The organism is uncultured Adlercreutzia sp. (genome assembly GCF_958431955.1).
In the GTDB taxonomy this organism is placed as follows: Bacteria; Actinomycetota; Coriobacteriia; order Coriobacteriales; family Eggerthellaceae; genus Adlercreutzia.
In genome coordinates this window covers 115,343-173,013 of record NZ_CAUASN010000001.1, presented here as the reverse complement: position 1 = coordinate 173,013, position 57,671 = coordinate 115,343, and the positions used below count along the sequence as shown (strand labels likewise).

Sequence of the window (57,671 nt, the reverse complement as noted above, 5' to 3'; positions counted from 1 at the left end):
CACGGCCACGCCGATCTTGTCGACGGCCGGGTCGAAGGCCCGAAGCGCGCCCGTGGGGCAGGCCTCGATGCACTTGTCGCAAAAATCGCAGTACCCCCGGTGGAAGTTCAGCTTGGGGGTGCGGGCCTCCAGGAAGCCCTCGGTCACCGACACCGGCTCCACGCAATGCTGCGGGCAGACCGAGCGGCAGCGGTCGCACTTCACGCACAGTGCCCGCAGACGCTCCTCGTCCTGGCCGCCCGGCGGTCGCAGAAGCTCGCCGTCGCTCGCATAGGCCCGGGTGACGCCGCCAAGCGCTACGAGCCCCGCCGCGCAGCAAGCCCCCACTACGAACTCGCGCCTTGTCTGATGTGCCTCCACTTGTCCTCGCCTCAATCTCTCGTCTCGAAGCCAGCGCGCACGGCCCTAAGCGGCCACCGCCGCATCCATATCGGCCAGAATCTCGTGATCGGCCTCCACGAACCCGCGGGTCATCTGCGACACGCCGCGGTAGAACGACGTGCGGCAGCAGCCCTCGATGGCGTCGCACAGACGGCCGATCCAGCTGTAGATGTGCTTCTCGAAAAACTCGCGCTGCACCTCGTAGATGCGCCGGGCCTCGGACGCGTCGCCCGCGGCGACCGCCTCGTTGAAGCGCACGCACAAATTGGCCATGAACTCGAACACGAAGGCCAGGTGATCGTCGGGAATACGCAGGTTGGCATTGGGCTCCAAGTGCTCGTTCAGCATATAGCGGTACACGTCGTCGCGCGCCTCCTGCATGATGAGCCCGTCGCGCGAGGTGAACACGCTCTCGTAAGGGCACGCGCGGCTCTCGCCTTTGGTCGTGCCCGCGCCCAGGAAGGTGTGGGCGTAATCCACCGCCAGATCCTCGCGGGTGCCCGAGTTGATGCGCCGCACGGCGCGCTTGATGTTCCTCGCGCCCTCGGCCATGGTCTCGCTCATCTCCTCGAAGCCGTCCAGATCGGCATCGTGGAGAAAGCGGATCTGGTCTTCGGTCAGCTCCTTGAAGTACAGCGACGAGAACAGGCGGTACACGCCCTCGCGCATCTCCATGAGCGCGCGCACCTCGTCGGCGCCGAGGATCTCGGCCTCCGTTGGCTCCAAAGCCGCATCCATCGTCTTCTGTTCCACAACGATCACCCCTATCGTTTCAAAGGTGCCTCTAGCGCCGAATGCGCCAAAGGCGATGGCTCGCTTGTCCATCCCGATGCCAGAAGAGGGGAACGGGCGCCTCCCGCGCAAACAGAGGGGGAGGGAGGGCCGGAAGGAGGACAGGCCCAGGTTCAGGGCAAAAGCAAGGAACGACAGGCGCCCAGCTTCTGGCATGGGGATACACAGCGATTGTCAAGGAGCCTCCTGCGCCGTGCGGAGCACGGGAGGAAGCGGGGAAGGGTGCCGGCCGCCCCGGAGAGCGGCCGGCTTTCTACCCTAGAAGTTCTGGCCGAAGAAGCCGAACGCGGTGGTGTGCAGGGTCCACATGAGGACGCGGAACAGGCACGCACCGATGGTGGCACCGGCGAAGGCCACCCAGCCGTAGGCCTCCTTGGGGGCCTTCAAGCCGATGACGCCGCACACGATGGGCACGACCCCGGCGAACACCAGGGAGCCCACGGCGACCATGAGGGACTCGCCGGCGAAGGCGTCCACGGCACCGGCATAGGCCAGGGCGCCGATGAGGCCGAGCGCACCGCAGATGAGGGTCGCCATGGCCATGAACTTGCCCGACTCCTCGGTCTTGCAGGCGAGCGCCCAGTACAGGCCCGCGCCCATGGGCAGGGCCGTCAGCAGGTAGCCCAGCGGCAAAAGCTCGGTCGACCACGTGCTGACCGCCTCCATGATGTAGGAGTGGCCGGCCATGAACGACAGGGCGATGCCGAAGATGATGCCGAGCACCGCGAAGGCCTTCACGCCCGCCTGGGCCTCGCGCTTCAGGCAGATGAGGTACACCGCCACGCACACGACCAAGCAGCCGATGAGCACCGCCTCCACGAAGATGCCGGAGGTGGGGCGCGAAAGCGCGTTCATGATGCGCTCCACATGCTCGAGGTGGAACACCGAGCACAGGCCGCCCACGATGGCGAGGATGCCCGCCACGAGGCCCGGCACAAAGCCGCTTACCTCGGACTTCTTCGTGAACTCGTTGATGCCGACGAACACGAACAGGCAGCCGCCCATGGAGCTAAAGAGGGTAAACAGAACCAGAGGCCATTGAATATCCATACGTCTTGCTCCTTAGTCGTAGTTCGTGATGTCATGCCAGTCGTCGGCGTTCTCGCGCCAGGTGCAGTACTTGTCCGACAGGAGGTACACCGTACTGGGATCGTTGCCCATGTCGGCCAGCTTGTGGGCGGCCTCGGGCTTGGCGGCGATGGCCTTCGAGGCATCCGACTCGGGATCGTCCAGGTCACCGTAGAAGCGGCACTGGACCGAGCACACCTTCACGCAGTGGGGCAGCTCGCCGGCGGAGGTGAGGTGCTGGCACATGGTGCACTTCTCCACCACGCGCTCCTCCTCGTTCCAGGCGCGCACGCCGTAGGGGCAGGCCATCATGCAGTACTTGCAGCCGATGCACTTCTCCTTGTCCACGAGCACGATGTCGGTCTCGGGGTCGCGGTAGGAGGCGCCGGTGGGGCACACGTGCACGCAGGGAGCGTTCTTGCACTGCTGGCAGTGGGTGGGCAGGTAGTACTGCTGCAGGTTGGGGTACTCGCCGTAGGGGCCGCACAGAAGCAGGCGGTTCCAGCGCTCGCCCAGCGGGATGCTGTTCTCGTTCTTGCAGGCGATCTCGCAACCCTTGCAGCCGGTGCAGTGGTCTACGTCGACCACGATTGCGTAACGTGTCATGCTACATAGCCTCCTTCAGTGTTATCGCAGGGCTGGGGCATCCAGGGCTCGAAGTCCTTGGCGTCGTACCACACGCCCTCGGGGCGGGTCGATTTCTCGACCTGAACGTTGATCGAACGCAGGTTGTAGGTACCCATAACCGGGTTGTGCGGGGCCGCGCGGCGGGACAGCACGTTGTAGTTGCAGACCGTCCACGACTTGCGGGCATCCTGGCCCTCTTCCAAGAACTCGGGGTTCCAGAAGCGCTCCATGTAGCAGCAGCCGGGGTTGATGCCCTCGGTCACGAAGGCCTTGGCGCGGATGCCGTCGGCGATGACCTCGTTCTCCTCGCAGCGCTTGGAGGTGACCTTCACCCAGTCGCCCTGCTCGATGCCGCGCTCGGCAGCCGCCTCGGGGCTGATCCAGATCTCGGGGACCGGGTAGGTCTCGCGCAGATACGGGATGTTGCGCAGCGTGGAGTGGTGGAAGTAGGGCAGACGTCCGTTGGAGCAGATGAGCGGGTACTTCTCGCGGATGTCGTCCTCGCGGAAGTCGGCGGGCTCCACGTAGAACGGCACGGTGGAGTAGTCCTCGGTCGCGGGCGGCAGCTCGCCGGCCGGGTCGTCGCCGTGACGGCAGATGTACAGCAGACGATCCATGTACATCTGGTTCTTGCGCGGGTTGTCCTCGATGTCCTCGGCCCAGGTGGTGTAGTCGAGGCCCTTGTAGCCCATGCCCTGGTAGATGCCCTCGTCGTCCACGATGAGGTGCTGGTTGAGGGCCTTGTCGTAGCCCGCCCAGAACTCCTCGGCAGTGGAGTTGCGCCAGCCGTTGACGGCCTTGGTCTCTTCCCAGGTCATGCCCTTGATGGCGATGTCGGCCAGGTACTGGTCGCGCTCGCGGATGGTGTAGTACTCCTTGTCGACGTAGTACACGTTGTTGGCATAGGGGTCGTCGTACTTGTCGGCCAGCTGCTTGAAGATGGTGCCGTAGATGAGGCGGTCGTCCACGTGCTCATAGGTCAGCGCGCAGGCCACGATGAAGCCGTTGCAGTCGCCGTGGGCGCCCGGCGCGTAGTCCATCTCGAGCCACTCGGTGGCCGGCAGGATGAGGTCGGCGGCCTCGAAGGTGAACGAGGTGGGGTACATGTAGGTGTGGCTGATGAAGTCGAGCTTCGGGAAGGCCTTAATCCAGGAAGAGGAGTCGGCCAGGGTGACCATCTTGTTGCCGGAGCGCTCGTACCACACGCGGGGCTGGTAGGGCTCGCCGGTCATGATGGCGTCGTACACCGCCGGGATCTGGGAGTGCTTCCAGTCGCCCAGGCCCTTGTGCTCGATGTAGCCCAAGCGCTCGACCACGGCGGGCAGCTCGATGTAGGGGCCGCGCGGGTTGCCGTCGTCGTCCACGTTCGGATTGAAGTAGCCGCGGCCGTCGTAGGACATGGAGTAGGTGAAGCGCCCGCGCTCGCGGCCGGTCTCGTACTCGCCCTTGAAGCGGCCGCCCGAGGCGTTGGCGCCGGGCTGCTGGGTGGTGCCCTTCAGCTGGTTGATCAGCGTGGTGCACATGGCGGCCTCGGCCGACTGGATGTTCTGGTCGTGGGACACGCCGTTGCCCACGCCGCCGAACTTCGTGGACTCGGCGATCCACTGCGCGGCGGTCTCGAGCAGGCTCGCGTCGACCCAGCAGATCTCCGCGGCCTTCTCCAGGGTCATGTCGGCCACCGACTCCATGAGCAGCTGACCGGCCGTCTTGCAGGTGCGCACCTGGCCGTCGGCGTAGGTCACCTCCACGGTGCCGAACAGCTGCGGGTTGTAGTTGGCCTCGGTGTCCGGGCCCATGGCGAAGGCGCGCTCCACCTTGCCGGTCTTCTCGTCGAAGTACACATAGGTCTCGCCGCGGGACATGTCGAGCCCCTGCACCTGGCTCGCGCGCAGCAGCTGGCCGAGCTCTTCCTTGGCGCCGAAGGGGCAGGTGGACTTGTCGGTCACGTCCACGAGGAAGGGCAGGTTCGACCATTCCTTGAGGAACTTCTCGTCGTAGGACTTGGTCTGGAAGATGTAGTTGATCCAGTACATCATGGCCGCCACGTCTGTGCCGCCGCGGATGGGGATCCACAGATCGGCGCGAGCCGAGTCGTGGGTGAAGCGCGGGTCGACGTTGATGAACTTGCAGCCGCGGTCGCGCAGCTCGTTCCAGAAGCGGGCCGTAATGGTGGACGAGGAGGCCGCACCGCCGCCGCCCATCTGCACGAACACATCCAGATCCCAGTTCGGGTTGAAGCAGCCGATGCACTGCTGGTCGCCGATGGAGGTGAAGCCCAGCCAGCCGTCCATCTGCTTCTGGATGAAGGTACGGGGCATGGCGCACTGGGCCGCGCCGGGCTCGTACACGTTGCCGGCTCCCCAGTAGTCGCGGAAGGCGATGGAGTCGATGATGCGGGGGTTGCCGCCGCCACCGGTGGTCTCCAGAAGGCCGTTGCGGCCGTACTTGTCGCGCATGTCGGCCATGGCCTTGGCGATCATGTCGATGGCCTCGTCCCAGGAGATGCGCTCCCAGGTGTTGTCCACACCGCGCTCGCCCACGCGCTTCATGGGGTACTTGGTGCGGTTGGGGTGGTAGAGCGCCTGGATGGCCGACTGGCCCTTGGCGCACATGCCGCCCGCGGAGAAGATGTCGTCGGGGTTGCCCTCGAGCTTGATTACGCGCCCGTTCTTGATGTGGGCAATGACGCCGCAGGCACGCGGGCACGAACGGCAGAAGGTCTTCTGCTTGATGACCTCTTCCTCGGCGTAGGCCTTCTCGGTGGCGAGAAGGTTGGTCTCAACGCCGAGCCCGACGGCACTCGCGGCGCCGGCCAGGGCGGCCAGCTTCAGGAAACCGCGACGGGTTGTTTGGGCAAATGCCATGTTCCTTACTCCTTTCATTCCCTTACTCTCTCAAGTTCAATCGAAATTCAGTGTCTCGAGCACCTCCATCCCCCCTGGTGTGGTTTTCCAGCCACCTTCCCAAGTCAGGGCGCCTGCTTGGTCGAGCTTTCCGATATAGGCACTTGGCTGCATGCGCATGACACCGGTGCGGGGATCCGTCTCCAGCCCGGGGTCGTTGGCCAAGAAGGTGGTGATCTCGTCGAGCGAGCGGGGCTGCTCGCTGCAGAAGGTAAGAAGACGCTTGAAGGTGGGATGCCTCGACTCCTTCTGGGACGCGAGCATCTCGCGGGTGCGGTCGGCCGGATCGAACTGAGCGATGGCCTCGTTGCCCGCCTCAGTGGTGAGGAAGCGCCATTCCACGGCCATATCCTCGATCTCCTCCTCGGGAGCGCCCATCGCGCGCAGCTCGTCGCGCATCTCGTCGGTGATGAGCACGCCGTCGGAGTCGTACTCGCGCTCCTCGATGGCGCCGGTGCGCTCCATGAAGTACAGGTACTTCTGAGCGGAGTGATAGCCGTCGGCGAACTGCTTGTGGGCCTCTAAGAAGGCCTCGGTCTCAGCCTCGCCGCGCTCGGTCTGGCAGAAGACGAGCAAGTCGTAGAGTATTTCCTTCTGATTGTTCTTGCGCCCGAGGCACTCCACGGTGGCCGCCACGCGGGCATCGTGATCCATCTCGGCGAGCTTGGCGCGCCAGTCCAGGGGACGGGCGGCCGCGCGCATGGCCTCGTCGCGTTCGTCGGGCTTGGCCTTCGACTCCTCGTCGTGGTCGCCGGACATGTCGGCGCCGATCTGGTGGGCTACCTTGCCACCGAACTCAAGCTCGGCCGGATCGTCCAAATCCACGCCCTCGGTCATGCGGGCGATGGCGGGGAACTGCTCGGCCAGCTTCGCGCGAACTTCGTCTGCCGAAGCTGCGGCGGCCCCCTTCAACTCCTCACTCATACATTACCCCTTCAATCGATCTTGCGATGGGTGCATCTTCCCGCAAACTGTTTCCGGGGTATTCCCCTCCCGTTGGGGAATCGCAATCTGAGCGGGCGTTCCCTAGCGAATTGGGGAGGAATTGGGGAGGGTTTTGGGGAGATTTTTTCGCTCGATTCCCTCCATTGGAGGTCATTGGGGAGAAAAGAGGTGAGGGCGGCGGGGAGGTTTTTGTACTATTATGGAGTGAGCGATTTCGGGTGGGGTGTACCCGGCGCCTCCATATATATAGTGAGAGGATACCTTCGAGGGGGTACGGCAGGCTATGGCGCTTTCCGATGCAGGGGCTACCCGCAAACAACAGGTGCTGAGCATTCTCGGCATGGCCATGGTATGGCCGTCCATCCACAATCAGGTGCTCTATCCCCTGACGTTCTCCTTCCACAAAGATGGGGCTCTCTCGCCCTACGGCTTCTACTTGCTGTACTCGGTCGTCATGCTGGCGACGGTGGGAGGCCTGGTGCTCATGAACCGCAAGGGCCTCACCCAGCGGCTCTTCGCAAACGCCGGGGCCATGGCGGCCGTGGGGCTTATGGGGGCGGCCGGGTTGGGCTTGCTCGTGGCATGCGACTTCGGAAACGAGCTGGCCCGCTGGTTCATGGGGGCGGGCGTGGCCTTCGCGGCGGTGTTCGTGCCCACCTACTTCATGTTCTGGAGCGTGCAGCTGGCCTACGCGAGCCAGCGGCGGGCCGCCTTCGACCTCATCCTCTCCTACCTCGTCTTCGCCCTGGTAACCCTGGGGCGCCTCACCTTCGAGCTGCACGCCTGGCTGTTCTCCATCGCCTATCCGCTCGTGTCCATGGCGCTCGCCCTGGCAGTGCTGCGCACGCCGGCCAAGGGGAAGTTCGCCCTGGGCACCACCCCGCTCACGGGGCTTCCGCTGCACCTGCTCGTGCCGGCCATCGTGTTCGTGTACCTGGCCACCGCCACGCGCTGCCTTTTGAACCCCATCAATGCCGCCTTCGACTACCCGCCCTTCCATCGGGTGTTCATCTACGTCATCCTCGTGGCGCTGGCCGCCCTGCTTGCCGTGCTCTACCGACCCCACGGCAAGCTGAAGCGCAACGCCGACCTCCTGAGCTTCTCGCTGGTGGCCGTGTTCCTCATCGGCGCCATTCTGCTTACGGGCATCGGGCTTTTGGACGACACCCCCTTGGGGAATTTGCCCACCATCGCCGGCATCAATATCACCGAGCTGTTCATCTGGCTCGTGGTGCTCGCCAACGCCCAGATCAAGCACGCGGGCATCGTGCGGCCCGCGGCGGTGTTCCTCGTCTTCGTCGTGGGAGCGAGCCACCTGGCCAGCGTGCTCGTGCTCGGCGGCGTCAGCTGGCTGCAGTTCGACGTGTCGCAGCTGCCCCTCATCGCCATCACCGTATCGCTCGCCTTCCTCGTGGTCGCCGTAGTCATGGCCGTGCTCGCCATCATGCTCTACAACGCCCATGCCCAGGCTCCCGCCGTTCCCTTCCCCGTCATGGTGGCCTCCCAGCAGCCGGCGAGCGACCGGGGAGACTCGGATGTGACAGGAGCGAGCGGTACGGGCGCCGCCGGCCAGACCAAGGCCTCCCTCCGCACGGAAGATGCAGGCCGCGGCGTCGGGGCCAGCGAGCGGGCGGCCACCGCGCCCCGCAGCGCGGCTCCGGGCACGTCGACGACAGGAGTGCCCCTCGGCAACGAGGCGGCCATGCCACCCTGCTTCACCATGGCCGCCGACGAAGCGGCCATCACCCGCATCCAGGAGTCCTTCGGCCTCTCCAAGCGCGAGACCGACACCCTGCGCCTGGCGGCCCGCAGCAAGTCGGCCAAGGAGATCGCCGAGAGCCTGTTCGTGGCCGAGAGCACGGTGAACAGCCACATCAAGGGCATCTACCGCAAGTGCGACGTGCACTCGCGCCAGGAGCTCATCGCCCTGGTGAACCGCTTCAAGCGCGAGCAGGGCCGCTAGCACCCCCTCGCGCAGGGTGTCCTCGCGAGGGGGTGGAGAGAGGTCTCGCCCACGACCCCGTCGCACCCTCGCCATGTCCCCGTCATGTCCCTCGTCATGCCCCTGTCGCGTCCTCGTGGCGCCTCCCCAATTTCCTCCCCTCCCCTTCCGCTCGTCCTTCAAAATCCTCCGTTGAAAGTTCTCCTATTCTAACTTTTTCTTGCAGTTACCCTAACCTAACTTCGCTTTGTTCGAGCGCCACCGCTCCGCTGCGAGCGCACGCCCCTCCTCTTCCCTTCTCTTCGACATGCCTGGCAGCGAAAGGGTGGACTCGCATTGCCTACCGGGCAAAACGCCCGGCAACGCCCCAACAGAAAGGATTCTCGCTATGGCAAAAGGAGTGAAGCTCTCCGCCAAAATTGCCCTGGATGTGGTGATGTTCCTCATCCTCGTGCTCTTGTACAAGGCCAAGGTGCTTACCCTCACCTACCACGAGGTGGCCGGCATCGGCATTCTGCTCGTGTTCCTCATCCACTGCCTGTTCAACTGGCGTTGGATCGCCCACAACGCTAAAAAGCTCTTCAGCTCTGAAACGCCGGCGCGGACCAAGTTCAGCTACTGGATCTCCATCGCGCTCGTCGTGAGCTTCCTCATCATCGTCATCAGCGGCGTGTTCATCTCGAAGGTGCTCTTCAAGGAGCAGATCGAGGCATTGAACATGGACACCTCCATCTTCCGCACGCTACACCTGTTCTTCTCGGCCCTGTCGCTTATCCTGGTCGGCATCCATTTGGGTCTGTACTGGCCGATGGTGAAGGGCTTCTTCCGCAAGACGTGGAAGGTGCCAGCAGCCGTCGCCAAACCGGTGAGCTACGTGCTGCTGGCTGCCATCGTCATCTTCGGCGCCTACTCGGTACCCACGTCCGGCTTCAGCGAGTGGCTTTTGTGCCCCGTGATCCCCATTCAGCACCACGGCCATGGCGACAAGGGCGAGAAGGGCGCCGAGGAGGGCACTGCCGAGCAGAGCGACGAGGCGCGCGACGGCTCGGGCGAGCGCGAAAATGCCGAGGGCCAGGAAGGCGAGCGGACCACTGGCGAGCGCTCCGAGCGCGACAGCGCGGAGGCGGCCGCCGGCGAAGAGCGCGGTGACTCCGGCGAGACCGCGGAAGGCACCGGAGACGGCCGTGCCGAGGAGCAGGCCGCCGGCAGCGAGCGCTCTGAGCGCGGCGAGCGCGAAGGGGCCGAAAGCGCCGAGCGCAGCGATCGCGAGACCGCAGACGGTGAGCGCTCGGGCCGCGATAAAGCGGACGCCGCAGGCTCCGAGGCAGCCCAGGAAGGCGAGCGCCAGGAGCGCTCCGAGCGCGGCGAGCGCGAGGGAGCCGAGAGTGCCGATCGCGGCGAGGCCGCGGAGGGCGCCGGGGATGACCGCGCCGAGGGCCAGGCCGCCGAGGAGGCAGCCGATGAGCGCTCCGAGCGCGGCGAGCGCGAGGAGGCCGAGAGTGCCGATCGCGGCGAGGCCAGTGCCGAGGACGGCCGCAACGGCGAGCACGAAGGCGCTGCCGAGGGTGGCGACGGCGAAGGCGGCGAGAAGAAGGAGCGCTCCGGCAATCACGGCAACAACGTCGAGCTGCCCAACGTGCTCATGACCATCGCCCAGTTCACCTCGGTTATGGGCCTGTTCGCCGCCATCACCTACTACATCAACGAGGCCCTGCGCCGCCGCAAGAAGTCCCAGGCGTAGAGCTCACACCTTACCCCAGGAAAAGAAGAAGGCGAGACGCACCGTCTCGCCTTCTTTACGTTACCGTGCCGGCCGGACCGTCTGAATCTCCCAAGTTGCAAAATCTAGCGGGCGATGCTGCCCTCCACCGCATCCACCAGTTCCTGCTTGGAGTGCACGCCAGCCTTACGGTAGATATGCTTAAGATGCGTGTAGACTGTGCTCTCGGCAATGAACAGTTCGCGAGCGATGCGCTTCGCGGTCTTTCCCTCGCAGGCGAACCGCGTGATCTCCGCCTCGCGATCCGACAGGCCGTAACGCGCCCGGAATTCGGCAACGGCATCGGCGCGATGGGAGCCCAGCGAATCGACGGCGGTAGAATTCGCAACGCCTGCATCAGCTTTGCCGCCAGCGGCAGGCATGGGGGCTCCTCCGAGGGGCGCAGCCGCAGGATCCCCTGTTATCAACGAGGAGATCGTCGCGTTCGAGCCCACGGAGATAGCCAAAGCGATCCCAGAGAGCACCAAGAACAGCCAGGAGAGCTGGCCAGGAGTCTGCAATGTGGGATGGACTGCCAAGATAGCGCTCTGCACCAAATTCGGCAACCACAGCACCAGCAGCAGATACAAGGCAAGCAGCACCACGCAGCGAACGCCTCTCCCCTGCACCGCCGGTCGCAGCACAACCAGAATCCAAATGAAGAAGCACAGGAGAATCTTCGCAGCCACCACGGCGTAGTTGCCCACCGGCAGAAGACCCACCGTTTGGCAGCACGTTACGAACAGAGCCGCCAACAGGAACGCCGAGACGATGTTGAAGGATTGGGCGAGTCGCTTCACCGGAGAAATCTCGGACCTCAACAATCCCAGCACCAAAACAGCCACAGCGAACGTCGCGAACACGAACACCCACGGGCGGAAGAGGTCAAGGGGAAGCAGCGTCAGTCCGTCCAACGCCACATTCATTGCCTGCACCAGATACAGATAGATGACCGAGGGCACGAGCATGCGGCGAATGATACCCAAAGACAGCGCCCCCAAATCGGATTCGCCGAGCACCACCCCCTCGGTATCGCGCAGCGGCTTGCCCAAGTCTCCTCGCGAAGAGGTGCCCGACGAGGGGGAAAGCGCCGTGCAGGCAAGCGAAATGAGCGGCAGCAACGCGAAGGCGACGGGCGATTCCGCATGCAGAAGGGCCGCCGGGGCGGCGCCGGCGCCGAACAAAGCGAGGCCCACGGCCGCATCCACCAACGCCGTCGCGGGATCACGCCCGCGCAAGTGAGCCGTCCAATACCAGAACTGCGCTACCAAAAAGAGCGCCATCGCGCCCGTACCCAGCCCGATCATGAGCGTGGCAGCGGAAAACCCGCCGTAGGGAAACACGACGATAGCTGATCCGGCTAAGCCCACGGCACCGCCCACCAGAGCGCACGGGCGACGGTAGCGCGCACCCCGCGGCTGCAGTTCCAGAAACACCGCGCAAACGCCTGCTATCACAAGGGAGAGTCCGTAGACGAGGTACAGCGTCAGCGGCGCCAACGTACCATAGGAGTCATTGGCGAGCGAGATGGGGAAAAGTCGGGCATTGAAGAAGAACGCCCACAGCACGGCCATCGCCCCCGCGGCGCTTACGCGTTCCCTCACTTGAGACCCGATCATTCTCGTTCTTCCTCTCCCAGCAACAGGGGGATGTTGCCTTACTATTCTGAGATAAGGTTACTCTAAAGGGCATACCAAGTTTTTGGTTATTTAGGCTTTTTACCCAAATCTTCGAGATGTGCGGGAATCGCAGACGACCGTAGCATACTCCTGCGCCGCGAAACGGTGCGACCGATGACCCGACAAGGGCCTCGGACACAACGGCTCCCTTCAAGGGGCCGCTGGGGAGACAACTGCAAGGAGGAATCAATGTCAAAGCAATTTTCCCGTCGCTCGTTCCTGATGGGTTCCGGCATGCTCGGCGTGGCCGCTGCCGCCGGCGCCCTGACCGGCTGCGCGCCCACCGGCTCGGCCGATGGCGACAGCCAGAACCTGAGCGCCACCGGCGAGGCAAAGGCCGGCACGCGTTACTCGCTGTACGAGAACCCCGACGAGATCGGTATCGTGCACGATGCGGCCAACGAAGAGGACTTCGACGCCGTGTTCGTGGGCACGGGCATCGGCGGCATGATGGGCGCCATGATCTGTGCCGAGCAGATGCCTGACGCGAAGGTGCTGCTGCTCGACAAGGGCAGCATCTGCGGCGGCAACTCCAACTACGCCGAGCGCAACGCCCCCAACGAGAGCGTCAGCTGGGAAGAGGCCCTGACCGCCGCTTCGGAGACCGCAGCCGAATCCACCTACCTGAAGCGGGGTATCCTGTATGCCGAGCGTGCCGTGGACTACGGCATGAACAGCGCATGGCTGTACCTGAAGCACGGCGTGCAGTTGCACAAACCCGCCTCCAGCGCCATCGCTCGCCCCATGTACGAGGGCGGCAACGGCTCGGCGGTCATCAAGCGCCTGCAGGGTCAGCTCGACGGTGCCGAGTACGCCAACCTGGAACTGCGCCTGAACACGCGCGCCACCGCCCTGCTGCTCGACGACGAGTACACCTGCACCGGCGTGCAGATCCTGAACGCGGATGGCACCTACACCAATATCAACGCCAAGGCCGTGGTGCTGGCCACGGGCGGTATGTCCAACAACTTCGACCTGCTGCAGTACTACAGCGCCCAGGATCTTTCCAAGTGCGAGGCCATGGGTGAGAACCAGCACGGCGACGGCCACCTGATGGCCGAACAGACCGGGCATGGCCGTTGCGGCACCGTGGCCCTTTCCAGCATGTACATCCACGTGCCGGGCTTCTCCATCGACTCGCTCCTTTCCGTGGCCGCATCCATGAACGGCTCGTGCTGCTACGTGAACCAGGACGGCGAGCGCTTCATCGACGAGAGCTCTCCCTCTGACATCGCCCGCAGCAAGGCCGTCGAGCAGCAGGGTCGCGTGTTCTCCATCATCGGCACGGGTCTTCTGAACGACTACCAGGCCGGCAAGATGGCCCACATGAAGGGCCTCGTGGGCGAGGACCGCGCCAACGAGCCGTGGGACGCCGCCGACGATTTGGCCCTGGCCGAGGGCAACGACCACGTGTTCAAGGCCGACACGCTGGAGGAGCTGGCTGAGCTCATGGGCGTTCCCGCCGACACCTTCGTCGCCACGATGGACACCTACGAGGCCGACTGCGCCGCCGGCACGGGCGACTCGGTGTTCGCCAAGCCTGCCGAGCACATGATGCCCATGGGCGAGGGCCCCTTCTACGGCTTCGAGTTGAGCTCAGTTATCTTCAACACCAACAACGGCATCCGCATCAACCGCAACGCCCAGGTGGTGGACGCGGCCTTCAAGCCCGTCGAGGGCCTGTACGCCGCCGGCATCGCCGCCTCGGGCTTCAATACCGAGATCTACTACGTGGGCACCTGCCAGAGCTCCAGCGTGTGGTGCGGCAGCAAGGCGGCCCGTCACCTCATCGAGAACTGCCTGGGCGGCACCGTCGCCGACAACTGGTACGGCGATGAGATCTACACCAAGGATTCCGTCGTAGCCTACGACAACGCCTAAGGCGCTCGCCTCAACATTTCCCTCCCCTGCGGGCCTCGTCATCATGACGGGGCCCCTGCCACATGGGATGTCTCGAGACGTCTTATCGCTAGAAACACTCGATGCAGCATCCCGGAGCACAGAAAGGCCCCGGAATCCGGGGCCTTTCCCATTTGATGGCTCTTAGCGGCGCTTGATGCAGGAGGTCGTTCCTCGCAGCGGGCACTGCCGGCAGTTGTGGTCGCAGGCCGGAGCCGCATCATCGGCCCCCAGGGGCTCTCCCTCCAGCGTCGCGAACTGCTGCGAGCGGTGCTTCATGCGAGGGTCCCCGCCGTTCTGGCCGCCGCCGCGAGCGCCGCGACCGCGGCGACCCGGGCCGCCCTCGGAACGATGCCCACGCCCGCTGTGTCCGCGACGGCCCGACTCTTCCTCGGAATGCTGTTCTCCATCGCGAGCGCAACGACGCCCTTTCTCGCCACGATCGTCATGACCGTGGCACCCGCCGTGGTCATGCCGCCCTCCGCGATGGCGAGGACCCTGTCCCATGCGCTCGCTCACCGCCTCCTCCAGCGTATCCGTCACCCGGGCGAGGAGGGCGTCGAGTTGCTTCTTCTCCTCATCGGTCAGGCAGTTGAATAGCGCGAGCTCGGACTGCCCGCTCTCGTCGGGCTCCATCTCATCGGCGGCCGCCCGTCCCTCATCGGTGAGACGCACGATCTGCCTGCGGCGGTCTTCGGTGTCCTGCTCGCGCTCCACAAGGCCCTTGGCCTCAAGTTTGGCCAGCAGCTCAGCGAGCGACTGCTGGCGCATGTCCAGCAGCACCGTGAGATCCTTCTGGCTGATCTCGGGCACCAAAGCCAGGGCGCGCAGTACGCGGCCCTGCCCCCGAGCGCCGTCGCGGCCGCGGGAGAGGCGTCCGCCCTCTTCCATCCGCATGTAGCGGCCGGCCAGCATCTGCACCCGCTCCAGGCGATGCCAGAGGCGGTGGTCGAGAGAATCAATGTCCTCGAAGTTCGGAATTGGTTTCAAAGTATGGTGGGTATTCATATAAGGCACTTCCTTATCTACTTGTCACGAAAGCGATGGCTGCGATGGTCGTTTCCGCTCCCTGCACGTCCGACCATCCCATCGACACGATGACATAATACACAGGTACCTGTGTTATAGGGAGCCCCTCACATCACTCCTGACAGTTTCTCCATATTAACAGGTACCTGTGTATTAATGACACGCCGTTTTGTAGGCCAGGAAGGCAGCTCAGCTGTCGTTGCGGCGCTCGCGCTCGGAGATGATGAGCAAAAGCTCGCTTCGCGTGGTTGCCCCCAACTTCGCGTACAAGTTGCGAATATGGGTGCGTACCGTATAGTAGGAGATGACGAGCCCATCAGCGATTTCCTCAGTGGTCTGTCCCTGGGCCAAGAGCCCGAATATCTCAGCCTCACGCGGCGTGAGGGCGCACTCCTCGGCAAGCTGCGCTACGATTTCCTCCAATGACAAGCGCGGCGCTGGGGGCACAGCTGCAGACGCCCCCTCTTCCGCGCCACGGCCACCCTCCGCTCGACGACGGCCTCGGCCCGTCAAAGTGAGATAGGGAAAATTGCGCACCGAGAAGCCGAAGGTGCAGAACACCGCCACCACGCAGCCGGCGGCGATAGAAAGATAGAGTCGGTCGCGCCCCAGCTCGGCATAACAGTGCGAGCCGATAACCCACCCCGCGGCCATGCAGAGCGCCCCTACCCCGAACACGAGCGCAAAAGCACGCACCGGATCTACCTCCCCCACATGGCCGACGAAAGCCGTCAGCGACCAGAACACGGTAAATAACCCCAGATAGGTCATGACGTTTAAGGCCGCGAACGCGGAGTCGTCGGTCAGAAGGGGCTGCAGCACCAGCTTCAGCACCATAAGCACAATAGCCGCCTGATAGAGTATCTTCAGAATCTTGAAGGTACGCACCGATCCATCCGTCAGAAGAATCCAGGCTATCACCCCGAGCACCAGCGAGAAGCCAACCCAGCCCTCGTCAATACCCAAGGCAAAGTCCTTCGCCGGCTCGAAACTCTGGGTGAACGAAGCAGCGAAGGCAAAGACCCCGAAGGCGACGATCATCTGCACGAAACCTCGTGCGTAACGCGTATGGCCCCCTTCAGAAGAGACAAGGCCGGCGCTAATGGCGGGGTTACGAGGCACGCGGCCGAAAGCCGTCGCACCCTGGCCTTCTTCCTGCTTCGACGCATCTGACGATGAGGATCGAGGAGCGGCGTGCGCCTGAATGTCGGCGCGCTCCCACAGGCAGACCGCCGAAATGACGGGAAGCAACGAAAACGCCATGTCAGAGTAGGGATAGTCGAGACTCGACACGGCAAAGAAGGCGAAGAATGCCGCTCCGAACGAAAAGCAGAAACCGAGCAGCGCTTGGACAGGAGCAAGCCTGCTCGCCCGCGTGCCGAAACCGAGGAACAGCAACGCCGTACTCGCACCCATCACAAAGCATAAACCGCGCACGATCCACCGAAGCGCCTGGTCGGAAAGGCCGCCCGAACCGAGATGCAAGACAACGCACGCGCTGCTGGCCATACAGGCGAACAGACCGGCCACCATCACGCCGCCTAAAGGCATGCGCCGTCGTATGGCGGGAATCCACCCCACCAAAACGGCGAAGATCACAAAGGCCACCAGAAGGGCGGCCACCGCCACCGGCTCGGTGCGCCCGCTGCGAAAGCAGGGATATCCCTCATAGAGGCCAAGCCACATCCATGCCTCGAGAAATCCAAAGCCTACGATCTGAAGTATGAGAGGCAGCGGCGGCAGGGGCGGCAGCCGGCGATCATCATCGCGAAGTGCCTGGTTTTGCTCCGCCTTTTCCGCCTCTATCTCCTTTACCGCTTCTGCAGCTGACCTGCTGCGCCGCCCATCCCCGTTCTTGCCCACCATGAAATGCATGCGCCGCTGCGCCCCCATAGCCCTCACCTGATTAGACTCGTTGGCGACCGCTGAGACCTCGGCCGTCTTCCTACATTGTCCCTATATCAGTATAATCATTTACCCCCCTCACGTACCTGCGGGCTCTTCATCGAGATCAGATGCTGGCGCACGGTCCTCGTTAAGAGCAGCTTCCCCGTCCTTTTTCGGCATAAGCGGAAACGAGATGGCCCCTTCCGGACATGCCTCGGCGCAGGCGCCGCAACGCGTGCACTCGTGAAGGGCCACCAAGCCCTTATCGCTATGAGGGTCGATGTGCTCAGGACAGCTCACAGCGCACACACCGCAGGTATCACCTTTGTGGCTACGCAGGCACTTCGCTGTATCTATCTGCGGACGCAGCGTGCGATTCGCCCGCGATATGAGCGAGAGCAATGCGCCGACGGGGCAGATCTTGGCGCACCATTTGCGCAGGAAAACCACCTCGAGAACGAGAATTGCAGCGAAAAGCACCAGGCTCCAGCTCGGCTCGTTGAATCCCACCAAGCGGATAAGACCCAGCATGATGGCGAAGGTGAGGCCGATAGGGCACACCAGGCAGAATACGGGAAAGCCAAAGATGGCCGCCGATCCGAGCGCGCCGCAAAGCACAATATGGCGCGAGTCGATGCCGGCTTTCGAACGGGAGGGGCAGCCACCCTGCTCGTGGCAAGCGCGGGCCGCCTGTCCGGCGGCTGCGCGCTCGGCATCATCGGCCTCGCGCCGCTTCTTCGTCTTGAAAAAACCCACGACAGGAGGCACCGGACAGACCCAAGCGCAAAACGCCCGGCCCACCAAAAGCACTATGGCCACCACCGCTGCCAAGGCAATAATCAAGCGGGGAACGAAAGCCCACGTGCCGAAAAGGGACTCCAACGCTCCAAGAGGGCAAATGGCGGCAATAGTATCGAAGCCGAAACTCGAAAGTGTGCCCGTGCCCGTATTGAACAGCAGTCCTATTACCACAAGGAGAAAAACGAGCCCCAATGTACACTTGCGCAGAAAGCTCGGCGTGAGCTTTTTCCCTTCGTATTTCTTAGCCACGGCGTTCCCCTTCCCACGGCTCGACGTTAATCCCCCGGCGCTTCGAGCCGGTATAGGCCCGATAGGAGTTCGTGGGGCACACCTCTTCGCATACTCCGCATCCCCAGCACGCCTCTTCATCGAGCACGAGACGGTTGTCCTCGGTACGGGAGAGCGCCCCAGCCGGGCACAGCTCGACGCACTCGTATTTGCACTGAGCAGATATGCCATAGGCCTCGCACAAGTCGAAGTCGATGACGGCCATGCCTATCTTGTCCGTCTCGGTATTGAACGCTCCCAGTGCGCCAGTAGGACACACGCGAGCGCAGAGATAGGCGCCGTCGCACGTGGTGCACGATCCCAAATGGAAGTTCATCTTGGGAGTGCGCACGTTCACCAGACCATCCTCAACCGTCGCCACATCAATGGCGTTGGTGGGACATACGCTTCGACAGCGATCGCATCGTATGCAAGCTCCTAGCAAGCGATCCTCGTCCTGACCACCAGGGGGTCGCAAGAGACTCTCTTCCCCCGCGAAGGCCGTGCCTACCCCGCCTACCGCCGCCAAGGCGACAACCCCGGCAGCTCCAATGGCAAGCTGGCGGCGCGTCAAGCCGCTTCGAGGAGCACCGCTGTCGGCTCCCTGAACGTGTTCCATAGATCCCTCCTCTCGAAACGAGCAGGTGCCCCTTCCTCAGAAAGGGCACCTGCAGGACGCATCTTCTAGGCTGCCCGCAGCTCTTCAACCGCCTCAACCTGCTGCCTGATGGTGGCAGCCTCGCTGTCTAGGAAACCCTTGGTCATCCGCACCACCCCGCGATAGAACCGCGAGCGCACCAACTCGGCGCTCAGGTTGAAGAAACGGTCCGTCCAGGTGAGCATCTGCTGGGAGAGGAAGGCCTGCTGCTCATCGAGAAGCTCCGCCGCCTCGCGCGAACGTCCGGCCTCCAGGGCGTCGGCAGCACGCTCGCCGAGGACAGCCATGAACTCGCACTCGAAGGAGAGGTGGTCCTCCGGGAGGTCGACTCCGTCGGCGAGCTTCACCCGATGGCGCTTATACGTGGCGCGGGCCCGATTGCGCGGCTCGCCCATAATCTGCCCCTTGTCGGAGATGAACAACGAGGCATAGGGCTGGCACGCGAGGCCCTTGTACGTTGCGCCTCCCATGAAGCTGCGGGTAAAGTCGGCGTTCAGCTCCTCGCGGGTGCCCGTGTGGCGCCGACGCAGATGACGGTACATGTCGTTGAAGCCAGCCGCCATAAGCGGCGCATCCTCGCAATGGGAGAGCTCTTCCAGCTCGTCGATGTCGATGGCATCAAGCTCGTCCTGCGAAAACGGCCAGTAGTACAGGCGGTAGAGCAGCCGGTAGATGCGGGAACGCCCCCGGAGCTCCTCGATCAACACCTCACGCTCGTTTCGGCCATCATCTTGAGTTCCATCGATGGCATCTTCAGCGACCGCAACGTTCTCATAGCTCGTCATGACCGCCCTCCTCTCCTTGTCAAAGCCCCTTGCTAAAACATCCAGGTCCGCGTCGTCATGGCCACTTCGAACAGGTCCAGATAGCCGGTCGACGCAGCCCACATGAGCATGCGCAGACCCACTCCGGCCGCCACGGCGCACACCAGGGCCACAACCGCTATACCCACGCTCGTCTCTACGCCGGGGCGCACGAGCACAATGGCGCAGCCAAGAGCCGCCAGGGCGCCGGCAATGGCCACGATGGCGAATGTAGGCGCCTCTCCTTCGAGAGCACCCTGAGACCCCAGGTAGATGACATAAGCCGCGACGGTAATGAGCGACAGGAGCGCACCCACGAGAATCCAGACGCGCAGCCCGCAGATAACCTCAGCGGGCTCTCCCATAGCGCGCTGAATCGTCGCGAACAAAAGGGCACCCGCGCCAAAGGCAGTTCCGAGGTAGGCCAGCGGCAGAAGCTCGGTATTCCACAGCGGGCGCCCATCCATCACGTAGCCATGGCCGCAGAAGAAGGCGAGCAGCACGCCGGCGATAATGCACAGCACAGCTACCACCTTGCGCGCCGTCTCCGACGTATCGCGCTTAAGCATAATGGCGTAGATAAGCGCCACGATGCAGGTCGTGCCGAGCAGCACCAGCTCAATGGAGATACCCGAGAAGCTGAGAATGTTGGTGACAGCCGCCATCACGTTCTCGACTACTGCCAAATGCAGCATGGAACAGCATCCGCCTATCACCATGCACGCAATGGCGATAACGGTCGTCACGAAACGCGGGTTGTCGCCGCCTTTTCCCAAAATACCCGAGAGCGCAGCACTTGCCAGGGCAAAGCCACCCAAGCCGGCAAGGAACGAGAACAGGACCAAGGGCCATTGGACTTCAAACATGTTAGATCAGCTCCTTCCAGGTAGCGATCTCCGGAGACAAGATATAGCGCGTCGTCGGCTTGGAGTTGTGGGGATCGGGCAGCGAGTGGATGCAGTCGTCGCTGTACTTGGCTAGCTCCTCGGACACCCGGCTCGTGGGATCGTCCAAATCGCCGAAGAGACGACCACCCGTGGGGCAGTTGTGCACGCAAGGGGGCTCACCCTCGCCAGTGGCTGTCAGCTGGCTGCACAACGTGCACTTCTGGGCCACGCCCGTTGCCTCATTCACCGAGCGCACGCCATAGGGGCACGCCATGATGCAGTACTGGCAGCCGATGCACGCGCCTTTGTCCACCAGCACGACATTGGTGTCCGGATCACGGTAGGAGGCACCTGTGGGGCACACGGCCACGCATTGCGGATTCTCGCACTGCTGGCACTGAACGGGGAGCCAGTATTGCTCCACATCGGGAAATTCGCCGAAAGGACCCACCGAGATAACCCGACTGAAGAATTCTCCCAAGGGCAGCCCGTTCTCGAACTTGCAGGTGGTGATGCAGCTATCGCACCCCGAGCATCGATCCAAATTGATAACGAGAGTGTTGCGCATATTAATACACCTCCGGGGTGACAGGCTCGTTCAGAAGCGTCGGCATGAACGGCTCAAACTCCTTGGGCTCGACCCAGACACGATCGGGACGCTCACCCGGCTCGATTTTCACCTGGTAGGCACGGTAAGTCGCCGATCCGAACACGTCGCCCAAGGTACCGTCATAGGTCAGGCAGGATACGCCGCACTCCTGCCAGCCGCCCGTAACCGAATCCTGGGTGCTATCGAAGCACTCGGGGTTCCAGAAGCGCTCCATCTTCACCACGCCGGGATGGATGCCGGCAAAGCAGTTCGCCTTCGCGTTAATGGAAGCGCGACGCGAGGTGACCTTCACCCAGTCGCCATGCTCGATGCCGTACTGAGCTGCCGTGTCCGGATGCACGAGAATCTCAGGCGCCGGATACAGCTCGCGAATGAACGGAGCGTGGCGCACGGTGCCATGGTGGAAGTAATGCACGCGGCCGTTGGTCATGACGAGCGGGTACTCAGTGTCGTCGAAGGGATTCTCGGCCTGCTCCTTGTGCACGGTAATCGGCGAGTAATCCTGGGGAGCCGCTTCCATTTCGAACGGATACAGGAACGGCCAGCCGGTGCGCCCCATCTTCACGAGGAACGAGGCGTACGGCTCGCACTTGCGCGATTCGGTGCCGAAGCCCACAGGCAGACCATCCTCGGCGATATCCAGGTGCTGGTAGTACTGCCAGAAATCTTCCGGCTCCACAACCTGGGGCAGATACTTGTCGTAGTTGTCGATAAGATCCTGCCAGTTCTCGGCATGATAGCGGTTGACCGCCCAATCATCCTTCTTGGCCGCGCTGTCGGTATAGCATTCGGCCACATCAACGAGGAAGTCGGGATCGAACACCTTGTCGCGGCCGCCGAGGATCTCGCAAACACGATCGACGATGAGGGCTGCCGGCATCTCAGGCGGCAGCGTCTCGCCCAAATGGATGCAGGACTGGGCCACAAAGGTCTTGTTGAGCTGGGCGGTGCGGGTGCGTCCCTGGTTATACTCGAGCCATTCGTTGGTGGGCAGGAACAGGTCGGTGAACTCGATGTCGAACGAGGTCATATTGGCGTACTGATGCACAATGAAGTCCTGATCGGCCATGGCCTCCACCCACTTATAGGGCTCGCCGATGTTAGAGAGCAGGTTGCCCGACACGTAGTACATGCACTTCAGTGGATAGGGCTCGCCGGTCAGAATGGCATCGCGGGCACAGGAGTTGGCGCTCTGGTTCCACCAGTTGGCACCCTTGTGCTCCACAGAACCGCAACGATCCATAATGCTCTGGGCCACATGGGCCTGCATGGCATCGGCGTCGAGACCCTTGGCGCGCAGCTTGTCCTTCTGCTCCTCCAGCCACTCGTCATTCTTGCGCTTCGTCCAGCCGAGCGTCCAGCCCAGGCCGTAGCGGTTGTGCGAATCCTGGTACTCAACAGGCTTGAAATTGTAGGGGCCGGTTGCACGCGTTGTGGTGCGGCTGTTCGGCCCCGTCTTGGTCACCGTAGTGCCCGGCTTGTAGATATGGCCGGTCATGCACTCCATGGCCATGGTGCCCACCGGAGCCGCGGCTGAGCATTCCTGCTGGTCGGACCACACACCGTGGGAAATGCCAGCCTTCTCGGTCGTGGCGTACAGGCGCACAGCCTCCTCGATCTTAACGGGATCGAGCCAGCACACCTCGCCGGCTTTCTCCAGCGTCCACTCGTCGGCGCCTTCCTTCCAAATCTGGAAGCCGGTCTTCGCCTCGACGCCGTTCACGTCCACCGTGGCGAACAGCTCCGGATCCACCGGGCAATCTTCGGGGGCGGTGTAGGGGAAGGGCTGAATGGAGTTGGTCTTCTTGTCGAAGCACACGTACGCCGGAGTCTCGAACACATCGTTGGGATCAAGGGCCGGGTTCACGTAATCGGGCCAAATGTCGTTGGCCTCATAGGGCAGCTTCGTCTCGGGGTTGATGAGGAACGGCAAGTTCGTCCAGTACTTGCAGAATTCCTCGTCGTACAGGTTGTTCTCAATGATGTAGCGAATCCACGACAAAATGAGCGCGGTGTCAGAGCCGGGGCGCACGGGCAGCCAAATGGTGGCCTTCGTGGCGTCGGCCGTGAACACCGGGTCGATGACGATGGTCTTCAGGCCGCGGTCAACGCGAGCGTCGGCCATGCCGTGGCCCGCCTGGGCGGTCTGGGAGGTCGTAGGCTGCGTGCCCCACATAACGAACAGCTCCATCTGGGGATCATGATCGTTGAAGGGCTCGGGCACCTCGCAGTCGGCGATGGAGATGGAGTCCACGTTGAACATCATGTTCGCAATGCAGCAGCGCGGCATGGCGCACTGGATGGCGCCGGGCGAGACCTGGGTGGTTCCGCCGAACACATAGGGCCATGCGGCCGACACCGCCGACACGTAGTTGCCGCCGCCACCGGCAGCAGCCCATAGCGCATAGGGACCGTACTTTTCCTGAGTAGCCGCGATGTGCTGCGCAGCCAGGTCGATAGCCTCGTCCCAGCTGATGACTTCCCATTCGTTTGACGTGCCCTTCTCGCCGACACGCTTCATAGGATGCAGCACATGGCGAGGGCTGTAGCAGGTATGCAGCTGCGACTGGCCCTTCAGACACATAGATCCCTTGTTGACCGGAGCCTCCGGGTCGCCTTCCAGCTTCACGACCACGCCGTCTTCCATATAGGCAATGGCAATGCACGACTTCGTGCAACCGTGGCAAATCGTGCGCACCATTTTGCGCTCGGTGCCGCTTGCGGCATAGGCCTCGTCGGCCTCAACCAGCGAACCGCATGTCACGCCACCCAAAGCGGCCACTGCCGCCGTCATGGCAGACGCTTTGACGAATCCTCGTCTCGACAGAGTTGCCTTGTTCGACATTCTCTCCCCTTTCCTGGTTTCTTCTCTTTCGCGGTCTAAGACCTGCCCCTAGACCAGACTTCCCTTCTCGATTAATGTGCCAAGCAGGGCCTCCCCTTCCCGTGTGATGTTCCAACGGCCTTCGCTCCACACAAGACCGCCGGCTTTCTCCATGTTGTTCACGAATACGCTCGGCTTGAGCGCCACGTGCTTTTCCGTACCGATCGTGGCAATGCCCGAGAAATCGCGGCCAGCGAAGAGCTTCTCTATTTCCGCGTAATTGCAGGGACGCGCCTTCACTTGGCTGAGCAGGTCTCGATAGATAGACCCGCGATCGGGAAATTTCTCCAACAGGTTGCGCAATCGGCGTTCGGGCGCATGCTCCTCGGCGATAGCGCGCCCCGCCTCTGTGGTCTCGAGCACGAAGCAGGACACCAGGTCGTCTACCTCGTCCTCAGTCAGATCCTCCACTTCGGCAAGCCCAATTTCACGCCCTTCGGCATCCAAGCTGATGCGCCGTAAACCACCGGCTTCGACGAGCGTTTTGATGAACTGGTAGGGACTTTGACTTGCCAGCGGAAACTCGGGGAATGCCTCAATGGCACGCTCCACCTCGGAGAACTCGCGACGATCGCGGCAAAACTCGAGGGTCCGGCGGAAAATCTCCTGCCGATTCAAGCGCCCGCTCATCAACTTCGCAAGAGACTCACGAGTCTGATCAGCAGGAACATCCAGAGAGAGGAGACCGAAGCCGGGCAGCTGCGACGAGGCATCGAAGCCGCCAACCGAAAGGAGGGAGGACTGCACGTTATCGTGCACGACTTCGGTCTCACAGGGAATAGCGAAGTGGCGCCTGTTCTTTGCCGCGAGGGCACCCCAGAAGCTCTCGAACTCCTCCGCCTCAAGCTTGGAAGCGTTAATGCCTTCGTAGAACGTCGTACCCGTCAAATCGATATCGACGTCGGCAGCTGCATCGAGATCTTTCTTCTTGCGACGCGGCTGAGCGCACAACTCAGTCATAGGATCTCCTCCCTTTCGCTATGAATGCCAGCTCAAGACAAGGCTGGCGCGAACCCCCTTGAGAAGCGACAGCCTCGAAGGACTGGCCGCTGTCTCGCTTTCGAGTATGGGGGTGCGAAAAGAGGTTTTGAATCGCTCAAAATAAGTAAATCGATTCGAGAAGACCCTCTAGTCCGTTTGAAGTATAAATAAGATTATGCCTGGTAAAACCGTTATTTTGCTTTCACCGAAGAAAAGCTGTCAACAAGAACGGAGAAGAGGACCGCTCTCCTCCCCGTTTTCATTCCAGGAACATCCGACAAGGTGTCAGCCTCTGCTGGCCTATGACGCTGTGTATTCTAAGCGGCCACGAGATGCACCGCATGAGTCGGGCACACATCCTCGCAAATATGGCAATCGATGCAATTTTCAGGCTCAATCACATGAGCTTTGTCATCGGGTTCTCCCAAGAAGTCGTCGACTTGGAGCAATCGGACATTTTTGCGTTCCTCGACCGAAGAAAAGACGTTAAGGAAGATCCCCGTCAGCCCCGCGGGGCCTGAATCTTATTTGCTTCTTATTTGCTTCGCTAGAACGAAACGCGGGCGCCCCGTTTTCCGGGGCGCCCGCGTTTCGTTCCGATAAGAGAGAGGCTCGAACTGCTGCGAGGAGCTTAGCGATCCTTGTTGGAGCAGAGGAGCAGGATGCCCGCGACGAGCGAGCAGAAGATGAGGGTGCACACGTCGAAGGCGACGGTGTTGGCCTTGGTGCCCTTGTAGATGCCCCAGGAGATGACGGCCATGGGAATCATCCACGCCAGCGGGATGATGAGCCAGCACGAGCCCACGAGCGACAGGATGACGAAGATGAACGCCACGAGACGCAGGTTGCGATCAGTGTCGGTCATGGGGTACAGCTGCTCGGGTGCGGCGGCCGCCACGGGCTGGGCGTACACCTGCTGGTAGGCCACCTGCGGCTGCTCGTAGCTGGCCTGATAGGGCTGCTGATACGGCTGCTGCTGGGCCTGGTAGGGCTGCTGCGGCTGGCCTTGGGGCTGGGCCTGGTAGGCTGCGGCGGCCGCGGCCTGCTGGTTCGGATCGAGTTGCGGATCGGTCATAAGATACCTCCTCAGTGGAAATGGTCTGGCGCCAGTATAGCCCCATCCGCCGCGCCCTGCCTTACGAATCGGCTTTCATTGTCGTAAGGCAGAGGGCCGCCGTGTCAGCGGCCCTCTGCAAGGGGGAGGGGGAAGGCTTCTAGAGCGTGCGCCGCACCGCCCGCGGCGCCTGCGATTGCGGGCTGGAACAGCCCGGTGCCAGGACTTCGGCCTCGGCGGCCTCGAGGCGGCGCGTATGCCCGCTCCGACGGCCGAGCGCCACCACGGCGAAGAGCGCCGTCAGCAGCAGCCCCAGCACCATCAGCCAGTGCACCCAGCAATGGGGCTCGTCGAAGGCGCCGAGGGCCGTGGCGTCATCCTCGATGACCTCGCCGCCCACACGGGTGATGGTGGGCACCTCGTCGTCCCCCATCGCCGTCGCCGCAAGCGGGGTCTCCTCGTCGAGCAGCACCTCGGCGGCGCGGGCCACGTAGCCCATGGCCGCGCCCGCGTCGGACGCGCGCGTCACCGCAGTGCCGGACGGCGCGCTCATGCCGCCCACAACCGCCGACACCGCGGCCGTTACTGCCGACGTCATTGCAGACGTCGCATCACCGGGCACGGCAGCGTCGCCGGAGGGCCCGGGTCCGGCCGTGCCGCGCGGGGGCAGCAACGGGTTCTGGCTGGGCACCACCGTGGAGCCGGCCGGCCCGATGGTGAAGGTGCCGGGCAGCACCGCCACGGCGTAGTTGGCGTTCGGCTCGAACCGCGCCGTCAGCGCAGCCGTGTATAAGCCCACATCCTCGCCCTCGACGCTGCGCTCAAAGGAGATCATGCCCAGATCGTCCTCGTCGACTAGGTCGCCCTCCACGATGGAGCCTCGGAACAGCGGATCTGCCGTGCCGGCGATCTTGAAGGAGTCCTCTACCTGGATGGTCACGGGACGCGCGAGGATGTTCACCGCCACGGTACCCGCGAAGGTGCCGTGATCGGGGCAGCTCACCGTGTAGCCGATCTCGTACCGCCCGACCTCGGTGTAGGCCAGCGGCGCGTCGAAGACCACCTCCGCCTCGGGAGACTCCCAGGTCACAGCGTGCTCCACACCATCGTAGACGCCCGCGAAGCCCTCGATGGACACCGGGCACTCCGCCGACACCATGCGAATCACGCCCAGATCGGCGGTCACCGCGTAGTCGCCTTCCTGAGCCGTGTAGTCATTGCCGGCCCCCGCCCAGGTCAGCTCGAAGGTGTTCGGCACCTCCTCGCCCACCTCGGTGGCAGCACCCGTCGCGCGGGCACCCACCGTCTCGCCGTTCACCAGGCCCGTCACGGCAATCTGCTCGCTTACGGCAGGGGCGCCGTTGTAGGGCTGCACGACGGAGCCCGTGGCCACATGGAGCGCGGCCGGCGTGATGCGCGCCGACACCCCGTCGGCGCGGAAGAGCACCTCGCCGTCGCGGGAGAGGATACCCACCGTCAGGTCCTCCGCGCCGTCTGCCACATGCCGGTAGCGCGGAAGCTGCTCGGGATCGGTCACCCACGTCTCCCCCACGAGCATGGCGAACCGCTCGCCCTCTTTGAGGGAGAAGCCCGCCGGCAGCCCCAGGCGATGGTCGCGCCCGTCGTAGACGCCCTCGTAGGAGAAGTCGGCGGCCTCAAGGCCCGACACGTCAAGCCGCCACTGGGCGTAGTAGACCGTCTCGCCGGCGGGGAAGGTGGCGGGGAATCCCTCCACGACCTCGCCCGAGCCGTCGGCAGCGCTGTTCCAGCCGGCGAACACGTAGCCCGCACGCTCCAGGTTCACCGCCGTGGGGAAGGCTACCGTCACCGCGCCGTCGGTCACGCCGTGCAGGCCCACCGGGGCCGAACCAGTGGCATCGGCAGCGTTCTTGTCGAAGATGATGCGCGCGGGCAGCGCCTCCCACTTGGCGTAGTACACCGTCTCGCCCGCCGGCATCGTCGCGGGCAGCGCCGTGAGGGCATCCCCCTCGCATGCCTCGTTGTCGTACCAACCGGCGAACGCGTAGCCCTCCCGCTCGGTCGCGGGAAGCTCCGTCGAGCCCAGCGGCTCGCCCGTGACGCCCTCGAGGGCCTCCACGGCGGCACCGCCGTTCTCCACGAACGTCATCGTGGCGGGAAGGGCCGTGTAGCGGGCCGAGTACGTGACCGCCCGGCGCACCGGCGCCGTCGGGTCGGCGTCAGCTGCGTCGCCCGCCGACCATCCGTCGAAGCGATAGCCCGCAGCCGGCACGACCGCCGGAGCCGCCGGGCCCGCCTCGCCGAGCAGGCGGCGGTAGGTGGCCACGGCGCCATCCTCGGAGAGCACCGCGTCTTCCGCCACACTCGCCACATCAATCGCGCCGTGCGCGCCGGCATCGAACGCAACGGCCAGGCGCTTCTTGAGGTACACCTTCAGCGCCACATCCCGGCCCGGTTCCAGAATTCCCTCGTACACCGCTCCCGGCGCGTCGTCGTCAGGCACGTAGTTCTCGACAGCGTAGTCGGCGGGAACGCCGCGCAGACCCGCGAGGTCGAAGGCCTTGTCCTGGGCGCTCGCCTGCACCGGCAGGTAATCGTTGCCCGAAAGCTCGCGGACGCAGGTGGCCGTATCGGCATAGGCGCCGTCGTCGCCCATGAGGAAGTACTCAATGCGGTACTCGTGGGACGCGCCGAAGGGACCCACGAAATCGAAGCAGGCCACAAAGGTGGTGTCCGCGAACCCTTCCGCCGCGTTCCCGTTCAGGTGGGCCGCGGCCACTGCCGGGGTCAACTCGAGCGTGAGCGCATCGGTGACCTGATCCTCCATCACGCCCGCATCACGGGAGCTCATCTTGAACCAGCCCTTGAACCGGTAGCCGGGGTTCGGGCGCACAACGGCACCCCGCACGCCGTCCGAGATCCCCGTGAGCAGGTTGCGGTCGGCGAGCGACGCCCCCGTCGCGCCCACCGTCAGGCCCTGCTCGAGATGACCCGCGGCACGGTTGCCGGGATCGATCAGGTAGGAGACGGTATAGCGCTGGGAGGGATCTTCCTCGTACTTGGCGTAGTAGGTGGTGCGGCCGGCGGGGAAGACGCTCGGCAGCTGCAAGAGCGCGGAACCGGTCAACCCCTCGCTCGTGTACCAGCCCACGAAGCGGTAGCCCGGCAGGACGGGCGTGGGCAGCGAGCGGTCGGACAGGGCCGCGCCCGTAATACCGGTCAACTCGGCGGAGGCGCCCTCCTCAAGGGAGCCGTCTCCCGCATCGAACACGATGCTCGCAGCGCCCGGCGTCCAGGCGGCCACGTAGCGCACGTCTGCGCTTCCCATGGTGCGGCCCATTCCGGCGGCGTGCAGGGCGTCGTTGCCCTCCATCTTCCAGCCGGCGAACGTGTAGCCGAAGCGCTCGGGCGCCTCGGGCAGCCAGTAGGAACCGCCCTCGCTCACCCGCAGCGCCTGCGGGGCCGTCGTGCCGTCGGCGAAGGTGCCTCCCGCGGCATCGAAGGTCGCCGTCGGCGCGTTCTCGGCCACATAGCGCGCGTAGAACGTGGCCGAGACGCCCTCGTCGTAAACGGCCGCGGCGCGCGTCCGGAACGCCGCATCGGCATACCACCCGTCAAAGAGGTAGCGCGTGCCGCCCTCGACCGTCTTGGAGGCATGGTACTGAATGCCGTCGACGGTCACGGAGGAAACTCCCTCGGTCAAGCCGGCCAGGGCAATGGGCTCATCGCCTTGCTGGTGCATGACCGAGCGCGTCTCGGTGCCGGTAGGGGTGCTCACCGTGTAGGACACCGTGTAGCTATCGGGCGTCGTCACGTTCAACGACACATACATATGATAGGCCGAGGAGGGCTCGATGGCCGACCCGTTGTAGCCCACAGAGGTCTTCTCGCCCTCGAAGAGCACGGGCTCGTAGGTATAGGTCCAGGAATCGTCGTACTTCAGTCGAGAGGTCTGGCCGTCCTGGGCGCCGTCGAGCGTGCCGCGGTAATAGGCGGCCAGGCCCGTACGGATCTCCTTGTCGGAGGGGGCCTCCACGATCATCTCGCGCAGGTTCACCACCTTGTTGGCGATCGGGTTGCCGGCGGCATCGGCGGAAGAGGCGATGACGCTGCCGTTCACCAGAGGGCGATGCGACTCGTAGCCCGCGGGCACGCGCACGAGACCCGAGCCCAGGTACTTGGCGTTCTCGGTGCTGCCCGGCGTGCCATCGGCGGTGGGGGGCAGGAAGTAGAAGTGGGTCACGACCTCGCTTGCGGGGGCCTCCTTCACCGTTACGGTGAAGAGCGCCTGGTCATCGCAGCGCACCGTCGTCGTGCCGGGGGATGCGGCCCTGATCGTCACCGTGGGGCTGCTCGCGTTCGCCAAGGACGCCACTGCTGCGTCGTCGGTCACCCAGCTGTGGTTGTGGCCGGCGATGCACGACACCGCACGGGCCTCGCCCACGTACAGCTCGAGGCTCTCGACGCGCGCGGCGCCGTCGTTCGAGCCGCCTTCCTCCGAGGGGGTGTCTCCGGGAAGGGCCACCGGGGGATCCTGCGGCGCGCCGCCCTCACCCTCGGAGCCGTCGCCGGGCTGGCCGGGCTCGTCGGCCGCCGGGGCGTCCTCGATCACCGCCAGGGCGTACACCGAGGAGGCGGCCGGGGTCACGAACGACAGCCCCGCGTAATCGGGCACGAGCTGGAGCGCGCCCTGCACCTGCTGAGCATGGCCGTTGCCCACGAGGCGAAACACCTCCACGCCCAGCGGGCCGACGGGCGGATTGTCCATGCTCACCGTCAGATCGCCGAGCGCGCCCGCAGACTCGCCGGCCGCGTCGAGCACCTCGATCTTGTAAGCGGTATGCGCCCCCAGCTGCTTTCCAGCGGGAAGCGCCGCGCGCAGCGCCTCGGTCACTTCCTGCGACAGGGCCGTCTCGATGCGCAGCTGAGCGCCGGCGGGAAAGCCCGCGGAGGCGGTCACCGTCACGCGCGTGCCGTCGTTGGCCTCGGCCGAAAGCGACGCGGCGGGCAGCGCGGGGGAATCCGGCAGGGGCCCTTCCGCCTCCTCGCCGGCGGCATCGGCCTCGTCGGCCGGAGGAACGGGCTCGTCGCCTGAGGGCTCGCCGGCGGCGGCATCCTCCACAGAACCGGAGACCGCCTCGTCGGCCGCATCGCCATCGGCGCCGGGTGCTTCCTCCTCGCCGTCGACCGCATCGGCGACCGCAGGCTCCTCCGGGGAGAGGTCAGCCTCATCGGCATCGCCGGACGGTACGGGAGCAGCCTCGGGATCGTCGGCCGCCCGGTCGCTCACGGGAAGGATCGGAGCCTCCCCGTCGGCATTCTCCGCAAAGGCCCGCGACGGAAGCCCGGCCACGTTCAGAAACGAGAGGGATAGCGAAACCGCCAAGACCACCGAGAGAGCCTTCCCGCTCCGGCGGTGCCGCACGTCGGTCATGCGCTCGAATACGCTCATCGTACCCATTCTCCTTAACCCCGGCGCCCCAGCGCCCAACGCTCCCGCATCGGCCCCTCAATCCCCGGCCGACCTCGGGAGACACTTCTTCCACTATTCCTGACAATTCTACGCAACATTTAACGGGCGCGCACGAGGGCCGCCGATCTTGGTCGGAAAGTGACAGTCTATTGATAGGGAAATTTTGATACCGAACGGTAACGCAAGACGGCCGAGCGGTCGTAGCTAGGAACGAGCCGGCCGTGTGGTATCGTCGACGATGGACACCAGCTCGCGGCGGTTGCGGAAGGGCATCGGGCGGTCGGGACGTGTCACCTCGACCACTTCCCCCTCCCAGACGCTCCCTCCGTCGGAGAACTTCGAGGTGCGCACGATGCGCTGGAAGCGCACGCGGGAATTGGCCGGCAGCTCGGCCATGTCGAACCCGTAGGTGAGGTTGCTCAGAAGGCGCTCCAGCTCGTCGGATACTGCGGCATCGCCGCCCATGCGCGTGACCCCGGTTTCGCAGTTGTACATCAGGCCCGGCGCGAGGAACACCGTGCGGATCCGCTCCTGGCGCTTCTTCTCAGCCAGATGAATGGCCACGCAGACCACGGCGATGACCACCCACCACACCACAGTGACCATCACGTCGAGGGGGTTGTCGACCAGGTTGAACTGAAGAGCCCACCACAACCAGAGGAAGACCACCGAAGCGGTGGCCAGCAGGATGACGATAATCCAGTTGCTCTTCCTCACCAGGCTCCTCTCAGCTGCTCTGTCGCCCCCTGCGCACCTGCGGCTCCCCCTTGCGCACGCGACTCGTCCCAATATAGCATAAAACCGCGCAAACCGCCCCCTGAGGTGCAGAAAGGCCCGCCACGCAGCCAAGGGGCCTTCGCGCGGCGGGCCAATACGGACCGCATGATTCGGCGGCGAGCCGCCAGCGGGCGATAAGGCGGAGTTAGTCCTCCACGATCTCGGGGATGGCGCCCATGGGGCACTCTTCCACGCAGTCGCCGCAGGCGATGCAGGCATCCTCGTTCACAGCGTCGGCAACGCCGTTGACAACCTCGAGCACTTCCTGGGGGCAAGCGTCAACGCAGATGCCGCAGCCGATGCACTCGTCAGCTTCAATAACCGGATGAGACATGGGAAGCTCCTTCGTTCAAATATCATTCCTCGTCATTGAGGGCGGGGAGCTCGGCTCCCAACCACATTGCGCAAGATACCATGAAAGCAGCGGAGCGCAAGTAGGAATCCGGAACTTCTCAGGGAGCGGTTTAGGTGTTGCTAAACCGCCGCCTATCGGCCCGGTAAGCGGTCGCGCCGGGCCGATAGGCGCCCCTCTAGCAGATGCGGGGAAGCTGCTCGCCGACGAGCATGTCCAAGATGCGGGTGCTACCGAACGATGTGCGCAGGAACACCTTCGAGCCGCGGGACGGGTCGGCTGCAGCCACCTGCCCGATGATGGCCGCATCGGCACCGTAGGGGTTCGCACGCATGGCGGCCAGGGCTGCCTCAGCCTCGTCGGCGGCCACCACGCAGACCATCTTGCCCTCGTTGGCCACCTGCAGCACGTCGTAGCCGAGCATCTCGCAGGCACCGAGCACCGCGTCCTTCACGGGCACGGCGTCTTCGTCCACCGTGATGTCGGTGCCCGACTGGACGGCCAGCTCGTTCAGCGTGGAAGCGAGGCCGCCGCGCGTGGGATCGCGGAAGCAGCGCGTGTTCGGCGCGGCTGCCAGCACGTCGGCGATGAGGTGGTTCAGCGGGGCCGCATCGCTTTCAATATCGGCCGAGAAGTTCAGGCCCTCGCGGCAGCTCATGATGGTGATGCCATGATCGCCCAGCGTGCCGCTCACGAGCACCGCGTCTCCGGGGCGAATCTGCGCGCCGCCCAGGTTCACGTCGGAGGGAAGGGCACCCACGCCGCTCGTGTTGATGTAGATGCCGTCACCGTGGCCGCGGTTCACCACCTTGGTGTCGCCCGTGACGATGCGCACCCCGGCCTCCTTCGCGCAGGCGGCCATGGAGGCGCAGATACGGCGCAGGTCATCCATGGGAAAGCCCTCTTCCAGAATGAAGGCGCAGGACAGATACAGCGGCCGAGCACCGGAAGTGGCCACGTCGTTCACCGTGCCGCACACAGCCAGACGCCCGATGTCGCCGCCGGGGAAGAAGTGGGGCGTCACCACGAAGCTGTCGGTGGAGTACGCGATGCGCTCCCCGGGTGCGAGGGCCGCGAGCACTGCGGCATCGTCGCCCACGAGCAGCTCGTCGGTACCGTAGGCCTCGAAGAACACCTCGTCGATAATGCGCTTCATCATCGAGCCGCCCGAGCCGTGGCCGAGCATCACCTTCTCGTCTGCCATTACTGTCCTCTCGTTTTTGGCCTCGTACTTCAACCAGCTAGACGGCGGACGGGCTCTACAAATGCCTTCCCGTGGTCGTGAGCACCAGCTTGCCGTTCTTCACGCCCTTCGTTCCCAGAATGAGGTTCGCCACGCTCTGCACGAGACCGGTCTCGCCGCGCATGACGATGACCTCCAGGCACATGTGCTCGTCCACATGCACGTGCATCGTGGAGATGATGGTGTCGAAGTAGTCGTGCTGGATGGTGTGCAGCTTCTCCTGCAAGTCGTTGGAATGGTGGTCGTAGATGATGGTGAGCGTGCCCATGACGAGCGAGCCGGGCGTGGCGCACTCCTCCTCCACCAGGGCATCGCGCACCAGATCGCGCACCACTTCGCTGCGGTTCTTCGCCAGGCCGCGCCGGGCCACCAGCTGGTCGAACTCGATCAGCAGGTCCTCCGGCATGGCCACCGAGAACCGAACCAGGTCGTTGCTCATTGCCTGCGCTCGCTGTTCGCTCGTTGGCTCCGCGCGCCGCTACACGCGGGCGACGGTGAAGCCGGCAGCGTCGGCAGCGTCGTCTTCCATGGCGTCCTTCGCCTCGTCCAGCGCCGCGCGCACCTCGTCGAGCAGATGCATGACATCGTGCAGCTTCTCCCCCACCGTGGTGAAGCCCGCGTCGGAGGCCAGGTGCCCCAAATCATGCGCGTGACGGCGCTCCAACTTGATATGGTCGTCGATCTGGTCGATCATCATTTCCAGCTGGCCGGTGTTAACTCCGTTGGTGCACATGGGCGTCTCCTTTGGATTTGCTACTATATAAGCATCAACTGTTTTACCGCGAACGTTTCCCCGGCGCAAGATGGAGTGTGAATTTTTCCGTGAGCAGTAACATGTTCGAGGTGACGGGCGAGTCGGTGCTCGTGCTGTACGGATCCCACGTCACGGGCACGCCCGCGAGCTCCCTCATGGTGATAAGCGAGACGCCCCTTGGCGACGCAGCCCGAAACGCCCTGGAGAAGTCGGCGGCCTCGCTGGAGTTCGGAAGCGCGCCGCTGGCCCTCGTGGTGGCCGAGGCGGACGAGGGGAAGCTCGGCGCCGAGGACGTGCGCACCATCGTGGAGGGGCTCGATCCCGTAGCGCTCGTGGCCGTGGACGCCTTCGCCGCCGAGCTGCTGTCGGGCGCCTACCGCGCACCGGTGTCGCTCGACGCCCCCAACCGCCTGCTCGGCCGCACCGCCGTCGTCTTCGAGGACTTCGAGGGCCTCATGGGCACCTCCGACGGAAAGCAGCGCGCCTGGGCCCTCCTGAAGAAGCTACGGTAGGGGCCTCAACGACGATTACCCGCCTCCACACAAGCGGGGCCGAGAGCTTTGCGTCCCCGGCCCCGCTCTACGTAGCTTTCAAACCGCTTCCGCGACTGGCCCTACAGGCTCATGACCACAGCTTCGGCGGCGTCCAAGAGATCGTTCACCTCGTCGGTCGTGGCGGCCTCGGCGTAGATGCGCACGAGGGGCTCGGTGCCGGAGGGGCGCATCATGACCCAGGCGTCGCCCTCCAAGAGCAGTTTCACGCCGTCGCGGCGATCCACGTCGATCACGCGCTTGCCCGCCACCGCATCGGCCGTGTAGTTCGGCACCGTCTCGGCGCGGAAGCGCTCCATCTGCTCGGGGGTGATGGAGAGCCCGCGACGCGCGAACTCCAAGCGGCCGATATCGGCGAGCATGTCGTCGATGAGCGTGCCCAGGTCCTTCCCAGATTGGGCCATACACTCGGTGAGCAGCAGCGCCATCAGCAGGCCGTCGCGCTCCTTCACGTGGCCGGGAAGGCCGATGCCGCCGGACTCCTCGCCGCCGATCATCACACCGCCCTTCTCCATCTCGCCGTAGATCCACTTGAAGCCCACAGGCGTGCTGACCAGCTCAAGCCCCAGCTTGCGGCACATGCGGTCGAGCATGGCCGAGGCCGTGATGGTGGACACCACGCGGCCCGTCTCGCCCCGGTCGACCATGTGCTTGGTGAGCAGCGTGATAATGCGGTGCGCGTTCACGTAGTTGCCCTGCGCGTCGCCAGCGGCAATGCGGTCGGCATCGCCGTCGTTGATGAACAGCGCGTCGTAGCCCAGCTCGGCCACTTTCGCCAGACCCTCGTCCACCCAGGGCTGGATGGGCTCGGGATGCAAGCCGGCGAACGTGGGGTCCTCGCCATTGTGAATTTCCACCACTTCCACGCCCATATCGCGCAGAAGGTCGGCCAGGTAGTGGCGGCCGGCACCGTAAAGCGGGTCGCACACCACGCGCAGGCCGGCCGCGCGGATGGCTTCCACGTCCACCAGCTCGCGCAGGGCCGCCAGGTAGTCGGTCATGAGGTCGGTCGTTTGGAAGAGACCGAGCACGTCGGTAGGCTCAGGCGGCAGCACCGCCTCCACGCGGTCGGTGAACTCGGCGGGGCTCGCGCCACCATCGGCCATACGCAGCTTCACGCCCAGGTACTCGGCAGGATTGTGCGAGCTCGTAAGCATGATACCGCCCACCGCATCGTCGTTGTGGGCCACCGACCAGCAAAGCGTGGGCGTAGGGCAGTAGTCCTCGGTGAGCAGCACGTTGAAGCCGTGGCCCGCAGCCACCTGAGTGGCCAGTTCAGCATAGGCGTGGGCATCCTGACGGCAGTCGTGGCCGACGATGATGGTGCCGGGAGCGTCGGCGCTGCGGCCCGCGGCTACCGCCTCCTCCTTGAAGATGCGCGCCGCCGCGTCGATCACGCGGTTCAAGTTATCAGGAGTGAAATCCTCGCCGATGATGGCGCGCCACCCGTCGGTTCCGAAATGAATGTCAGCCATAGGTTCCTTCCTTCCGCCTTCGCCCACGAACAGGCCCGGGAGCCGTCTCCCAGCTGCTTGTCTCGTCGCGCACGATTATAGTTGATGACCCTCTTATTTCTGAGAAAACCGTCTTATCGTCGGGCGGAATCGCTCTTTTGCCTCGTTTTGGCTTAGAAAACACGGTTTTGTTACGTAGGATGCCGAAAATGGCGCTCTTTGTATTACCAGCGCGCCTTTTCCCCAGATGGTGTATGACAACAAGGCCCATAATCGCCGATTACGGTCACAAAACCGTGTTTTCTAAGCCAAAACAAGCAAAATCAGCCAACCTTGCTATCATGGGTCCTATACGAGGCATGCCCTCGGCCTGAAGCGAGACCTGAGGCAAGGGCCGAAGCAAGACCCAAAGCGAAGCTCTCGGCGGCCTTTTTCAAGACGAAAGAAGGATTCTATGGCGAATGCACTTTTGGCGAAGGATCCCGCGCAAACGTGCGTGCTGGTGACGGGAGGCGCCGGGTTCATCGGCAGCCACACGGTAGTGGAGCTGCTGGAGCGCGGCTACCAGGTGGTCATCGTGGACGACTTGAGCAATTCCAGCCGCGAGGCGGTGCGCCGGGTGGGCGAGATTTCTGGCGTGACCCCCATATTCGCCGATGTGCACACCGAAGAAGTGGCGGAAGCGGCGGCGGCCGTGGCTGGTGCTACCCTGCGCGAAGTGGCCCCCGGCCCGTCGCTTACCTTCTACGAGGCGAACATCCTGGACCGTGCGGCGCTGGAGGCGATCTTCGCGGCGCACCCGGTGGACGTGATCATCCATTTCGCCGGCTTTAAAGCCGTGGGCGAAAGCGTGGCCAAGCCGCTGGAATACTACTGGAACAACATCGCCGGCACCCTGGTGCTGTGCGAAGTGGCCCGCGAGCATGGCTGCAAGAACATCGTGTTCTCCTCGAGCGCGACGGTGTACGGCCAGGATGCCCCGGTCCCCTACACCGAGTCGTTGCCGCGCGGCGTCACCACCAACCCCTACGGCACGAGCAAGGCCATGATCGAACAGATCCTTGCCGACCTGTACGTGGGAGACGACGAGTGGAGCGTCGTGCTACTACGCTACTTCAACCCGATCGGGGCTCATCCCTCTGGACTCATCGGCGAGGATCCTAAAGGCGTTCCGAACAACCTCATGCCCTACGTAGCCCAGGTAGCCGTGGGGCGGCGCCCCTTCGTCGGCGTGTTCGGCGACGACTACGACACTCCCGACGGCACCGGTGTGCGCGACTATATCCACGTGGTCGACCTGGCCCGCGGGCACGTGGCGGCCCTGGATTGGATGGCTGGGCGCGTGGGTACGGGCGAGCCGCGAGGCCTGGGCTCCATCGCAGGCGAGCCAGCCGAGGACGGCAGCCGGCGCGGCGTGGGCATCTTCAATCTGGGAACAGGCACCGGCTCCTCGGTGCTCGACGTGATCCATGCCTTCGAGGCAGCCTGCGGCCACGAGATCCCCTACCAGGTCCTCCCCCGACGCGCGGGGGACATTGCCGCATTCTGGGCCGACGCCACGAAAGCTCACGACGAGCTGGGCTGGACGGCCGAGTACGACATGGCCCGCATGTGCGAGGACAGCTGGCGCTGGCAGTCGCAAAACCCCAACGGCTACGGAGACGTGGAATAAGAGCGAGCGATCACTCTTTCCCTTGAGGGGCAGCCTGCGGGCTGCCCCTTCTTGTTGCTAGCATCAGCACAGCTCCCAGGGCAGCTCCCAGAGTGTCGGTGAGCCAGTCGGCAGGGTCGCAGAGGCGGCCGGGGACGAAGGACTGGTGGAACTCGTCGGTTACCGCGTACAGGCTGGCCAGCGCCACAGCAGCTAGCGCCAGGTGCCCGAGCGAGGCCGACGGCCAGGTGTAGCGCAGGGCCGCGAACAGCAGCGCGCCGAACACGAGGTACTCGGTGAAGTGGGCCGCCGCGTTCACCACATCGGTTTCGGGGCCGAACACCGGGGCGACGAGGCCCACCAGCCAGCGCTTGACCGCGGCCAGGGGGCCTTCTCCGTCGAAGTCGCTGCCCGTGTGGGCCGACATGAAGAAGATGACCGCCGCCCACAAGACGACAAGCGTCCAAGAAAGTATGAGTTTCCTTCGCTGGAACATGAATACCCTTCGACTCGCTTTGTTCCCTCGGAATGGCACAGGGGGCCGCCCACTCGGAACGGCACGGGGCAGGACGCCACTCGCTCAGAGCGGCTGCATGCCAGTCTGAGCGGGACATCTCGGGGCCGAAGCTGACGAACCTCCGACTCCGAACGGTACCGGCAACAGCGGCTACACAGCCTCGGGCGCGAGGGCCACGATCTGCTCGGGGCTGCTGGCCAGCACGTCGGGCTCCCAGCCCTCGGCGGCGAAATCGGCTGGGTCGTGGTAGCCCCAATCGACACCCACCGCGTAGCAGCCGGCGTTGCGGGCCGCGTGGATATCCCCCGGCGAGTCGCCGATGTACACCGTGCACGCCGGCGTGCTTCCCAACTCCTCGATGGTGGACAAAAGCCCCTCGGGCGCGGGCTTGCGCGGGAAGTGCCGCTCGCCACCTTCCCCATGAGCCACATCCACCTGGCCGTCAAGGCATTTTCGTACGATGAAGGTCACGCCGCGATCGAACTTATTCGAGAGAATGCCCAGCTTGCACCCGCGCCGACGCAGTTCGGCAAGCATAGCCTCGATGCCCGGGTAGGGCTTCGTGAGGTCGTTCGGGTACGTGTCGTAGGCCTCCTTCCACCGCGCGAGGCACGCATCGGCCACTTCTTGGGACGTGCCTGCAGGCACAGCCTGGTAGATGAGAGCCGCGGCGCCGTTGCCCACGTAGGAGTTGATCTCCTCGCGAGTGTGCGCGGGCATGTCGAACTCGGCCAGCACGTCGTTGGTGAGCACCATGAGGTCGTCGAGGGTGTCGAGCAGCGTGCCATCCAAATCGAAGACAAACGTGTCGAAGGGCGGGGTCGGCGCTGACCCACGCTCGCCCGGCTCGGCCTCGACGGCCGCACGCTCGCCGGACATGCGCTCGTCGGTCGCACACTCACCGGTCATGCGCACGTCCTTGCCGGCCGTAGCAGCACCGGCCGCAGTCGCATCAGCTGCGGCCACCTGTTCCATGCCCTTATCTTCCCTAACCATGGGGTTTGGCTCCTTTCGAGCGTCGTTGCATCCCCCTGATTGTAGCGGCCGCTTCCCCTCGGCGGGGAAACGGCCGCATTACCGATAGATGGAGCCCAGCGCCGAGATGGACGACGCCCTTGCGCGCAAACGTCCTACAGCGCCGCGGCGATAACTTCGCCCAAGCGCTGGATGCCGTCGCGGATGGTGTCGGCATCGGCGTTGGTGAAGTTCAGGCGCATGGTGGAGTAGGCACCCGGCTCGGCGTAGAACGGCGCACCGGGCACGAAGGCCACGTTGCGCTCGAGCGCCTTCGGGAACAGCTCCATGGTGTCGATGCCCTCGGGCAGGGTGGCCCACAGGAACATGCCGCCCGCCGGCTTGGTGAAGGACACCTCGGCGGGGAAGAACTCGGCCATGGCCTCGGTCATGGCCTGGGCCTGGGAGCGGTACAGATCGCGAATCTTCACCAGGTGCTCGTCCAGGTCATTGTGCTGCAGGTAGTCGAGCACGACGAACTGCGAGAACACATTGGTGTGCAGGTCGGCGGCTTCCTTGGCGGTGTTGAGGTTGCGCAAAAGCTCGTGGTCCTTCGTGAGCAGATAGCCCATGCGGAAGCCCGGCGTGACCGTCTTCGAGAAGGAGCCCATGACCACGCCGTGGGGCAGCGCGGTGCCGCCGATGTAGGGCAGCGACTCTCCCTCGAAGCGCAGCTCGCCGTAGGGGTCGTCTTCCACGACCACGATGTTGCGGCCCGCAAGCGCCTCGCGCACCTGGCGGCGCCCCTCGGCGCTGTAGGTGAGGCCGGTGGGGTTCTGGAAGTTGGGGATGAGGTAGATCATCTTCGCACCCGCATCCAGCGCCGCGTTCAGCTCGTCGATGTTCAAGCCGTCCTCGGTAAGCTCCACCTCGCGGAACACCGGCTGCTGCAACGCGAAGGCCTGGATGGCGGCCAGGTAGGTGGGCTTCTCCACGATGACGCCGTCGCCCTTGTCGAGCAGTACCTTGCCCAGCAGGTCGAGCACCTGCTGGGAGCCGGTGGTGATGAGCACGTCGTCGGCTACGTAGTCGGTGCCGAAGCGCTTGTTGTAGCGGTCGGCTACCCACGCGCGCAGGCCCTCGATGCCGGCAGTGGCGGAGTACTGGAAGGCCTCGGCGCCGCGCTCGGCCACCACGCGCTGCATCGACTCGAGCAGCTTCTCCTGCGGGAAGGAGATGGGGTTCGGCAGGCCGCCCGCAAACGACGTGACCTCCGGGTCGGAAGCCGCCTTCAGGATGGCGCGCACGAACGACGGCGGGGTGCTCGTGATGCCGTCGGACAGAAGCTCGTCGATTGCGTAGTCGGTCGTGGTGTCGGTCGTGGTCATGGTTGCCTCCGCTCGCTGGGAACTCTCGGAACCATTGTTCCACTAACGCCAAGCGCCGCGCCCAAGTTTTTTGCAAACGCACCGAAGATGGGGGCGGGACGGGGAGATTGTCCGGGCTTGCCCGGTCAGCTCGCTGCAGATGGCAGCTTCGGTTGACGGATTTCCAACCATGGTTGGTAGATGCGCGGCTCCTCTTCCCCTTGAATTGAAGTGCGCTCATACTGAAACCGAGGAAAGGAAGCGCCATGAAATTCAACGAGCGGCTCATGACCCTGCGCAAGAAGCGGGGTCTCTCCCAGGAAGAGCTCGGCTTCGAGCTGGGAGTATCGCGACAGACGGTGTCGAAGTGGGAGCAGGGGCAATCCTACCCCGACTTCCAGCGCCTGGTGCTGCTGGCCGACTACTTCGACATCAGCCTCGACGAACTGGTGCGCGGCCTGGACGTGGGCGACGTGCGCGCCCTGAACGAGTCGGAAAAGCAGCTGTCGTCCATTTACGCCGACGTGGAGGGAGGCAAGGCCGCCATGCACAAGTACCTCCGCGTGCTGCTGGGCATCGGCGCAGCAGTGCTGGCGTTCTTCGCCGGCATCGTCTGCTACGCCGCGCTGTTCGCATAGGGGCGGCCTTTCTCGTACGCTATAATCTCCGCGAAGGTAAAAACGACCCCGCCGGGTAGGAAAGCTTAAGGCCCAGATGATCGCCGAGGACATCGCGGAAACGATCGGCCTCATCGGAATCTACGCAACGCGGGCGGCGCTGGCTCCTCAGCCCCCAAGCGGCCTCGATAGGGTTTTGAAACAGACCCAGACATAAATAGGGCCAGTCCCAGTAGGACCGGCCCTTGCAAAGCCTCGAAGGCTTTGACATGTACGATTATGTTCGCATCCTCATAGGCTTTTGTCAATGAGCCGCGCCAGAAAGCCGAGATACGACACGAAAGCGTTCTGCTCGCCATACTTCTCGCAAACCTCGCTGATAGAGCCCTTCAATCCGCGCAGATCGTCCACGGAATACCGCGAAGACGAAACGCATCCCATCCTTTCGAACATGACCAGCGTTTCAAGAAGTTGCTGAATCCTCCTGTTGCGCAGCTTTGCCTTGCGGGCACCGCTCCGCTCCAAGCCTTTGGAGTCAAGCCATTCGTAGGCGATGCTGGATGCGCGGGTGTCCGCATCATGCTCGGAATCGAACCCGTTGACGACGCAGGCTCCGTGGGAGCAGCAGTTTCGCACCGCCTTAACGCCTTTCATGGCGTAATGCTCTTGGCGCATCTTCTCATCGTTCCATCGTTCTGCGCAGAACAGGTAGAACGCCAGCAACGTGCCGAACGACACGACTTCCAAGAAGAGCCACACGGGCATATCGGCCGCATACCTCGCGATCAGCGCTCCCGTATAGGCGTCTTCTACCATTCGCACCTTGAGGTTGCTCTCGATGCTGTTCCTGTACCGCTTCTGCTGCGATGCCATGAACTCCGCGACTATCGCGTACCCGTCCTCCGACTCGTCGAGCGATATTCTCTCTATGAGCCTCGCCTTCGCAACGCGCTCTATGTCGTAGGCAACGGACTGGAAAGCGCCTCTCAACCGTGCGTCCAGGGCATCCAAGTTGAGCAGGTCGGCGAAATCGAGCCGCACGTATTGGCCTTCCTTCTCTCCGTCCCGATGCTTCTGGAACAGCTTGCGGTAGGAGGCGATGTGCAGGAAGCTGTCGCGTTCTGTTAGCGCGAAGATAGCCTCCGCCTCCTCAGCGCCGTGCAGGGCGAAGCCCTCGGCCTACGGGCGAAGGCTTTTCGCTCCTCCTGCGGTATACTTGCCCCAGAAGGTAAAACACGACCCCGTCGGGTAGTCGGGGTGCGGCCGCCCTCTTGCGACGAGCCGTCAGTAACCTGCCTCCTTGGTTGTCCCTCCTTCAGGTTCGTCATCGACATAAAGGAGGAACAGCGATGAGCCTGTGCAAACTCACCGTGCGCTTCGAGGAGCCGTTTTGGATCGGCCTCGTCGAGTGCGAGGACGGCGACAGCTACAGCGTGGCGAAGCACGTCTTCGGAGCAGAACCCACCACGCCCGAGGTGTTCGACTTCATCCGCGACCACTGGAACGACCTTTGCTTCACGCACGAGATCCAAGTCGAGGCCAAGGAGTCCAAGCGCATCAACCCCAAGAGGCTCCGCCGCATGATCGAGAAGGAGATGCGATCGGACGCCTGGCGCGGGACCAAGGCGCAGCAGACGCTCGCAGAGCGGCGCGCCATGGCGATAGAAGCCAGCGAGGCGCTTTCTCGGCAACGGAAAGAAGAGCACAAGCGCGAGCAGTTCGCCAAGCGGACGGAGAAACGCAAGCAGAAGCATCGCGGCCACTAGGGTATATTTACCGCACATCGTCATGCTCGCCCTGTGCCATGGGCAAGCGCGTCATGCCCTCCTACATCATGGCCGGCGGCGGCATCCAGATAGAGAAGTCCAAAGTCCAGATGATCACCGAAGACATCGCGGAAATGATCAGGTTCATCGGCGCCTAAGGCCCTCCCCCAACAAGCGGCCAGGGAGAGCAGCGGCCTAGATACACGCCGCATCGCTCCTAGGTTGCGGCCTCAGCGGAAACTGCACGGCGGTTCCTTGCCAGTTCCTGCGCTCGGTGGGATAATCCATGCGTTCGAGTAATCGCATCGACAGGAACAGCCATGAAGCTCTGCATTGGGACGGCTCCGGAAGCATACAGACGAGACGCTGACCGGAGCGAAGCCTGATAAATCGTCAGCCCCCGCAACCCGCCACGGGTTGCTTCGGCTTGCGCAGATGAACGATGGGCACGGGAACGGGCATGCGTCCGTTCCCTTTTTGTTCTCACCCCATCGAAAGGCTTTCCATGTCACATACCACCGAACACGCACCGTCCCTTCTGGAAGGGAGCGCGCCGAAGCGCCTGGCTGCGTTCTCCGCCCCGCTCATCGCGGCGAACCTCCTCCAATACGTCTACCAGTTCGTCGATATGGGCGTCGTGGGCAATGTCGTCGGCGAGGCGGGGCTCGTCGCGGTCAGCAACGCCTCCGCCGTCGTCTTCATCATCAGCGCGATAGCCATAGGGCTCATAGCGGGCTGCACCGTCGCAGTGGGCAACCGCGTGGGCGCCCATGACGAGGCAGGACAACGGCGCGCCTTCGCCGCATCCCTCGGGGTCGCCCTCCTGGGAGCCGCAGCGACAACGTTGGCGGGGACGGCGCTCGCCCATCCCATCTTCTCGCTCATGGGGGTCCCGGACGCCTCGCTCGCCCAGACGGCCGCCTATCTCGAAGTGATTTCCCTGGGCGTGATCGGTCTCTTCCTGCTCAACGCCGCGTGCGCGTTCCTGCGGGCGCAGGGGGATTCCGCCGGTCCTCTCGCCATCATGGCCTTCTCCGCCGTCGCTAACGTGATCCTCGACCTCATCCTCATCGCAGGTGCCGGCCTCGGTGTGGTCGGCGCCGCCATCGCTACCGTGGCCGCCCAGGGCGCGGGAGCCGCCTTCGCCCTCTGGCTCGCGCGGCACAGGTATGGCTCCGCCCGCAACCTGCTCCACTCCGCGCGCGACGGGCGGGAGCGCCGGAAGGCGATCGCGACCGCGCGGGACGTCCTCCGTGTCGGCATCCCCATGGCCGTGCAGCAGGCCGTCATCAACCTCTCCTACGTCTTGGTGACCGCGTGGCTCAACTCCTACGGGCCGACCATCGCCGCTGCCTCCGGGGTCGGCCTCAAGATAAGCACCATCGCAGGACTTCCCTGCTGGGGCATCGGGCAGGCCGTCTCCGCAGCGGTGTCGCAGAGCATCGGGGCGGGGATGCCCAAGCGGGCGATCGCATTCGCCAGGTCGGGCTGTCTTATGGCTGTTGTCGTCACCGTATGCATCCAGGTTGTCGTGCAGCTGGGCGCGGAATGGCTCGTCTCGCTCTTCGGGGAATCGAGCCAGGAGCTCACCGAGGCGGCGGTCCTCTATCTTCGCATCACCTGCAGCGTGAACGGGATCTTCTACGCGGCGATGTACGCTCTCGATTCGTTCGCCCTGTCCTCGGGTGCACCGAAGCTGGCCCTTGCGAACTCCCTCATCGACGCCTTCGCCGTGAGGGCGGGGCTGGCTTGGCTCCTATCCGCCCCTCTGGGCTTTGGCTTCATTGGGATCTATGCGGCGCAAGCGGCGGCACCGGTGCTGCCCGCCCTCGTCGGCTTCGTTTACCTCCAGCTATGGGCGAAGAAGAACCTGAGAAGATAGCGATCGCCTTTTGGCGCAAGAGTTAGTGTGCCAGTAGGCTGCTTGCTCGGAACGGCCCAGCTGTGCTAGTATAACGCATGTTATATAACGTGCGTTATATAGGAGCGCCATGAAACAGCAGTTCTCGAAAGACGACATCCTCGCTGCCGGGTTCGGCATCGTGAGAGACGAGGGGTACGAGGCGGTCACCATGCGGCGCGTGGCGGTGGCGGCCGGAAGCTCTGTTCAGCCGCTCTACAGCATGTTCGGGGATCGCGAAGCGTTCATGAAGGCGCTCTACCGGTACGCCGTGGAGTGGGTGCGCGACTACAATGAGGAGCACTCCGACGCCGGGTGCACCGCATTCTCCTCCGTGGGCGTGGCCCACATCCGCATCGCGCAGGAACATCCCGGCGTCTTCGCGTTCGTGTACATGTCGCCCTATGTGCAGGCGCGCAGCATGGAAGACCTCCTGAGCCTTGCCGAGCAGCCGGGCGTTCTCTCGGCCATGGTGGAGGCATGGGGCATCAACGAGGAAAACGCCCGCATGCTCTACGCGAACATGGCCATATACACCCACGGCCTCTCGACCCTTATCATGGCTGGAGCCACGTTCTCCGACGAAGAGCTCAGGTCGGCCATGAACGGGGCCTTCTCCGCATTCGCATCGCAGGCGGGGGTCGACATCGCGCAATTCACGGGAGGGCGCGGCCATGAGGCTTAACCGACAGAATGCGCGCTTGCTCGCCTTGACCGTGTCCTTTCTGCTGTTTCCCGTCATCATCTTCTACTTCTCGCCGTACTTGATCGTCCTGGGCGCATTCCAAGGGGTGCTTGCCGCCGCGGGAATCATGTTCGCGTGCCAATTCCTCGCGGCCCTCTTCCTGAGGCGCGGCCTATGCGGCTGGGCCTGCCCAGTCGGCGGCCTTCAGGACCTAGAGGCGAGATCTATCGGCAAGCCGTTCACGAGGCGGCGGCTCAACCTGGTGAAATGGATCCTATGGGTGCCGTGGGTCATCTCGATCATTGCAGGTTTCGTCGCGGCGGGCGGTATCCGCGAGGTAGACTTCTTCTTCCACACCGACCACGGCATATCAGTGTCAGACCTTGCGAGCTTGGCGATATACTTCGCCATCGTCGCTCTTTTCTTCGTCCCGAACATCTTTTTGGGAAGGCGCTCCATGTGCCACAGCATCTGCTGGATGGCGCCGTTCATGATCGTCGGCTCCAAGATAGGGAAGAGCCTCCGCCTACCCCAACTGCACGTTTCGTCCGCCGCGGATGCCTGCATTCATTGCGGGAAGTGCGACAAGGCGTGTCCGATGAGCCTCCCCGTGGAGAGCTTGCAAGCGGCCGGCGCGATCGACGACGCCGAGTGCATCCAATGCGGCGCCTGCTGCGATGCATGCCCCAAAGACGTGCTCAGGCTGCACGTCTCGTAGCTCGACTGCCTCCAAGCCGCCGTCCCGACATCATGCATTCCCGTTTGCGTGGCATCGCCGCGTCGTATGCTACACTGGCAGTCGATTCCACGTAGATGCGTAATATGGGGAGGGTTCTGTTCATGGCGTTAGCGAGCACGCGCGCTGCACATATCGGTTCGGACGGCGAATCGACGAAGGGCCGCCCTCTCGACGGAAAAAGCATCGCGTGCGCGTTTGTCGGCCTCATGTGTCTCTGGCCGTTCGTGTCCTTCTCCTCCCGGGTCTCGCTATGGACGTCGGCTGCCGTCGGCGAGACAAACGCCCTGGTCGGAGGCCATGCCGTCGCACTTTACTCGACGATGCTGGCAGTTTGCTTCGTGGTCCTAGGCCTGCTGAGCCTGCGGCCAAACGACAGCGTTGCGAACGTGTGGATCCCGTCCGTCGCCTTCGGCCTGATCGGAAGCGTCGGCGTGGCTCTCCTTTCTTCGGCGCCGGAAAACCCCGTTGTCTTGGTTGTTGGGTTAGGTGGCATTGCGGTTTTCGTATCGACGTCGGTTTTGGCGTGGGGGTCGTGGACGACAGGCGCTCAGCTGGTCGCGCGGATCGGCATCCTGCTTTCGGCCGCCGCTGTGTCGTGCATCGTTTCGCTGGCATGCCACCTTCTGGACATCGACTTTCAGGGTGTTTATGCGGTTTCGCCCCTGATCAGTTTTCTGCTGTTCGGTCTGTTGGCAAAAAGGCAGGCGCGACCGTGCGAAATTCCCGCACCCCCCGACGATTCCTCTAACGAAACGCCTCCGTTCAGCCAGCGCTTCCAGAACGAGCTCGCTGCTTTTTGGGATCTCCCTCTGCCCATCATCGTCTTCGCATCCTGCCTGCTGGCCCTAACTTCGGTCATCGTCGCCGTGCTAGTCGGCCATCAGCCCGACAGCCTATCCGTCGGCGCGCATCTGTTCATCGCCGCGGCGACCGTGACGGGAGCCTTGCTTATCCTGGGCTTTGTTCGTTTGCAACTGAAAACGCTGGACGACCTGTATGTCCTGTTTGGCCTGTTCGTGGTCTTCTACGGAGCGGTGCTGGCCCTCATGTTTTTAATGCCGGTCTTTGGAGGGGCATCCCTGTCGTTGCGGCTGTGCCTTGTCATGTTCCTTTGGGTGGTGTTCGCGGTCAGCTGCGCATGGGCTCCCTTTTTTCCGCCGCTCGGCTTTTCGCTTTTCGGGCTGTTCGCCATTGCACCCATGGGGATGCGCCTGTTTGATTACGAAAGCGCCCTTGAGGCCCTCCACAGAAACTCGCTTTTCGGTCCGGTCGCCGCCGGTTTCGTGTTTCTGACGCTGTGCGGCATCGCATTCGCGATCGTTCGCGCGCACATGCACGGTCGTTCGGCGACTGAAAAGACCGGCGACGCACCGAGCCTCGGCGACAGCGCCCCCGACGCGATCCCCGGTGAATTTGTCGCATGCATGGAAAACGCCGTCCTTACCGAGCGCGAGCGCGAAGTGGCGTTGCTGGCTGTGAAGGGCTACACCGCGAAGAGGATCGCCGAGGAGTTAGTGGTGTCCGAATACACTGCCAAAAACCACCTGTCGAGCATTTACCGGAAGATGGGCGTCGTCTCGAAGCAAGAGCTCATCAAGCTTTGGGAAGTCAGCCGGTAGCAAAGATTTCGCGCCAAGCGGAAGAGCGATCGGCTATGCGGTTTTCGCCCATTTTTGAAAATCCCAGTTCAATCAGATAGTTCGTTTAGAATCAAACCGCATGTTGGCGCGTTTTGAATCATGACATGGCCCCCGAAACCCGCGATGATCGGGTCGTCTCACCAAGGAGGCGGGACGCAAAACGTAAAATACGAAAGGGGTACACCATGGGAAATGACCAGGGCTTCATGCCCTCTAGCGCGCAGGAAGGAATCTCGCGCCGTAATTTCTTGACGGCTGGCGGTATTCTGGGTGCATCGACGATCGTCGGTTCTATGGTCGGTTGCGCTCCCAAAGAGCCATTAAGCGACACTGCGACAGCAGAATCCGACGCGCCGTACTATGACGACGCTCCTTCCCCGAATGCCGAGGACACGACGTCCAGCCTTGGCGAGAAGGCATTCGTCGAGAAGAAGTACTTCCCCGAGCAGCCCGCTCCGGAAACGACCGAGTACACGTGCGATGTGCTGGTCGTTGGATGCGGCTGGGCGGGCCTTCACGCTGCCGTGACCGCTGCTGATGCGGGCGCGTCGGTCGTGGTGGTCGACAAGGGGCGCCCCGGCTATTCCGGCCTGTCCCCCTTCTCGCAGGGCGCGACCTACCACATCGAGGGCTATGACGACCGCGAAGCTTCCGTTACCGCCATGACCATGGCCGGCGAATACGTGGCCAATCTCGACTGGTTCAACCTGTGGCTCGACGAATCCGAATCCGTTGTCGAGCAGAACAAGGAATTCGGATTCATGGAAACCTACCCGTCGGCGACGGAGTCGGGCTATTGGGACAAATGGGATCCGAAGGGCTACCGTCGCGAGTTCGAAGACAAGATGCGTCAGCCCAAATGGATGGGAGTTCTGGAGGACCGCGGCATCACGGTGGTGGAGCACACGATGCTGGTAGACCTCGTGACAACCGATGGCAAGGTGACGGGCGGTGTCGGCTTCCACACGAAGAGCGCGACGCCAATCACATTCAGCGCGAAGGCCGTGTGCCTGTGCACTGGCACTGGTTCGATGAAGTCGACCGGCTATCCTACCTCGGGCGACACTTTCGACGGCGAATACATGTGCACGAACCTGGGTCTGACGTTCGTGGGCAAGGAATTCGACGACTTCCATCAGACCGCATCGTACGCCCCCGGCAGCTACTATTACGACAATACCTGGGAGTATTCCGAGAACATGAACGGTGCCAGTGTCGGCGCCACCATGGAAGGCATGAACGAGTACGTCGTCAAAAAGCTGAACAGCAAAATCAAGTACCGCAACATGTCCGTACTTCAGGGCCTGTCGCCTGTGGATGGATCCCAGTGGCAGAGCACCTTCACAGCCGCTTCAGTTACGGGCCACGACGGCGATTCCTCCGACCCGGGTGATCGTGGATCCTTTACACGAAGCAAGGAGCGCGTCCGTGACATCTTCGGTGCCGCACCCGGCATGAACAGCCAGATGAGCTGTGGCGTGTTCTGCGGCTGGGACGATACCGACGGTTTTACGGGGGTTCCCGGCTTGTACGTAGCGGGCAACGGCATCTACGGCTGCATGGTCAACGGTGCGGTGTTTGCGGTGCAGACCAACCATCCCGGCTGCTGCGTCATGGGCAACCACGCCGGTGCCGCGGCTGCTGATTATGCTGCATCGACCGAGATGGAGAGCCTTGACCAGGCGCAGGTAGATGCCATCGTCGAGGAGATTTTCGCTCCCAGCACGCGCGCCAAGGGCGTCGATCCCAACTGGGTCATCGAACGTCTGCGCGATATCCTTGTCGCTCCTGGCGTCCATGTGGTTAAGAACGAAAAGGCCCTGCAGGCAGCCTTGATGCAGATCGAGATCCTTCGCGACGACTTCGTGCCTATGATGATGGGCTATACCGGCCACGACCTGCGCCTTTGCCTTGAAGCAAAGCACAAGTGCCGCTCGGCCGAGATGAAGGTGAAGGCCAACCTGTTCCGTACTGAGAGCCGCGGGCTGCACTATCGCTCCGACTACGCCTTCCGCAACGACGAGGAATGGCTGTGCCACGTTGGCGTTTCGCTAGACGAGAACGGCGAGGTGGTATGCCGCAAGATCGATATCCCCGACTCCTGGAAGGGCGATACCTCCAAAAAGCACGAGGAGCGCTATCTGGTGCTGTTCCCTGGCGAGGCCGAGGCCCTGGGCATCGAAGTTGAAGAATCCGGGCGCTAAGCCTGCGACCCGTAGAGAGGAAAGACCATGACTGTTGCAAGGAAGAGCGTCGAGGAATGCATTGGGTGTGGGAACTGCGCGAACATCTGTCCCATGGATGTGTTCTATTTCGATTACGATGCGAATAAGTCCGTATGCCTTTATCCCGAGAACTGCCAGAGCTGCGGCCAATGCTACCTGGCTTGTCTCGGAGACGTGATCATCATGCTGGACACAGCCTACGAGTTCGCGCCAACGCCGATGAGGGGTTTGCGCACGTTCTCCCAGTTCATGCCTGAAGAGGAAGAGGAGGACGGTAAAAAGGGTTAGTCGTCCGCCGCCGACATGGCGGAATCAAAGGCTGCGCTCTCCCCAACACGCAGCCGCCACGGGCGCGGAGCCGACGGGTTCCGCGCCCGTTTTGCATCGGGGAAGGACATCCCGCTTTGGGGAAGCGGGCCGCTCAAACCCAGCCGTTGACGACTCGGACAGCCGCCCGGCCCCGCGCATCTCCTAGCCCGCCCGCAGGATCGCCTGGGCCTCCTCGCACTGGGTCGCGAGGAGGTCGTACAGCTCCTCGATCTTCGGATTCAGGCGCGCCGACTCCCGCGCGTACGTCTTGCGGTAGAGGAAGTAGGCGCCGACGCAGCCCGCGATGCCGACGATGCCGACGACCACGCCGATCGCCATGAGGCCGTCCCAGACCATGCTGCAGCACATCCCCACGCCCAGGACGAGCGCGGCGGCGATGCCGAGCACGGAGGCGCGCACGGTCGCGGCGCGGGTCTTCTCGCTTCCCAGGCGGGAGATGGACGCGAGGGCGTCGTCCATGACGCGCTGGATCTTCGCGAGCTGCGCCTTCCCGCGTACCTTGCGGCTGCGGCGGAAGGAGAACGTCGTCTGGTTCCCGACAGCGCCCACCTGCTGGCCCGTCAGCTCGTACCCAAGGCTCCCATAGCAGTCGATCGCAACCTGCGAGAGATCGCTCTCGACGGTCGTGCGCGCATACTCGTAGGACTGGTAGCCGCCACCCGCCCAGGCGCTCTCTGCCTCTGCCGCGCCGCCGGGGCAACCGGCCGGGATCGCCACGCGCTCGGCCGCGCCCTCGATGGGCTTCCCGCACTTCTCGCAGAAGGCGGCGTCTTCTTCTAGCCTGTTTCCGCAGTGCCTGCAATACATCTGGTTCTCCTTCCAACGCGATGCCCTAAAATGAGATCAGGGATCCTTCCGAACGCCCCCATCGTGGACCTTCGAGATAAACGATCCGTAAACTCCCGATAAACTCGGCGATTTACGTCTCGTTTATCTTCCGTTTACCTTCGTGTGGTTTCATGGCCCGCAGACGAGCAAACCAGAGAGGAGCGTCGTGGCACGAATACTGGTGGTCGAAGACGACCGCAACGCGAACAGGCTCTTGTGCGCCGTGCTGCGCAAGGACGGCCACGAGGCGCTCTCGGCCGCGGACGGGCGGGAGGCACTCGGCATCCTCGACGGGCAGCACGTCGACCTCATAGTGAGCGACCTCATGATGCCGAATCTGGACGGCATGGAGCTGGTTCGCCAGCTGCGCGAGGCCGGCTGGGACGTCCCCGTGCTGATCCTCACCGCCCGGGAGGAGGCCGAGGTGCTCCACGCGGGCTTTCTGGCGGGAGCAGACGACTACCTGACCAAGCCCGCCGACCTGAAAGAGCTCGTCTTGCGCGTGCGCGCCCTCCTGCGCCGTGCGGGCGCGACCGGCCCGGACAGGCTCGTCGTAGGAGCGACCGTGCTCGACCCGACCCAGATGACCGTCGAGCGGGCAGGTGCCAAGACGGTCCTGCCCCCGAAGGAGTTCCAGCTCCTGTTCAAGCTGCTCTCGAACCCCGGGCGCGCCTACACGAGGATGCAGCTCCTCGACGAGATATGGGGATGGGACACCGAGAGCGCGGAGGCGACCGTGAACGTGCATGTGAACAGGCTTCGGTCGCGGTTCGCGGGCTGCGGCGACTTTGAGATACGCACGGTGCGCGGCATCGGCTACTGCGCGGAGACCGGCGGCCATGGCAAGTAAGGGGGCCGAGGGGGATCCCCGGGACGAGCTGGACACCCTGCGCTCCATGGCCCTTGGCGCGGTGCTCGTCGCCGTTTTCGCCGGCACTCTCGCGCTCATCTGCACCGTCATAGGAGTGCTTGGCTACGCCCTCGTGGAGCTCGGGTGCATCACGTTCGAGCAGCTCACCTCGGCTCCCGCCGTCATGCTCACCATGCTCGTCGCCGGGGCCATCCTGGCGGCCATCATCTGCTACGCCGTGAACTACTCCCTCGTCCGCCCCCTGCGGAGGATGACGCTGGCGATGGGGCACCTGGCGTCGGGGGACTTCGGCTACCGACTCGAATCCCCCGAGCGATTCAAGCTGCGCGAGGCCCGCGAGTTCGAGAGGAGCTTCAACGTGGCCGCGGCCGAGCTGGAGGGGACGGAGATGATGCGCGCCGGGTTCATCAGCGACTTCTCGCACGAGTTCCGCACGCCCATCAACTCGCTCTCGGGCTTCGCCCAGCTCCTCCGCGACGACGGCCTCACGGAGAACGAGCGCCGGGAGTACGCCGGCATCATCGTGGACGAGGCCACGCGCCTGGCGGGGCTTTCCGAGCGGATCCTGCTCCTCTCGAAGGTCGAGGCCGCGACCATCCTTCCCCATGCGGAAGACGTGGACGTGGCCGAGCAGCTGAGGAGGTGCGCGATCGTCTTGGAGACGAGGCTGGAGGATGCCGGCGTGCGGCTCGACCTCAGCCTGGACGACGCGCACGTCTGCGGCAACGCCGATTACCTCATGCAAGTGTGGATGAACCTGCTCGACAACGCCATCAAGTTCTCGCCGGCGGGGAGCCGTGTGAGCGTTGCCCTGTACGGCGGCCGCGTCCGAGAGGAGGGGCGGCCGGGCGGCTCGGGCTCCATCGCCGTCTGGGTGTCCGACGAGGGCGAAGGCATGGACGCCGACACGAAGCGCCATGTGTTCGATCGATTCTACCAGGGCGATTCGTCGCGATCGGCCCAAGGGTCGGGGCTGGGCCTTTCGCTCTGCAAGCGCATCGTCGAGCTGCACGGTGGCACCATAGAGGCGCAGAGCGCGCCGGGCAAGGGCTCCGTCTTCGAGGTGCGGCTTCCCCGCAACGTCGAAGAAGGCATGGCTCGGCGATGAGCGGGAGGGAGGCCGCACAAATGGAAGGACCCGCCGGGCCTCGTAATCGTCGGCAGGGAGCGCAACGTGCAGGCTACGTCGTTTCGTTCCTCGGAAGCGTGGTGCGCGCGATGCTCATGCCGAGCGGCTACGTGGTCGCCTCGTGCCCCCTCGTCATCGCCGCTCTCATGGCTTGGGCGTTCTTGCTCGACGGCCGCGAGAGCCCCTTCTCCGTGCCCGCCTACCTCGTGTCCGGCTGGGCGCTGCTCGTCATCTCGATCTGGGCGGCCCGGTGCCCTGTCAAGGCCGGACTGCGGATCCTTTGCGAGAGGAGCAGGTTCTTCGACAGGCTGGTGACCGACCCCGACTACCGCCTTCACGCCAGCACGGCCGTCGGCTTCGCCCTCTATCTCGCCTGGGGCGCCTTCAACCTCGCATCGAGCATCTTCTTCGCGTCGACGTGGCTGCTCGTCCTCGGCGCCTACTTCCTGCTGTTCGGGGGGATGAGGGCCCTCCTCTTCCTGCAGCTGCTCTCCGGAAGCTACACGATCGAGAAGGGCTGCCGCATCGAGCGTGTTTGCGGGGCGCTCCTCATCGCCTCCGTTCTCGTCCTGTCGGGCATCGTGACCCATGTGATGGCCGGGTCGGGCGCGTACCGATACGAAGGCGACCTCATATACATGATGGCGCTGTTCGTCTTCTACTCCCTTATCAGCTCCATCGTGAGCTACGCGAGGTTGAAGCGGAAGGACCCCGTCATCGCCACCATTCGGCGCATCAACCTTTCCGTGGCGCTCGTCGCGCTCTTCGCCCTCGAGACCGCGATGCTGTCGGCCTACGGGACGACGCCGGCGGACGAGCAGCTTTCTTTCGTCATGCCGATCATCACGGGAACGGTAATCGCCGTCGTCATAGCGGTCTTGGGAATCAGGTCGATCATCACAGCGAGCCTGCAATTGAAGGCCGAGAGGATAAAGTGCACCCCGAACGCCGCCATGGGTAGAGGGGGAAGGTGCATCGATTCCATCCATTCCGCCGAGCAAGATTGTGGTTTTATCTATTAGTCGGGGCCGACAAAGATCAATAGCGTATAATTCAACAGCACGCGGGCGTCGCCAAGTGGTAAGGCCCAAGCTTCCCAAGCTTGTATTCGCGGGTTCGAGTCCCGTCGCCCGCTCCAGAGAAACAAATCGAGCGCCGTCCCTCAGCGGGCGGCGCTCGTGTTTTCAGCCGGCTGCGCGAGAAGCACGACGTGCTCATGGCCGTCGAGCGCTCCGTGACCGACGAGGCCCACAACGCTGCGGCCGACCGCGCCTTCGTGCGGGAATAGCGGGCGGCCGCCCCGAACTCGGATGTCAAGGGAACCGTCCCTTTGACAATACCCCTACTATGCTCTGTGCTATCCTGCAGGAGCATGATTTCTTGCCAGAAAGGTGTTCCCATGGCCGCATCTTCCATCCTCTCTCCCGCTGAGGCGCCTGCCCCTACCGCCGCCGACACTGCGGCGGCCATCGACCGCTTCCTCGGGTTCTGGGACGGCTCGCTCACGCCGATGGAGGCCATCGAGATGCGCCATGCGGTGCGCAGCTATACCGACGAGCCGATTGCGGGCGAGGCCGAGGCCGCCTTACGTCGGGCCATCGCCATCGTGAACGACGAGACGAACCTGAACATCCAGCTGGTGCTCGACGAGCCGCGAGCCTTCTCCGGCTTCAAGGCGCGCCTCGTGAACTTCACCGGCGCGCGCAACTACCTGGCCCTCGTGGGTCCCGAGTGCAAGGAGCTCGACGGCATCGTGGGCTACTACGGCGAGAAGCTCGTGCTGCTGGCCCAGTCGCTCGGCTTGAACTCCTGCTGGGTCGGCGGCACCTACAAGATGGTGAACCGCTCCTACAACGTGGATCTGGGTCAGAAGCTCACTGCCGTCATCGCCCTGGGCTATGGCACGACGGCCGGCGTACCGCACAAGTCGAAGACGCCCGAGCAGGTGTGCCCCGGCTACGACGACACCCCGATCTGGTTCCAGCGCGGGGTGGATGCGGCCCTGCTCGCTCCCACGGCCTTGAATCAGCAGAAGTTCTCGTTCGCCCTGGCCGGCGCCGATGACGAGGGCATCCCGCTTGTACGCGCCTCCACCAAGCGCGGGGCCTTCACACAGATGGACCTCGGCATCGCCCAGTGCCACTTCGAGATCGGCGCGGGGACCGCTTCCTTCGCCTGGGCCGACCGCTAAAGCCGCCGCGGCTCCTTATCGGCGCTCACCAGACCGGTCACCACCGCGACACCCTGCCATCGCTCCAGCCGATGGCGCGGCATCGGATACAAGTGTTTTTCACCGCCCGCAGCGTCGGGTACCATTCCCTTCATACGAAAACGCGTCCACCGGACGCCCCGACCCGCGGGGCCGCAGGCCCCCGACCGAGAAGGAACCCCGACCCGTGATTGAGCTGCGCTCCATAGATAAAACCTTCCGCACCGGCAAGACCACCGTGTCGGCCGTGCGCGATGTGAACCTCACCATCGGCGATGGCGAGATCTTCGGCATCATCGGCTTTTCCGGCGCGGGGAAATCCACCCTCGTGCGCTGCATTAACCTGCTCGAGCGGCCCACGTCCGGTTCGGTGATCATCGACGGCGTGGACCTCACCACGCTCTCGTCCCGCAACCTGCGTGCAGCGCGGAAGAACATCGGCATGATCTTCCAGCAGTTCAACCTGCTCGCCCAGCGCACTGTGGCCGACAACGTGCGCTACCCCCTGGAAATCGCCGGCACCCCGCGCACCGAGGCCGACGCCCGCGTGGCCGAGCTGCTCGCGCTGGTGGACCTCGCCGACAAGGCCGGCGCCTACCCGGCCCAGCTCTCCGGCGGCCAGAAGCAGCGCGTGGCCATTGCCCGCGCACTCGCCACCAACCCCAAGATCATCCTGTGCGACGAGGCCACAAGCGCGCTGGACCCCATCACCACCCACGCCATCCTCGACTTGCTAAAGAAACTCAACCAGCAGCTCGGCGTCACCATCGTGGTCATCACCCACGAGATGCGCGTCGTGGAGCAGATCTGCGACCGCGTGGCCGTCATGAGCGACGGCGAGGTGGTGGAGCAGGGCTCGGTGCGCGACGTGTTTTTGCGCCCCGAATCCGACACGGCGCGCCGCCTCATCGATCCCACCTACCAGGTGGGCAGCGGCATCGCCCTGCCGCCGAACACCCTGCGTCTGGCCTTCACCGGCGAGGAGTCGGGTGCGCCGGTCATCTCGGACATGACGGTGACGTGCGACGTGATGGTGAGCATCCTGTCGGCCAACACCGAGAATGTGGGCGGCAAGCCCTTCGGCCAGATGCTCATCGAGATGCCCGCCGATGCCGCCGCCCAGCAGCGCATCTGCGACTATCTGGACGGCCGCGGCATCACCTACGAACGCGGCGCGGCGGCAGACCGAATGCCCGCGCCCGGGCAGGACGGCGCCGAGAGCGCCAGCGCGCCCGACGAGGCAACCGTTATCGCAAGCGACGTTCCGAACAACGAAGTGTACGGTCTGGGAAAGGAGGCGAGGTAAATGGCACCCGAGCTGATCGACCTCATTGTCACCGGTGTGTGGGAGACCCTGTACATGACCCTCGTGTCCACGGCCATCGCCTACGTGCTCGGCATCCCCCTGGGCGTTATCCTGTACGTGACCGACGCCAAGGGCATCCGCCCGAACCGCCCCGTAAACCTCATCGTGGGCACCGTCGTGAACATCCTGCGCTCCGTGCCGTTCCTCATCCTTTTGGTAATGATCCTGCCCTTCACCCGTCTCGTGGTGGGCACCACCATCGGCAGCACGGCCACCATCGTGCCGCTCGTGGTGGCCGCGGCCCCCTACGTGGCCCGCATGGTGGAGTCGTCGCTGAAGGAAGTGGACCCCGGCGTGGTGGAGGCAGCCCGGGCCATGGGCTCGTCGGTGCCGCAGATGATCGTGAAGGTGTTCCTGCCCGAGGCGAAGCCGTCACTGCTGGTGGGCGCGGCCATCTCGCTGGCCACCATCCTCGGCTACTCGGCCATGGCCGGCTTC

49 protein-coding genes and 1 tRNA gene (2 of these 50 running past the window's edge) are annotated in these 57,671 nt (G+C 63.9%); 20 read left to right on the top strand and 30 right to left on the bottom strand.

Annotation, left to right across the window (positions count from 1 at the left end):
* From Q5064_RS00675 to Q5064_RS00650, 6 genes are all read right to left on the bottom strand, one after another.
* Positions 1–360 carry the 5' portion of a 4Fe-4S dicluster domain-containing protein gene (locus Q5064_RS00675; RefSeq protein WP_302961388.1) on the bottom strand. 225 nt of this gene lie to the left of the window's left edge, so 360 of the gene's 585 nt are visible here — the first part of the coding sequence; the start codon lies at positions 358–360; its stop codon lies off the left edge, out of view.
* Positions 361–405: 45 nt separating this feature from the next.
* Positions 406–1,134, bottom strand: a complete 729-nt coding sequence (locus Q5064_RS00670; protein WP_302961387.1) for a molecular chaperone — start codon at positions 1,132–1,134, stop codon at positions 406–408.
* 297 nt (positions 1,135–1,431) lie between these two features.
* The gene (locus Q5064_RS00665; RefSeq protein ID WP_302961384.1) at positions 1,432–2,223 is read right to left on the bottom strand and encodes a DmsC/YnfH family molybdoenzyme membrane anchor subunit; all 792 of its coding nucleotides are present in this window, start codon (positions 2,221–2,223) and stop codon (positions 1,432–1,434) included.
* Between the two features lie 12 nt (positions 2,224–2,235).
* Positions 2,236–2,847 (bottom strand): 4Fe-4S dicluster domain-containing protein, encoded by a 612-nt coding sequence (locus Q5064_RS00660; RefSeq protein ID WP_302961382.1) that lies wholly within the window; start codon positions 2,845–2,847, stop codon positions 2,236–2,238.
* Positions 2,844–5,732, bottom strand: coding sequence for a molybdopterin-dependent oxidoreductase (locus Q5064_RS00655; protein ID WP_302961380.1), 2,889 nt, complete (start codon positions 5,730–5,732; stop codon positions 2,844–2,846). Before Q5064_RS00655 ends, Q5064_RS00660 begins: the two co-directional genes overlap by 4 nt.
* Positions 5,733–5,768: 36 nt before the next feature.
* The gene (locus Q5064_RS00650; RefSeq protein ID WP_302961378.1) at positions 5,769–6,695 is read right to left on the bottom strand and encodes a hypothetical protein; all 927 of its coding nucleotides are present in this window, start codon (positions 6,693–6,695) and stop codon (positions 5,769–5,771) included.
* Between the two features lie 304 nt (positions 6,696–6,999).
* On the opposite strand from Q5064_RS00650, the gene Q5064_RS00645 reads away from it, so the two are divergent.
* The gene (locus Q5064_RS00645; protein WP_302961377.1) at positions 7,000–8,679 is read left to right on the top strand and encodes a helix-turn-helix domain-containing protein; all 1,680 of its coding nucleotides are present in this window, start codon (positions 7,000–7,002) and stop codon (positions 8,677–8,679) included.
* 367 nt (positions 8,680–9,046) lie between these two features.
* The gene (locus Q5064_RS00640) at positions 9,047–10,399 is read left to right on the top strand and encodes a DUF4405 domain-containing protein (protein ID WP_302961375.1); all 1,353 of its coding nucleotides are present in this window, start codon (positions 9,047–9,049) and stop codon (positions 10,397–10,399) included.
* Positions 10,400–10,503: 104 nt separating this feature from the next.
* Here Q5064_RS00640 and Q5064_RS00635 read toward each other — a convergent pair whose 3' ends face one another.
* Positions 10,504–12,036 carry a helix-turn-helix transcriptional regulator gene (locus tag Q5064_RS00635; protein WP_302961373.1) on the bottom strand — a complete coding sequence of 511 codons (1,533 nt, stop codon included), beginning with the start codon at positions 12,034–12,036 and terminating at the stop codon, positions 10,504–10,506.
* A 249-nt stretch (positions 12,037–12,285) separates the two neighbouring features.
* On the opposite strand from Q5064_RS00635, the gene Q5064_RS00630 reads away from it, so the two are divergent.
* Positions 12,286–13,977, top strand: a complete 1,692-nt coding sequence (locus Q5064_RS00630; protein ID WP_302961372.1) for an FAD-binding protein — start codon at positions 12,286–12,288, stop codon at positions 13,975–13,977.
* A gap of 162 nt (positions 13,978–14,139) precedes the next feature.
* Here the strand turns inward: Q5064_RS00630 and Q5064_RS00625 are convergent, their stop codons facing one another.
* The 17 genes from Q5064_RS00625 to Q5064_RS00550 form a co-directional block, all read right to left on the bottom strand.
* Positions 14,140–15,003 (bottom strand): MarR family winged helix-turn-helix transcriptional regulator, encoded by an 864-nt coding sequence (locus Q5064_RS00625; protein WP_302961370.1) that lies wholly within the window; start codon positions 15,001–15,003, stop codon positions 14,140–14,142.
* A gap of 210 nt (positions 15,004–15,213) precedes the next feature.
* Positions 15,214–16,917 (bottom strand): helix-turn-helix transcriptional regulator, encoded by a 1,704-nt coding sequence (locus tag Q5064_RS00620; protein ID WP_302961368.1) that lies wholly within the window; start codon positions 16,915–16,917, stop codon positions 15,214–15,216.
* 90 nt (positions 16,918–17,007) lie between these two features.
* Positions 17,008–17,961: a 4Fe-4S binding protein gene (locus Q5064_RS00615; protein ID WP_302961366.1), complete on the bottom strand. Its 954-nt coding sequence runs from the start codon at positions 17,959–17,961 to the stop codon at positions 17,008–17,010.
* Positions 17,954–18,598: a 4Fe-4S dicluster domain-containing protein gene (locus Q5064_RS00610; protein ID WP_302961364.1), complete on the bottom strand. Its 645-nt coding sequence runs from the start codon at positions 18,596–18,598 to the stop codon at positions 17,954–17,956. Before Q5064_RS00610 ends, Q5064_RS00615 begins: the two co-directional genes overlap by 8 nt.
* Before the next feature lie 65 nt (positions 18,599–18,663).
* On the bottom strand, positions 18,664–19,422 hold the full coding sequence (locus Q5064_RS00605) for a molecular chaperone (RefSeq protein ID WP_302961362.1): 759 nt from the start codon (positions 19,420–19,422) through the stop codon (positions 18,664–18,666).
* Between the two features lie 32 nt (positions 19,423–19,454).
* Positions 19,455–20,306 (bottom strand): DmsC/YnfH family molybdoenzyme membrane anchor subunit, encoded by an 852-nt coding sequence (locus tag Q5064_RS00600; RefSeq protein WP_302961361.1) that lies wholly within the window; start codon positions 20,304–20,306, stop codon positions 19,455–19,457.
* Between the two features lies 1 nt (position 20,307).
* Positions 20,308–20,895 carry a 4Fe-4S dicluster domain-containing protein gene (locus tag Q5064_RS00595; RefSeq protein WP_302961359.1) on the bottom strand — a complete coding sequence of 196 codons (588 nt, stop codon included), beginning with the start codon at positions 20,893–20,895 and terminating at the stop codon, positions 20,308–20,310.
* Between the two features lies 1 nt (position 20,896).
* Entirely contained in the window at positions 20,897–23,782 is a 2,886-nt protein-coding gene (locus Q5064_RS00590; RefSeq protein WP_302961357.1) for a molybdopterin-dependent oxidoreductase, read from the bottom strand.
* A 48-nt stretch (positions 23,783–23,830) separates the two neighbouring features.
* Positions 23,831–24,781 (bottom strand): hypothetical protein, encoded by a 951-nt coding sequence (locus Q5064_RS00585; protein WP_302961355.1) that lies wholly within the window; start codon positions 24,779–24,781, stop codon positions 23,831–23,833.
* 338 nt (positions 24,782–25,119) lie between these two features.
* Positions 25,120–25,230, bottom strand: a complete 111-nt coding sequence (locus Q5064_RS11345; RefSeq protein WP_368389087.1) for a 4Fe-4S binding protein — start codon at positions 25,228–25,230, stop codon at positions 25,120–25,122.
* 203 nt (positions 25,231–25,433) lie between these two features.
* Positions 25,434–25,877 (bottom strand): hypothetical protein, encoded by a 444-nt coding sequence (locus tag Q5064_RS00580; protein ID WP_302961354.1) that lies wholly within the window; start codon positions 25,875–25,877, stop codon positions 25,434–25,436.
* Positions 25,878–26,016: 139 nt separating this feature from the next.
* Complete coding sequence (locus Q5064_RS00575) at positions 26,017–31,287, bottom strand: InlB B-repeat-containing protein (RefSeq protein WP_302961350.1); 5,271 nt, start codon at positions 31,285–31,287, stop codon at positions 26,017–26,019.
* Between the two features lie 225 nt (positions 31,288–31,512).
* Positions 31,513–32,025: a hypothetical protein gene (locus Q5064_RS00570; RefSeq protein ID WP_302961349.1), complete on the bottom strand. Its 513-nt coding sequence runs from the start codon at positions 32,023–32,025 to the stop codon at positions 31,513–31,515.
* A 205-nt stretch (positions 32,026–32,230) separates the two neighbouring features.
* The gene (locus Q5064_RS00565) at positions 32,231–32,419 is read right to left on the bottom strand and encodes a 4Fe-4S binding protein (protein ID WP_016310220.1); all 189 of its coding nucleotides are present in this window, start codon (positions 32,417–32,419) and stop codon (positions 32,231–32,233) included.
* A gap of 196 nt (positions 32,420–32,615) precedes the next feature.
* Complete coding sequence (hypE, locus tag Q5064_RS00560; protein WP_302961345.1) at positions 32,616–33,641, bottom strand: hydrogenase expression/formation protein HypE; 1,026 nt, start codon at positions 33,639–33,641, stop codon at positions 32,616–32,618.
* A 55-nt stretch (positions 33,642–33,696) separates the two neighbouring features.
* Positions 33,697–34,119 carry a nickel-responsive transcriptional regulator NikR gene (gene nikR, locus Q5064_RS00555; RefSeq protein ID WP_016310218.1) on the bottom strand — a complete coding sequence of 141 codons (423 nt, stop codon included), beginning with the start codon at positions 34,117–34,119 and terminating at the stop codon, positions 33,697–33,699.
* 39 nt (positions 34,120–34,158) lie between these two features.
* Positions 34,159–34,413: a dynein gamma chain protein gene (locus tag Q5064_RS00550; RefSeq protein WP_302961340.1), complete on the bottom strand. Its 255-nt coding sequence runs from the start codon at positions 34,411–34,413 to the stop codon at positions 34,159–34,161.
* An 89-nt stretch (positions 34,414–34,502) separates the two neighbouring features.
* On the opposite strand from Q5064_RS00550, the gene Q5064_RS00545 reads away from it, so the two are divergent.
* Complete coding sequence (locus Q5064_RS00545; protein ID WP_302961338.1) at positions 34,503–34,946, top strand: hypothetical protein; 444 nt, start codon at positions 34,503–34,505, stop codon at positions 34,944–34,946.
* A 101-nt stretch (positions 34,947–35,047) separates the two neighbouring features.
* Here the strand turns inward: Q5064_RS00545 and Q5064_RS00540 are convergent, their stop codons facing one another.
* A complete protein-coding gene (locus tag Q5064_RS00540) occupies positions 35,048–36,460 on the bottom strand; it encodes a phosphoglucosamine mutase (RefSeq protein ID WP_302961336.1) in 1,413 nt (470 codons plus the stop codon).
* A gap of 433 nt (positions 36,461–36,893) precedes the next feature.
* On the opposite strand from Q5064_RS00540, the gene galE reads away from it, so the two are divergent.
* Entirely contained in the window at positions 36,894–38,111 is a 1,218-nt protein-coding gene (gene galE / locus Q5064_RS00535; protein WP_302961335.1) for a UDP-glucose 4-epimerase GalE, read from the top strand.
* A 10-nt stretch (positions 38,112–38,121) separates the two neighbouring features.
* Here galE and Q5064_RS00530 read toward each other — a convergent pair whose 3' ends face one another.
* The 3 genes from Q5064_RS00530 to Q5064_RS00520 all read right to left on the bottom strand — a co-directional run bounded on the left by Q5064_RS00530 (position 38,122) and on the right by Q5064_RS00520 (position 40,949).
* Positions 38,122–38,586, bottom strand: a complete 465-nt coding sequence (locus Q5064_RS00530; protein ID WP_302961333.1) for a VanZ family protein — start codon at positions 38,584–38,586, stop codon at positions 38,122–38,124.
* A gap of 171 nt (positions 38,587–38,757) precedes the next feature.
* Positions 38,758–39,603, bottom strand: a complete 846-nt coding sequence (locus tag Q5064_RS00525) for an HAD family hydrolase (protein ID WP_302961331.1) — start codon at positions 39,601–39,603, stop codon at positions 38,758–38,760.
* Positions 39,604–39,737: 134 nt separating this feature from the next.
* Complete coding sequence (locus Q5064_RS00520) at positions 39,738–40,949, bottom strand: PLP-dependent aminotransferase family protein (protein ID WP_302961329.1); 1,212 nt, start codon at positions 40,947–40,949, stop codon at positions 39,738–39,740.
* Between the two features lie 245 nt (positions 40,950–41,194).
* Between Q5064_RS00520 and Q5064_RS00515 the strand changes: the two genes are divergently transcribed.
* Positions 41,195–41,566 carry a helix-turn-helix domain-containing protein gene (locus Q5064_RS00515; protein WP_302961328.1) on the top strand — a complete coding sequence of 124 codons (372 nt, stop codon included), beginning with the start codon at positions 41,195–41,197 and terminating at the stop codon, positions 41,564–41,566.
* A gap of 270 nt (positions 41,567–41,836) precedes the next feature.
* Here the strand turns inward: Q5064_RS00515 and Q5064_RS00510 are convergent, their stop codons facing one another.
* Positions 41,837–42,646: an Abi family protein gene (locus Q5064_RS00510; RefSeq protein ID WP_302961520.1), complete on the bottom strand. Its 810-nt coding sequence runs from the start codon at positions 42,644–42,646 to the stop codon at positions 41,837–41,839.
* A 248-nt stretch (positions 42,647–42,894) separates the two neighbouring features.
* Between Q5064_RS00510 and Q5064_RS00505 the strand changes: the two genes are divergently transcribed.
* From Q5064_RS00505 to Q5064_RS00475, 7 genes are all read left to right on the top strand, one after another.
* Entirely contained in the window at positions 42,895–43,311 is a 417-nt protein-coding gene (locus Q5064_RS00505; protein ID WP_302961327.1) for a YjdF family protein, read from the top strand.
* A gap of 505 nt (positions 43,312–43,816) precedes the next feature.
* Positions 43,817–45,193, top strand: coding sequence for an MATE family efflux transporter (locus tag Q5064_RS00500; RefSeq protein ID WP_302961325.1), 1,377 nt, complete (start codon positions 43,817–43,819; stop codon positions 45,191–45,193).
* A gap of 109 nt (positions 45,194–45,302) precedes the next feature.
* Positions 45,303–45,896, top strand: a complete 594-nt coding sequence (locus Q5064_RS00495; protein WP_302961324.1) for a TetR/AcrR family transcriptional regulator — start codon at positions 45,303–45,305, stop codon at positions 45,894–45,896.
* Complete coding sequence (locus Q5064_RS00490) at positions 45,886–46,614, top strand: 4Fe-4S dicluster domain-containing protein (protein WP_302961322.1); 729 nt, start codon at positions 45,886–45,888, stop codon at positions 46,612–46,614. The genes Q5064_RS00495 and Q5064_RS00490 overlap by 11 nt, the downstream gene beginning before the upstream one ends.
* A 122-nt stretch (positions 46,615–46,736) precedes the next feature.
* The gene (locus Q5064_RS00485; RefSeq protein WP_302961319.1) at positions 46,737–48,254 is read left to right on the top strand and encodes a LuxR C-terminal-related transcriptional regulator; all 1,518 of its coding nucleotides are present in this window, start codon (positions 46,737–46,739) and stop codon (positions 48,252–48,254) included.
* A 206-nt stretch (positions 48,255–48,460) separates the two neighbouring features.
* Positions 48,461–50,479, top strand: coding sequence for an FAD-binding protein (locus Q5064_RS00480; RefSeq protein ID WP_302961318.1), 2,019 nt, complete (start codon positions 48,461–48,463; stop codon positions 50,477–50,479).
* A gap of 27 nt (positions 50,480–50,506) precedes the next feature.
* Positions 50,507–50,788: a ferredoxin family protein gene (locus tag Q5064_RS00475; RefSeq protein ID WP_173111350.1), complete on the top strand. Its 282-nt coding sequence runs from the start codon at positions 50,507–50,509 to the stop codon at positions 50,786–50,788.
* 183 nt (positions 50,789–50,971) lie between these two features.
* On the opposite strand, the gene Q5064_RS00470 is transcribed toward Q5064_RS00475, so the two are convergent.
* Complete coding sequence (locus Q5064_RS00470) at positions 50,972–51,637, bottom strand: zinc ribbon domain-containing protein (protein WP_302961314.1); 666 nt, start codon at positions 51,635–51,637, stop codon at positions 50,972–50,974.
* Between the two features lie 187 nt (positions 51,638–51,824).
* Between Q5064_RS00470 and Q5064_RS00465 the strand changes: the two genes are divergently transcribed.
* The 7 genes from Q5064_RS00465 to Q5064_RS00435 form a co-directional block, all read left to right on the top strand.
* Positions 51,825–52,508 carry a response regulator transcription factor gene (locus Q5064_RS00465; RefSeq protein WP_302961312.1) on the top strand — a complete coding sequence of 228 codons (684 nt, stop codon included), beginning with the start codon at positions 51,825–51,827 and terminating at the stop codon, positions 52,506–52,508.
* Positions 52,498–53,637 carry a HAMP domain-containing sensor histidine kinase gene (locus tag Q5064_RS00460; protein WP_302961311.1) on the top strand — a complete coding sequence of 380 codons (1,140 nt, stop codon included), beginning with the start codon at positions 52,498–52,500 and terminating at the stop codon, positions 53,635–53,637. The genes Q5064_RS00465 and Q5064_RS00460 overlap by 11 nt, the downstream gene beginning before the upstream one ends.
* A gap of 20 nt (positions 53,638–53,657) precedes the next feature.
* On the top strand, positions 53,658–54,680 hold the full coding sequence (locus tag Q5064_RS00455; RefSeq protein WP_302961309.1) for a hypothetical protein: 1,023 nt from the start codon (positions 53,658–53,660) through the stop codon (positions 54,678–54,680).
* 41 nt (positions 54,681–54,721) lie between these two features.
* Positions 54,722–54,796 (top strand) — tRNA-Gly (locus Q5064_RS00450).
* 261 nt (positions 54,797–55,057) lie between these two features.
* Positions 55,058–55,849, top strand: a complete 792-nt coding sequence (locus Q5064_RS00445) for a nitroreductase family protein (protein ID WP_302961308.1) — start codon at positions 55,058–55,060, stop codon at positions 55,847–55,849.
* A 205-nt stretch (positions 55,850–56,054) separates the two neighbouring features.
* Positions 56,055–57,173, top strand: a complete 1,119-nt coding sequence (locus tag Q5064_RS00440) for a methionine ABC transporter ATP-binding protein (RefSeq protein ID WP_302961307.1) — start codon at positions 56,055–56,057, stop codon at positions 57,171–57,173.
* A protein-coding gene (locus Q5064_RS00435; RefSeq protein ID WP_302961306.1) for a methionine ABC transporter permease crosses the window boundary here: on the top strand, positions 57,174–57,671 show its 5' portion. 162 nt of this gene lie beyond the right edge of the window; the window shows 498 of its 660 coding nt (coding positions 1–498); it begins with the start codon at positions 57,174–57,176; its stop codon lies off the right edge, out of view.

What these genes read in the sequence shown, in the direction of transcription:
- Q5064_RS00665 (WP_302961384.1), bottom strand. Translation starts at nt 2,223, where the DNA reads ATGGATATTCAATGGCCTCTGGTTCTGTTTACCCTCTTTAGCTCCATG.
- Q5064_RS00660 (WP_302961382.1), bottom strand. Translation starts at nt 2,847, where the DNA reads ATGACACGTTACGCAATCGTGGTCGACGTAGACCACTGCACCGGCTGC.
- Q5064_RS00655 (WP_302961380.1), bottom strand. Translation starts at nt 5,732, where the DNA reads ATGGCATTTGCCCAAACAACCCGTCGCGGTTTCCTGAAGCTGGCCGCC.
- Q5064_RS00650 (WP_302961378.1), bottom strand. Translation starts at nt 6,695, where the DNA reads ATGAGTGAGGAGTTGAAGGGGGCCGCCGCAGCTTCGGCAGACGAAGTT.
- Q5064_RS00645 (WP_302961377.1), top strand. Translation starts at nt 7,000, where the DNA reads ATGGCGCTTTCCGATGCAGGGGCTACCCGCAAACAACAGGTGCTGAGC.
- Q5064_RS00640 (WP_302961375.1), top strand. Translation starts at nt 9,047, where the DNA reads ATGGCAAAAGGAGTGAAGCTCTCCGCCAAAATTGCCCTGGATGTGGTG.
- Q5064_RS00635 (WP_302961373.1), bottom strand. Translation starts at nt 12,036, where the DNA reads ATGATCGGGTCTCAAGTGAGGGAACGCGTAAGCGCCGCGGGGGCGATG.
- Q5064_RS00630 (WP_302961372.1), top strand. Translation starts at nt 12,286, where the DNA reads ATGTCAAAGCAATTTTCCCGTCGCTCGTTCCTGATGGGTTCCGGCATG.
- Q5064_RS00625 (WP_302961370.1), bottom strand. Translation starts at nt 15,003, where the DNA reads ATGAATACCCACCATACTTTGAAACCAATTCCGAACTTCGAGGACATT.
- Q5064_RS00620 (WP_302961368.1), bottom strand. Translation starts at nt 16,917, where the DNA reads ATGGGGGCGCAGCGGCGCATGCATTTCATGGTGGGCAAGAACGGGGAT.
- Q5064_RS00610 (WP_302961364.1), bottom strand. Translation starts at nt 18,598, where the DNA reads ATGGAACACGTTCAGGGAGCCGACAGCGGTGCTCCTCGAAGCGGCTTG.
- Q5064_RS00605 (WP_302961362.1), bottom strand. Translation starts at nt 19,422, where the DNA reads ATGACGAGCTATGAGAACGTTGCGGTCGCTGAAGATGCCATCGATGGA.
- Q5064_RS00600 (WP_302961361.1), bottom strand. Translation starts at nt 20,306, where the DNA reads ATGTTTGAAGTCCAATGGCCCTTGGTCCTGTTCTCGTTCCTTGCCGGC.
- Q5064_RS00595 (WP_302961359.1), bottom strand. Translation starts at nt 20,895, where the DNA reads ATGCGCAACACTCTCGTTATCAATTTGGATCGATGCTCGGGGTGCGAT.
- Q5064_RS00590 (WP_302961357.1), bottom strand. Translation starts at nt 23,782, where the DNA reads ATGTCGAACAAGGCAACTCTGTCGAGACGAGGATTCGTCAAAGCGTCT.
- Q5064_RS00585 (WP_302961355.1), bottom strand. Translation starts at nt 24,781, where the DNA reads ATGACTGAGTTGTGCGCTCAGCCGCGTCGCAAGAAGAAAGATCTCGAT.
- Q5064_RS00580 (WP_302961354.1), bottom strand. Translation starts at nt 25,877, where the DNA reads ATGACCGATCCGCAACTCGATCCGAACCAGCAGGCCGCGGCCGCCGCA.
- Q5064_RS00575 (WP_302961350.1), bottom strand. Translation starts at nt 31,287, where the DNA reads ATGAGCGTATTCGAGCGCATGACCGACGTGCGGCACCGCCGGAGCGGG.
- Q5064_RS00565 (WP_016310220.1), bottom strand. Translation starts at nt 32,419, where the DNA reads ATGTCTCATCCGGTTATTGAAGCTGACGAGTGCATCGGCTGCGGCATC.
- hypE (WP_302961345.1), bottom strand. Translation starts at nt 33,641, where the DNA reads ATGGCAGACGAGAAGGTGATGCTCGGCCACGGCTCGGGCGGCTCGATG.
- nikR (WP_016310218.1), bottom strand. Translation starts at nt 34,119, where the DNA reads ATGAGCAACGACCTGGTTCGGTTCTCGGTGGCCATGCCGGAGGACCTG.
- Q5064_RS00550 (WP_302961340.1), bottom strand. Translation starts at nt 34,413, where the DNA reads ATGTGCACCAACGGAGTTAACACCGGCCAGCTGGAAATGATGATCGAC.
- Q5064_RS00540 (WP_302961336.1), bottom strand. Translation starts at nt 36,460, where the DNA reads ATGGCTGACATTCATTTCGGAACCGACGGGTGGCGCGCCATCATCGGC.
- galE (WP_302961335.1), top strand. Translation starts at nt 36,894, where the DNA reads ATGGCGAATGCACTTTTGGCGAAGGATCCCGCGCAAACGTGCGTGCTG.
- Q5064_RS00530 (WP_302961333.1), bottom strand. Translation starts at nt 38,586, where the DNA reads ATGTTCCAGCGAAGGAAACTCATACTTTCTTGGACGCTTGTCGTCTTG.
- Q5064_RS00525 (WP_302961331.1), bottom strand. Translation starts at nt 39,603, where the DNA reads ATGGTTAGGGAAGATAAGGGCATGGAACAGGTGGCCGCAGCTGATGCG.
- Q5064_RS00520 (WP_302961329.1), bottom strand. Translation starts at nt 40,949, where the DNA reads ATGACCACGACCGACACCACGACCGACTACGCAATCGACGAGCTTCTG.
- Q5064_RS00515 (WP_302961328.1), top strand. Translation starts at nt 41,195, where the DNA reads ATGAAATTCAACGAGCGGCTCATGACCCTGCGCAAGAAGCGGGGTCTC.
- Q5064_RS00505 (WP_302961327.1), top strand. Translation starts at nt 42,895, where the DNA reads ATGAGCCTGTGCAAACTCACCGTGCGCTTCGAGGAGCCGTTTTGGATC.
- Q5064_RS00500 (WP_302961325.1), top strand. Translation starts at nt 43,817, where the DNA reads ATGTCACATACCACCGAACACGCACCGTCCCTTCTGGAAGGGAGCGCG.
- Q5064_RS00495 (WP_302961324.1), top strand. Translation starts at nt 45,303, where the DNA reads ATGAAACAGCAGTTCTCGAAAGACGACATCCTCGCTGCCGGGTTCGGC.
- Q5064_RS00490 (WP_302961322.1), top strand. Translation starts at nt 45,886, where the DNA reads ATGAGGCTTAACCGACAGAATGCGCGCTTGCTCGCCTTGACCGTGTCC.
- Q5064_RS00485 (WP_302961319.1), top strand. Translation starts at nt 46,737, where the DNA reads ATGGCGTTAGCGAGCACGCGCGCTGCACATATCGGTTCGGACGGCGAA.
- Q5064_RS00480 (WP_302961318.1), top strand. Translation starts at nt 48,461, where the DNA reads ATGGGAAATGACCAGGGCTTCATGCCCTCTAGCGCGCAGGAAGGAATC.
- Q5064_RS00475 (WP_173111350.1), top strand. Translation starts at nt 50,507, where the DNA reads ATGACTGTTGCAAGGAAGAGCGTCGAGGAATGCATTGGGTGTGGGAAC.
- Q5064_RS00470 (WP_302961314.1), bottom strand. Translation starts at nt 51,637, where the DNA reads ATGTATTGCAGGCACTGCGGAAACAGGCTAGAAGAAGACGCCGCCTTC.
- Q5064_RS00460 (WP_302961311.1), top strand. Translation starts at nt 52,498, where the DNA reads ATGGCAAGTAAGGGGGCCGAGGGGGATCCCCGGGACGAGCTGGACACC.
- Q5064_RS00455 (WP_302961309.1), top strand. Translation starts at nt 53,658, where the DNA reads ATGGAAGGACCCGCCGGGCCTCGTAATCGTCGGCAGGGAGCGCAACGT.
- Q5064_RS00445 (WP_302961308.1), top strand. Translation starts at nt 55,058, where the DNA reads ATGGCCGCATCTTCCATCCTCTCTCCCGCTGAGGCGCCTGCCCCTACC.